The 57,671-nt window shown below is 38.7% G+C and carries 54 protein-coding genes (1 of these 54 only partly in view); 20 read left to right on the top strand and 34 right to left on the bottom strand.

Translation table 11 applies throughout. From position 1 onward, the window contains the following. Positions 1–288 precede the first annotated feature (288 nt). The 7 genes from AS4_RS03850 to acnD form a co-directional block, all read right to left on the bottom strand. Positions 289–756: a hypothetical protein gene (locus AS4_RS03850; protein ID WP_096733248.1), complete on the bottom strand. Its 468-nt coding sequence runs from the start codon at positions 754–756 to the stop codon at positions 289–291. A gap of 249 nt (positions 757–1,005) precedes the next feature. Next, the gene (locus AS4_RS03845; protein ID WP_096733246.1) at positions 1,006–1,455 is read right to left on the bottom strand and encodes a hypothetical protein; all 450 of its coding nucleotides are present in this window, start codon (positions 1,453–1,455) and stop codon (positions 1,006–1,008) included. A 381-nt stretch (positions 1,456–1,836) separates the two neighbouring features. After that, entirely contained in the window at positions 1,837–2,040 is a 204-nt protein-coding gene (locus AS4_RS03840; protein WP_096733244.1) for a hypothetical protein, read from the bottom strand. 292 nt (positions 2,041–2,332) lie between these two features. Then, on the bottom strand, positions 2,333–2,908 hold the full coding sequence (locus AS4_RS03835; RefSeq protein ID WP_096733242.1) for a DUF4126 domain-containing protein: 576 nt from the start codon (positions 2,906–2,908) through the stop codon (positions 2,333–2,335). A gap of 126 nt (positions 2,909–3,034) precedes the next feature. Then, the gene (locus AS4_RS03830; RefSeq protein ID WP_004722968.1) at positions 3,035–3,169 is read right to left on the bottom strand and encodes a zinc ribbon-containing protein; all 135 of its coding nucleotides are present in this window, start codon (positions 3,167–3,169) and stop codon (positions 3,035–3,037) included. Positions 3,170–3,342: 173 nt separating this feature from the next. Next, positions 3,343–3,495 (bottom strand): hypothetical protein, encoded by a 153-nt coding sequence (locus tag AS4_RS21705; RefSeq protein ID WP_167468928.1) that lies wholly within the window; start codon positions 3,493–3,495, stop codon positions 3,343–3,345. Positions 3,496–3,647: 152 nt separating this feature from the next. Next, positions 3,648–6,254, bottom strand: a complete 2,607-nt coding sequence (gene acnD / locus AS4_RS03825; RefSeq protein WP_096733240.1) for a Fe/S-dependent 2-methylisocitrate dehydratase AcnD — start codon at positions 6,252–6,254, stop codon at positions 3,648–3,650. Between the two features lie 238 nt (positions 6,255–6,492). Here acnD and ygfZ point away from each other — a divergent pair, with 238 nt between their 5' ends. Further along, positions 6,493–7,215: a CAF17-like 4Fe-4S cluster assembly/insertion protein YgfZ gene (gene ygfZ, locus AS4_RS03820; RefSeq protein WP_096733238.1), complete on the top strand. Its 723-nt coding sequence runs from the start codon at positions 6,493–6,495 to the stop codon at positions 7,213–7,215. Positions 7,216–7,465: 250 nt separating this feature from the next. On the opposite strand, the gene AS4_RS03815 is transcribed toward ygfZ, so the two are convergent. Next, entirely contained in the window at positions 7,466–8,650 is a 1,185-nt protein-coding gene (locus AS4_RS03815; RefSeq protein WP_004819183.1) for a PQQ-dependent sugar dehydrogenase, read from the bottom strand. Positions 8,651–9,282: 632 nt separating this feature from the next. Next, complete coding sequence (locus tag AS4_RS03810; RefSeq protein WP_004722984.1) at positions 9,283–9,528, bottom strand: hypothetical protein; 246 nt, start codon at positions 9,526–9,528, stop codon at positions 9,283–9,285. Positions 9,529–9,703: 175 nt separating this feature from the next. On the opposite strand from AS4_RS03810, the gene AS4_RS03805 reads away from it, so the two are divergent. The 5 genes from AS4_RS03805 (at position 9,704) to AS4_RS03785 (ending at position 13,972) form a co-directional block, all read left to right on the top strand. Beyond that, the gene (locus AS4_RS03805; protein WP_096733236.1) at positions 9,704–9,961 is read left to right on the top strand and encodes a hypothetical protein; all 258 of its coding nucleotides are present in this window, start codon (positions 9,704–9,706) and stop codon (positions 9,959–9,961) included. After that, positions 9,958–10,278 carry a low molecular weight protein tyrosine phosphatase family protein gene (locus AS4_RS03800; RefSeq protein WP_004819178.1) on the top strand — a complete coding sequence of 107 codons (321 nt, stop codon included), beginning with the start codon at positions 9,958–9,960 and terminating at the stop codon, positions 10,276–10,278. The genes AS4_RS03805 and AS4_RS03800 overlap by 4 nt, the downstream gene beginning before the upstream one ends. Before the next feature lie 110 nt (positions 10,279–10,388). Beyond that, complete coding sequence (locus tag AS4_RS03795) at positions 10,389–12,128, top strand: DKNYY domain-containing protein (protein ID WP_096733234.1); 1,740 nt, start codon at positions 10,389–10,391, stop codon at positions 12,126–12,128. A 102-nt stretch (positions 12,129–12,230) separates the two neighbouring features. After that, positions 12,231–12,938, top strand: a complete 708-nt coding sequence (locus tag AS4_RS03790) for a DsbC family protein (protein ID WP_096733232.1) — start codon at positions 12,231–12,233, stop codon at positions 12,936–12,938. Between the two features lie 221 nt (positions 12,939–13,159). Continuing rightward, entirely contained in the window at positions 13,160–13,972 is an 813-nt protein-coding gene (locus AS4_RS03785) for a tetratricopeptide repeat protein (protein WP_096733230.1), read from the top strand. Positions 13,973–14,010: 38 nt separating this feature from the next. Here AS4_RS03785 and AS4_RS03780 read toward each other — a convergent pair whose 3' ends face one another. The 4 genes from AS4_RS03780 to AS4_RS03765 all read right to left on the bottom strand — a co-directional run bounded on the left by AS4_RS03780 (position 14,011) and on the right by AS4_RS03765 (position 19,649). Further along, positions 14,011–14,934 (bottom strand): AEC family transporter, encoded by a 924-nt coding sequence (locus AS4_RS03780; protein ID WP_096733228.1) that lies wholly within the window; start codon positions 14,932–14,934, stop codon positions 14,011–14,013. Positions 14,935–15,044: 110 nt separating this feature from the next. Then, positions 15,045–16,172: an NADH:flavin oxidoreductase/NADH oxidase gene (locus AS4_RS03775; RefSeq protein ID WP_096733226.1), complete on the bottom strand. Its 1,128-nt coding sequence runs from the start codon at positions 16,170–16,172 to the stop codon at positions 15,045–15,047. A gap of 19 nt (positions 16,173–16,191) precedes the next feature. Next, on the bottom strand, positions 16,192–18,330 hold the full coding sequence (locus AS4_RS03770; RefSeq protein ID WP_096733224.1) for a TonB-dependent receptor: 2,139 nt from the start codon (positions 18,328–18,330) through the stop codon (positions 16,192–16,194). Between the two features lie 20 nt (positions 18,331–18,350). Then, a complete protein-coding gene (locus AS4_RS03765; RefSeq protein ID WP_096733222.1) occupies positions 18,351–19,649 on the bottom strand; it encodes a carbohydrate porin in 1,299 nt (432 codons plus the stop codon). A 389-nt stretch (positions 19,650–20,038) separates the two neighbouring features. Between AS4_RS03765 and mutM the strand changes: the two genes are divergently transcribed. Beyond that, positions 20,039–20,890 (top strand): bifunctional DNA-formamidopyrimidine glycosylase/DNA-(apurinic or apyrimidinic site) lyase, encoded by an 852-nt coding sequence (mutM, locus tag AS4_RS03760; RefSeq protein ID WP_004722995.1) that lies wholly within the window; start codon positions 20,039–20,041, stop codon positions 20,888–20,890. Next, positions 20,887–21,171, top strand: coding sequence for a peptidylprolyl isomerase (locus AS4_RS03755; protein ID WP_004819160.1), 285 nt, complete (start codon positions 20,887–20,889; stop codon positions 21,169–21,171). Before mutM ends, AS4_RS03755 begins: the two co-directional genes overlap by 4 nt. Before the next feature lie 256 nt (positions 21,172–21,427). Here the strand turns inward: AS4_RS03755 and AS4_RS03750 are convergent, their stop codons facing one another. From AS4_RS03750 to typA, 3 genes are all read right to left on the bottom strand, one after another. Then, positions 21,428–22,066 (bottom strand): hypothetical protein, encoded by a 639-nt coding sequence (locus AS4_RS03750; RefSeq protein WP_096733220.1) that lies wholly within the window; start codon positions 22,064–22,066, stop codon positions 21,428–21,430. Between the two features lie 140 nt (positions 22,067–22,206). After that, positions 22,207–22,638, bottom strand: coding sequence for a large conductance mechanosensitive channel protein MscL (gene mscL / locus AS4_RS03745; RefSeq protein ID WP_056514824.1), 432 nt, complete (start codon positions 22,636–22,638; stop codon positions 22,207–22,209). A 192-nt stretch (positions 22,639–22,830) separates the two neighbouring features. Beyond that, positions 22,831–24,666, bottom strand: coding sequence for a translational GTPase TypA (gene typA / locus AS4_RS03740; protein WP_004723004.1), 1,836 nt, complete (start codon positions 24,664–24,666; stop codon positions 22,831–22,833). Between the two features lie 174 nt (positions 24,667–24,840). Here typA and AS4_RS03735 point away from each other — a divergent pair, with 174 nt between their 5' ends. From AS4_RS03735 to AS4_RS03720, 4 genes are all read left to right on the top strand, one after another. Continuing rightward, positions 24,841–26,214 (top strand): uracil-xanthine permease family protein, encoded by a 1,374-nt coding sequence (locus AS4_RS03735; RefSeq protein WP_004819155.1) that lies wholly within the window; start codon positions 24,841–24,843, stop codon positions 26,212–26,214. Positions 26,215–26,283: 69 nt separating this feature from the next. After that, on the top strand, positions 26,284–27,315 hold the full coding sequence (locus AS4_RS03730; protein WP_096733218.1) for a class I SAM-dependent methyltransferase: 1,032 nt from the start codon (positions 26,284–26,286) through the stop codon (positions 27,313–27,315). Between the two features lie 2 nt (positions 27,316–27,317). After that, positions 27,318–28,781: an amino acid permease gene (locus AS4_RS03725; protein ID WP_004723010.1), complete on the top strand. Its 1,464-nt coding sequence runs from the start codon at positions 27,318–27,320 to the stop codon at positions 28,779–28,781. Positions 28,782–29,176: 395 nt separating this feature from the next. Further along, the gene (locus tag AS4_RS03720) at positions 29,177–30,382 is read left to right on the top strand and encodes an RtcB family protein (RefSeq protein WP_096733216.1); all 1,206 of its coding nucleotides are present in this window, start codon (positions 29,177–29,179) and stop codon (positions 30,380–30,382) included. A gap of 75 nt (positions 30,383–30,457) precedes the next feature. On the opposite strand, the gene AS4_RS03715 is transcribed toward AS4_RS03720, so the two are convergent. The 3 genes from AS4_RS03715 to omp38 form a co-directional block, all read right to left on the bottom strand. Continuing rightward, positions 30,458–30,988 carry a cysteine peptidase family C39 domain-containing protein gene (locus AS4_RS03715; protein WP_096733214.1) on the bottom strand — a complete coding sequence of 177 codons (531 nt, stop codon included), beginning with the start codon at positions 30,986–30,988 and terminating at the stop codon, positions 30,458–30,460. A gap of 75 nt (positions 30,989–31,063) precedes the next feature. Beyond that, entirely contained in the window at positions 31,064–31,519 is a 456-nt protein-coding gene (locus tag AS4_RS03710) for an OmpA family protein (RefSeq protein WP_096733212.1), read from the bottom strand. Between the two features lie 117 nt (positions 31,520–31,636). Further along, positions 31,637–32,668: an outer membrane protein Omp38 gene (gene omp38 / locus AS4_RS03705; protein WP_034609990.1), complete on the bottom strand. Its 1,032-nt coding sequence runs from the start codon at positions 32,666–32,668 to the stop codon at positions 31,637–31,639. Positions 32,669–33,152: 484 nt separating this feature from the next. On the opposite strand from omp38, the gene AS4_RS03700 reads away from it, so the two are divergent. Further along, positions 33,153–33,575 carry a GspH/FimT family protein gene (locus AS4_RS03700; protein WP_227548121.1) on the top strand — a complete coding sequence of 141 codons (423 nt, stop codon included), beginning with the start codon at positions 33,153–33,155 and terminating at the stop codon, positions 33,573–33,575. A 117-nt stretch (positions 33,576–33,692) separates the two neighbouring features. Further along, positions 33,693–34,868 carry a thiolase family protein gene (locus AS4_RS03695; protein WP_096733208.1) on the top strand — a complete coding sequence of 392 codons (1,176 nt, stop codon included), beginning with the start codon at positions 33,693–33,695 and terminating at the stop codon, positions 34,866–34,868. Positions 34,869–34,968: 100 nt separating this feature from the next. On the opposite strand, the gene AS4_RS03690 is transcribed toward AS4_RS03695, so the two are convergent. Next, positions 34,969–37,686, bottom strand: a complete 2,718-nt coding sequence (locus AS4_RS03690; RefSeq protein ID WP_096733206.1) for a DUF2339 domain-containing protein — start codon at positions 37,684–37,686, stop codon at positions 34,969–34,971. Between the two features lie 162 nt (positions 37,687–37,848). Here AS4_RS03690 and polA point away from each other — a divergent pair, with 162 nt between their 5' ends. Next, positions 37,849–40,611, top strand: a complete 2,763-nt coding sequence (polA, locus tag AS4_RS03685) for a DNA polymerase I (protein WP_096733204.1) — start codon at positions 37,849–37,851, stop codon at positions 40,609–40,611. A gap of 138 nt (positions 40,612–40,749) precedes the next feature. Here polA and AS4_RS03680 read toward each other — a convergent pair whose 3' ends face one another. The 5 genes from AS4_RS03680 to ppx form a co-directional block, all read right to left on the bottom strand. Then, a complete protein-coding gene (locus AS4_RS03680; protein WP_004723028.1) occupies positions 40,750–41,319 on the bottom strand; it encodes a YggT family protein in 570 nt (189 codons plus the stop codon). Positions 41,320–41,345: 26 nt separating this feature from the next. Then, positions 41,346–42,176 (bottom strand): pyrroline-5-carboxylate reductase, encoded by an 831-nt coding sequence (proC, locus tag AS4_RS03675; protein WP_096733202.1) that lies wholly within the window; start codon positions 42,174–42,176, stop codon positions 41,346–41,348. Positions 42,177–42,191: 15 nt separating this feature from the next. Continuing rightward, entirely contained in the window at positions 42,192–43,553 is a 1,362-nt protein-coding gene (gene tilS, locus AS4_RS03670) for a tRNA lysidine(34) synthetase TilS (protein WP_096733200.1), read from the bottom strand. Beyond that, positions 43,490–44,314: an acetyl-CoA carboxylase carboxyltransferase subunit alpha gene (locus AS4_RS03665; protein ID WP_004819131.1), complete on the bottom strand. Its 825-nt coding sequence runs from the start codon at positions 44,312–44,314 to the stop codon at positions 43,490–43,492. The genes tilS and AS4_RS03665 overlap by 64 nt, the downstream gene beginning before the upstream one ends. 102 nt (positions 44,315–44,416) lie before the next feature. After that, complete coding sequence (ppx, locus tag AS4_RS03660; protein ID WP_096733198.1) at positions 44,417–45,937, bottom strand: exopolyphosphatase; 1,521 nt, start codon at positions 45,935–45,937, stop codon at positions 44,417–44,419. 292 nt (positions 45,938–46,229) lie between these two features. Here ppx and trxA point away from each other — a divergent pair, with 292 nt between their 5' ends. The 3 genes from trxA (at position 46,230) to AS4_RS03645 (ending at position 48,810) form a co-directional block, all read left to right on the top strand. Then, positions 46,230–46,556, top strand: coding sequence for a thioredoxin (trxA, locus tag AS4_RS03655; RefSeq protein WP_004723035.1), 327 nt, complete (start codon positions 46,230–46,232; stop codon positions 46,554–46,556). Positions 46,557–46,900: 344 nt separating this feature from the next. Beyond that, positions 46,901–48,169, top strand: a complete 1,269-nt coding sequence (gene rho, locus AS4_RS03650) for a transcription termination factor Rho (RefSeq protein WP_004723038.1) — start codon at positions 46,901–46,903, stop codon at positions 48,167–48,169. 380 nt (positions 48,170–48,549) lie between these two features. Continuing rightward, complete coding sequence (locus AS4_RS03645; protein ID WP_034609976.1) at positions 48,550–48,810, top strand: hypothetical protein; 261 nt, start codon at positions 48,550–48,552, stop codon at positions 48,808–48,810. Positions 48,811–49,366: 556 nt separating this feature from the next. On the opposite strand, the gene AS4_RS03640 is transcribed toward AS4_RS03645, so the two are convergent. The 3 genes from AS4_RS03640 to pheS all read right to left on the bottom strand — a co-directional run bounded on the left by AS4_RS03640 (position 49,367) and on the right by pheS (position 53,152). Next, positions 49,367–49,663, bottom strand: a complete 297-nt coding sequence (locus AS4_RS03640; protein ID WP_004723042.1) for an integration host factor subunit alpha — start codon at positions 49,661–49,663, stop codon at positions 49,367–49,369. Beyond that, complete coding sequence (gene pheT / locus AS4_RS03635; protein ID WP_096733196.1) at positions 49,660–52,041, bottom strand: phenylalanine--tRNA ligase subunit beta; 2,382 nt, start codon at positions 52,039–52,041, stop codon at positions 49,660–49,662. The genes AS4_RS03640 and pheT overlap by 4 nt, the downstream gene beginning before the upstream one ends. Positions 52,042–52,171: 130 nt before the next feature. Next, positions 52,172–53,152, bottom strand: a complete 981-nt coding sequence (pheS, locus tag AS4_RS03630) for a phenylalanine--tRNA ligase subunit alpha (RefSeq protein WP_004723046.1) — start codon at positions 53,150–53,152, stop codon at positions 52,172–52,174. A gap of 217 nt (positions 53,153–53,369) precedes the next feature. Here pheS and AS4_RS03625 point away from each other — a divergent pair, with 217 nt between their 5' ends. Next, positions 53,370–54,398: a hypothetical protein gene (locus AS4_RS03625; protein ID WP_096733194.1), complete on the top strand. Its 1,029-nt coding sequence runs from the start codon at positions 53,370–53,372 to the stop codon at positions 54,396–54,398. 45 nt (positions 54,399–54,443) lie between these two features. Here AS4_RS03625 and AS4_RS03620 read toward each other — a convergent pair whose 3' ends face one another. The 6 genes from AS4_RS03620 to rpmI form a co-directional block, all read right to left on the bottom strand. After that, a complete protein-coding gene (locus AS4_RS03620) occupies positions 54,444–54,992 on the bottom strand; it encodes an NADAR family protein (RefSeq protein WP_096733192.1) in 549 nt (182 codons plus the stop codon). A 162-nt stretch (positions 54,993–55,154) separates the two neighbouring features. After that, positions 55,155–55,685 carry a P-loop NTPase family protein gene (locus AS4_RS03615; RefSeq protein ID WP_096733190.1) on the bottom strand — a complete coding sequence of 177 codons (531 nt, stop codon included), beginning with the start codon at positions 55,683–55,685 and terminating at the stop codon, positions 55,155–55,157. Between the two features lie 97 nt (positions 55,686–55,782). After that, entirely contained in the window at positions 55,783–55,980 is a 198-nt protein-coding gene (locus tag AS4_RS03610; RefSeq protein ID WP_004723056.1) for a hypothetical protein, read from the bottom strand. A 135-nt stretch (positions 55,981–56,115) separates the two neighbouring features. Further along, positions 56,116–56,493: a hypothetical protein gene (locus AS4_RS03605; RefSeq protein WP_096733188.1), complete on the bottom strand. Its 378-nt coding sequence runs from the start codon at positions 56,491–56,493 to the stop codon at positions 56,116–56,118. Between the two features lie 225 nt (positions 56,494–56,718). After that, entirely contained in the window at positions 56,719–57,078 is a 360-nt protein-coding gene (gene rplT, locus AS4_RS03600) for a 50S ribosomal protein L20 (RefSeq protein WP_004723060.1), read from the bottom strand. 11 nt (positions 57,079–57,089) lie between these two features. Continuing rightward, positions 57,090–57,284: a 50S ribosomal protein L35 gene (rpmI, locus tag AS4_RS03595; protein WP_002054552.1), complete on the bottom strand. Its 195-nt coding sequence runs from the start codon at positions 57,282–57,284 to the stop codon at positions 57,090–57,092. A 225-nt stretch (positions 57,285–57,509) separates the two neighbouring features. Here rpmI and AS4_RS03590 point away from each other — a divergent pair, with 225 nt between their 5' ends. Next, a protein-coding gene (locus AS4_RS03590) for an MFS transporter (RefSeq protein ID WP_096733186.1) crosses the window boundary here: on the top strand, positions 57,510–57,671 show its start. The gene runs 1,089 nt beyond the window's last position; 162 of the gene's 1,251 nt are visible here — the first part of the coding sequence; it begins with the start codon at positions 57,510–57,512; its stop codon lies off the right edge, out of view.

The raw sequence follows: 57,671 nt of genomic DNA, 5'->3' as shown, positions 1-57,671 counted from the left end.
TACTACACTCACGTTGTACGTAACTGGTAGCAATCTACTCTTTTCGATCCCTTACATCCTTGAGATAAATATTAACGAAATCGGCTCGGGATTATTTTCCTAAGATAGATTAATTTTTTTGTTTTTTAGGAAAATTTTCCTTGGAAAGTCACTTAATAAAGAAAATTTTCCAAGAAAGTATATTTAATGATTTTTTATTGCATAAATTCTAAAAAAAATGCAAATTTAATTTATAAATTTGCATTTTAGTCACTCTATTTCAATTGGCACACGCTTCAATCTGCTGAGTTAAGATACATCTTTTAGTGAAGTGGCTTTACTATCACGCAAAATATCTTCCAAACCTTTGCTATCCTGATTTAAAAATGCGGTTAAACTTGCTTTTACCTGTTCAAGGGTACTGTGTTTGATTGCAAATACTTCTTTATTTTTCCGCGTCATCAAGCCAAATAATTCACGTTGTGGGAAAATCAATTTGATATTGCTTTCGATCTTAAATTCAAAATCTTCACTTTTCGCATAAGCATTTAATGTAATTTTTAAAAATGCTTCTGACGCTGGGTTCAACACTGTAAAAATAGTATTTCGACCATCCAGTTGTAATTGTAAAACACGTTGACGGCGCCAACTGATACTTTCAAATTTAGCCAATATCTCAGCAATGTCTAAATCGCTCTCGTGCTCCATCTCACGCTCATTGGTGTGATTAGGATACTGAATTTGAATTTCAAACTTGTTCATTATTTTATAACGCATACCCTTAAAATCTATTTGTAGTTTAACAATACTCTTTAAAATTAATAGCGATTTAAACTAAATATTTATAAATTAATCATTGATTTTAAAGTATAAATTGTACAATCGCTCACTATATTTAACTTTTATATGCACTAGGTATATTTTATCTATTGGTCAAATAATCAAGCGCGCTTATTGCTTTTTTTACAGATCAATAAGGAAGCTCAAGCTTCCTTATTTTATATAGAAGATGTCAATCTCTAGTCGTTATGCCAAACGATGCTCTTGTAGCATTTTTTTATGCATTAATTGTCGATATTGTTCTGTCATCTCGTCGATTTGACCGTTTAGAAATAAGTTTAGCTGTTCTGAAACTTGTGATTGGTTTAAGTTTTTATACACCACATCATATTTCTTTTTACGTGTTAAAAGCCCAAGAAACTCTTTACTTTCAACAATCAGTTGGATATTGCTGTCGATCTGAAAAACAGGATCTGCTTTACTCGAGTGTGTATTTAACTGGATATGTAAATAAAGTTCTGTCTCAGTGTCTTGTACAGCAAAGGAGATATCAGAATTTTCAACTTGTCCCTGTGTCAGGAATAAACGACGCCAATTAATTGCATAAAATTTTGCACGAATTTGCTCAATGTCCTCTGCCTCAAATGACACGATATCTTGTGCAGGCAAATTGATCTCAACCTCGAACTTTCTCATTGTTCTCACCTATCCATGTGATGTTTATATTATGAGCTATTAATACCACTTATATCATTGTTTTAAAACAATTACTTATGTTAAATCATTAAAATTTATTACTTTTTATCAAACACACATCACAAAAATCAGATTATTTATTGATGAAGTTTTTATTAATTTTTCTATTTTTATATCAACCAGTAAAAAGTATCAGCATAACTGCCAAATTATTTTAAAAGATAAGTCAGCGTAAGACCTCAATATGACTTAAATTAATTGATGTCTAAATAGACATCAATTAAATAGATATACGTTCTAGCCTTTTTAATATTATGCTGTTCCACCGCATAAAGATGGAACAGCAGGTAACATTGGTAAATGTTAAAGGCTATGAGCTTGTTAACAACAGCCAACACATCCCTTGATTTTTTCACGAGGCCAATTCATCTTTGCTCGTTTAATTGCCAACTCACTTGTCGCAAAAAAGCCCAGTAGATTTTGATTTTCCGCCTTAGGTAAATGCTCACAAGCTTTGCTTGCATTGTGTACCTCATATACACCATTGGCTTGCGCATTTATATTGATAATGAACTTGTCCATCATAAAAGTTTCCCCCAATACTCTTAAAAAGACCTTGAGATTAAATCCATAAAGATGGTGCTTTCATTAATCCCATAATAAAAGTATGCCTTTGTAGTGAAAAAATCAATCTCTCTTTTATTGATTTATTGTTGGGGGAAATTTGTCTTTGTATTCGATTTAGAGTGAATCAACTTTCTATGTCAAAAAACAGAAAACACTTAATCCAATTTAATGACTCAACTCAATTGAATTGAGTCATTATCCTCTTTGAATCTTGATAAACAGTTGATTCACAAATGCTAAAACACACTAACTACAATGGATGAACAATGCTTTCTTGTTTTTTCTTTCTTAACCAGCGAACAGCTAGCACCATCAAAATAATACCAACAATCACCACCAATACAGGAACGATAAGTGATAATACCGATACCACGATTGCCCCAATCCATTCACCTGTAGACACCAAAGGATTGGCTATTCCACCTGTCGTTGCAGTAGATACACCACGAACCGCAACCGTGCCCATTTGTACAGCTGTTGCTGTACCACCACCAACGATAATCGCAGCCGCCCAGCTTGCAAACTGTGACATTTCACCTGTACTGACCGCCATGGTGGTCAATGTTCCAGCCACCATCGCTGCTGGCGTGGCAATAGTATCTAAAGCATTGTCGACCCAAGGAATATAGTACGCGCCAATTTCACAAATAGTCGCGACAGCTAAACCAATACATACCGATGGTATCGCTAACCACTCAAAACCTTTCATTGGCTCAAACCAGCCCATCAGTGATGCAACACTCATCACCAATAACGGTACAAATACTCGAAAACCGCAAGCGGCACTTAAACCAATGCCAATACATAGACTCAGGATTGTTTCCATAATGATTTATCTGCCTTTTTCTCGTTATCTTTTGAACTATTCTTAAATTAACAAAAAGCCCTATCACTGGATAGGGCTTTTGCTTAAAACAGGGAGTATCTGTTTTATCTGTGCGGCTTAGCAATCTTATTTTTTAAATTGATTGCCAAGGCATTTGGTACACTGGGGTAAACGATCTGTACCAATTTCTAAGTAAGTGCGATGTCCGCATTGGACACAAAAATAGAAGCCTGTTCCGGGTTTTTCGCCAGCAGTAACCATTTTTGTTCTCCATAGGTTTTAGAAATGGTGAATAAAGTATAGCCATATTTTGATGTATGTCTACTGTCTATTTCTAAAAATGATGGTGTCATTTTTGCAAGAAATGATTTCAAGAGAGAAATTAATAGGTTTTTTTGAGAGCTACTGCTTAATCATTAAATAGCGCAAACCATTTAAAGCTCTTCTCTTTCTTGAGGTGGCTCATCTGTTCTTTCTTCCTCATAAAAATCATCAGGCATCTGTGACAATACATTTAAAAGGCGTTCAGCTGTGATTGGTTCATCAGAATTTACAGTATCACTTTGAGTTTTTCGTAATAAAGACATTTTATTCCCCAAATAAAAACCCCACTTAACAGTAGGGTCTTTTTACAACACTATCAATTACTTTTAATCCTTAATTAATCTTCTTTTTAAAAGAGAAGAACTCCCTCCTTTTTCAAAGGAGGGTTGGGGAGGATTTAAAGAGTAGAACTCAATCAAGCCACTTGCCCTTCCAAGAAATCCTGTGCAAAGCGTTGTAATACCCCACCCGCTTCATACACATGCACTTCTTCTTCAGTATCCAAACGACAAGTTACAGGAACTTCAATCACTTCACTCTTACCATCAACCGTAGCACGCTCAATCACCAAAGTTAAGTCTGTACGTGGTGCAATATTACCAATCACGCTATACAACTCAGTACCATCAAGCTTTAAGGTTTTACGGTCAGTGCCCGCTTTAAACTCAAGTGGTAACACGCCCATACCAACAAGGTTAGTACGGTGGATACGTTCAAAGCCCTCGGCCACAATCGCTTCAACCCCAGCAAGACGAACACCTTTCGCAGCCCAGTCACGACTAGAGCCTTGACCATAATCCTTACCAGCAATGATAATCAGTGGTTGCTTACGATTCATATAAATCTCAATCGCTTCCCACATACGCATCACTTCGCCTTCTGGTTCAACACGCGCTTTAGAACCTTGCTTGATGGTACCGTCTGAACGAACCACCATTTCATTAAACAGTTTTGGGTTGGCAAAAGTTGCACGTTGCGCGGTCAAATGGTCACCACGATGCGTTGCATACGAGTTAAAGTCTTCTTCAGGTACGCCCATTTTATGCAGATATTCGCCTGCTGCCGAATCCATCATAATTGCATTCGATGGTGACAAATGATCCGTTGTAATGTTGTCAGGTAAAATCGCAAGTGGACGCATATTTGACAATGTACGTGGTGCAGCCAAAGCCCCTTCCCAATACGGTGGACGGCGAATATAAGTACTTTGCGGACGCCAATCGTATAATGGACTTTCTGATTTTTCCGTCACACCCAAATCAAACATCGGGATATACACTTTACGGAATTGTTCAGGTTTAACAGATTCTTTAACCAGCGCATCAATTTCAGCATCCGATGGCCAAACATCTTTTAGGTAAACTGGATTACCGTCTTTGTCATTGCCCAATGAATCCGTTTCAATATCAAAACGAATTGTGCCTGCAATTGCATAAGCCACCACCAAAGGCGGTGAAGCCAAGAATGCTTGTTTTGCATAAGGATGGATACGACCATCAAAGTTACGGTTACCTGAAAGTACCGCAGTGGCATATAAATCACGGTCAATAATTTCTTGCTGAATCTTTGGATCTAAAGCACCAGACATACCGTTACACGTCGTACATGCATAAGCCACGATACCAAAACCAAGCTTTTCTAAATCTTCGAGTACGCCAGCTTCTTCAAGGTAAAGTGCAGCAGCTTTAGAACCTGGTGCAAATGATGATTTCACCCAAGGTTTACGCACCAAGCCCAATTCATTTGCTTTACGTGCCAACAAACCCGCAGCAACTGTATTACGAGGGTTTGAGGTATTGGTACAAGAGGTAATCGCGGCAATAATGATTGCACCATCAGGCATTAAACCATCAGTACGGTTTTCAACTACGCCTGCAATGCCTTTCTCTTTTAAATCTGCTGTTGATACACGTGCATGTGGGTTTGATGGACCTGCAATATTACGTGTTACCGTTGAAAGATCGAAACGAAGTACACGAGGATATTCTGCTTGTCGCATATCCGATGCCCAAAGACCAATTTCTTTGGCATAACTTTCCACCAATTTGATTTGGTCTGATTCACGACCAGTCAAGGTTAAATAATCAATGGTGTTCTGGTCGATATAGAACATTGCCGCAGTTGCGCCATATTCTGGAGTCATATTGGAAATCGTTGCACGATCTCCTACAGACATACTGTCCGCACCTTCACCAAAAAATTCTAAATATGCACCCACTACACGTTCTTTACGCAAGAATTCTGTAAGTGCTAAAACGATATCTGTTGCCGTGATACCAGCTTTACGCTGTCCCACCAATTCCACACCGATTATGTCTGGAAGACGCATCCAAGATGCACGACCCAGCATGACATTTTCAGCTTCCAAACCACCAACACCGATAGAAATTACACCCAATGCATCTGTATGTGGCGTATGTGAATCGGTACCGACACAAGTATCTGGAAATGCGACACCTTCACGGTTTTGAATCACTGGAGACATTTTCTCCAAGTTGATTTGGTGCATGATGCCGTTACCAGCTGGGATAACATCAACATTTTCAAATGCTGTTTTGGTCCATTCAATAAAGTGAAACCGGTCTTCATTACGACGGTCTTCTACAGCACGGTTTTTTTCAAATGCATCAGGGTCAAAGCCACCGTATTCCACCGCCAAAGAGTGGTCAACGATCAACTGAGTTGGTACAACAGGGTTAACTTTAGCAGGGTCACCGCCTTGATCTGCAATCGCATCACGTAAACCTGCAAGGTCGACTAATGCCGTCTGTCCAAGGATGTCGTGACATACCACACGTGCTGGATACCAAGGGAAATCATGGTCTTGTTTACGATTAATCAGTTCTTTTAAAGACTGTTCGAGAATGGCTGGATCACAACGGCGTACCAGCTGTTCAGCCAATACTTTTGAAGTGTATGGAAGTTTTGCATATGCGCCTTGCTGGATATCTTCTACGGCTTGACGCACATCGAAGTATTCGAGCTGGGTACCTTGCAGTGGTTTACGATAGTTGTTATTCATTAGTTTTGTGCCTCTTGCATCATTTTGTACTGCGTGTCTAATGATTGGCATAGTACACTGTCGAAAACCCATTTCCCAAATCGTTTATATTTCATAAGCTTAGATATAAAAACAGGGGTTTTGGAAATATTTAGTAACATCTTCATTAAAATATTTGCACTAAAACTGCTTTTTTTTGAAAAATAGCGGAAAATAAGATTAATTCTTTAGTATTAGATTTAAGATAAGCGAGCAATTCATGAGCGATCTAGCTTTCTCCTCATTTACCTTGATTGGTGTTGATGCAATCAAATTTCTACAAGGTCAAGTGACTGTAAACGTTGAAGCTTTGGCTGAAAATATCACCCAATACACTGCGATTTGTGATCTTAAAGGTCGTATCCATTTTGGCTTATGGCTTAAAAAAATTAATCCTGAACATTTAGAGATTGTTACGACTCAAGATCAAGCCGAAGAATTTGCCAAACATATTAAAAAATACGGCGCTTTTTCTAAAATGAAGCTTGAAGAAACTGGTCGAGTTTTTCCAACATTGAATGGCTCAACGACTGATTTTTCTGCTACAGAAACCGATATTTCAGTATGGGAAATTGCTGCAATTCAAACTGGTCAGGCTTATATAAATCAAGCAATTGAACATGTATTTCAACCACAAGAATTACGCTTACACCAACGTGAAGGAATCAATTATGACAAAGGCTGTTACCTTGGTCAGGAAGTGATTGCACGCCTCTGGTTTAAGGCAAAACCAAAAGCATGGTTACATGTCATTCAAGGTACAGGTCCTGCCCCTGCTCAAGCTGAACAATTGAATAAAGGTGTTCAAGTGGTAAACAGTGCAGCCTTTGAAAATGGTTATATTGCGCTTGTGGTTGCCCGCCCTGACGCTTTAGAAGAGTTAGACGTGACTGTTTTAGCATTACCTGAAAGCTTAAGTGGTGATGTGGCGAGACCGCAGTAATCTCTCAAAGTTGATTACAATAATAAACCTACAACCTTGTAGGTTTATTTAGAGAATTAAATGATTAAGTCAATTACAACAACTTTAACAATAGTAATAGGTTAGCTTTATTTTCATAGATGAATACTTTGCTAATCTAGTACGGCTTCCAAAGATTTATCGACAATTTATATTTTTACTTTCACCTGAATTTTGTATTCTTAGCCACGCTTTTTTTACTAACTCCTAAATTTTTAGAAAAGTTGAAAATTTAGGAAGATGCTTTTTGCCGAACATAATAAATCACACCGCTCTTATCATCAGAAAAGTAAAATGAATTTTCATCTACTCGATAAATATCACAAGGCCGACCATAGACATTTTTGCCCACTAAAAAACCATCCATAAACGTCTGTAGTTTTTGCCCTTTACGCATAATCACAATTTTATAGCCATGACCAATTGTGGCATCGGTAGAACCATGTAAAGCAACTAAAAAAGAATTTTTGATGGTGTCATCTGTATTGGGATGATCAAAATAATCAAAACCAAGTGCAGATGAATGCGCAGGGAAATAGGCATAAGGAGGCAATACATTTTTGCAACCTGACGGACGTTTAAATTTTGGATCTGCCAAAATTTTTCCATTCGACGAATAACATGAAGCCCAGCCATAATCTGCATCACGTTTGAGTGCATAAAAAGTTTCATCAGGCTTATTTTTACCCAAATGATCCACACCTTGATTGGTGGCAAATAAAAAATTACCAACCCATTTCAAACCGACTGCATTGCGTAAACCTGTAGCGAAAATCTTTTGTTGCGAACCATCGGGATTCATTTCTAATACTGTTGCCCGAACTTTTTCTTTCTCGGTACAAGCATTGCAGCTTGAGCCGACTGAAACGTAAATTTTCCCATTCCCACCCACCGCAATTGTTCGTGTTAGATGCCAACCACCATATTTATAACTTAAACCGTAGTCAGGAAAAGTCACTAAAACTTCGGCTTTATCCGTTGGTTTAATTTCACCTTTGGTAAATTTTCGACGGGTCAGTTGATTGGTTTCCGCTAAATACAACCAATCTTGTCCTGAAGAATCTGTATAAAATTGAACTGAGTTTGGGTTCTTCAACCCCGTCATATAAGGAATAATTTTGCCGAATTTCCCCGTTTCAGGGTTCCATTCATCCAAAATATAAACGATGCCTTTTTTATTATCAGTCAAATCGTGCATATCTGTTACAAACATTCTGCCATCGGGAGCTTTGCTAAAAAAACGAACTCGTTTTAAACCCTCAGCCGCAGGAATAATTTCATAATTTGCTGGAAGATTTAAAGAAAAGCGCTTCCCATTTTTTAAGTTTACCTGATGAGGCACAAGATTTGGCTGTTGAGCTAAAATCCCCATTGAACAAACTAAACTTATGAATAAGATTGACAGTACTTTCATCATAGATACGTCTCGATTAATCTTAGGAAAAACAGCCTTCTTTTTTATATTATATAACTTCAAGCACGAGTATATAGTCAAATAATTTTGCTAGAAAAATACAAAGACCATCCAGATACAAGCCATTATCTTATATTGTTTTTAGCCAAACGCCGAAAGTATTGTTGTAGTGGATTAATGCATTCACTCTCGTTTTATGGCACACAGTGCATTAAAAAACAGAACTAAGAAAATAAACAATGACAACATCAAAAATTATTACTTTAGAAAGCCCTAACCACCATCAATACATCGGTAGAGGGCTCATCCAAATGCTTAAAGTATTTTTATAGCCCAATTGAACAGTTCACTAATTTTCAAGGAGTATTAGGGTCTGTTGACAATTCGTCTATGTTTGCGACTACGTGTGTTTTTTAGGCGATACTAGGCACGAAATACAAAATTTAGTCATTCTAAATGAGTAGTTCGTAACGACGTAGCGGCAAAAAACACGCTAGTCCCGAAGGGTTGTGGCTAAAATTATCTCAGCCTTCGTTATGAAACTCGAAAATAGTCTCGCTATTCTCTTCGTTTCATGCCTTGCCTGCTCAATTTTAACCTACAACGCAAGCCATTTATGAAATATCAACAGCCCCCTAAAACCCATGAAATAATTTATTCATGTCTTTACACAAATAATCTTTAAAGTGAAATGCCCGTGCATGTTTTGCATCAAACTTGGCCGTTTGACCATCTTTTTCAAAAATATAAACACGGTCATCCTTACTGACAAGAAACTCACCACCCAGTTTGATCAACAAGGCATCTATCTTATCTTCATCGGCAATACTGTCATCTTGGCTGACTTTGTCATAATTACGTCTAATGCCTTTAATAAACATCGTCTACTCACACGTTCTATTTAGCCAGAATTATACTCTTTTCATTGCCTTTAAAATGGCCCTAAATAAACATTATCAAAATCATTCGGCTTGTTTACCCAGATAAATACTTATAAAATAGCCCAATCATGTGTTATCGCGGCTGCTGAACCCGATCAACTCATGAGTTTTATCTATGGACATTACACAACAATATTTTGAAAATGAAATAAACCGCAATCGCGCTTGGAGACGTAAGGTAAATTATTTACACCGTGGTCGAGATTGCAGACATACCTCAACCCTTTGGAAACCAGAAAAAGACTGGAAATTACTTTGGAACAGATCGTTAAAAAGATCTCGCTCGAAACAATTAAGAATTGAATATCCACGTATTTCTTCTGCCAAAAGACGAAAACAAGCACAATATGATTTTTGGAAAACTGCTGATTGAACAGCCTTTTTATTTGTAGTCGTAACCAATGGCGTAGTCCCACTGCCGAGCGTGTCTTTGCAGTGGGCTATGGCATTTCCACACGTTCCGCTGGAACAAGTAAACACGCCAAACATCGTATATCTGCCAAAGATATTGCGTGGGCAGATATGATTTTTGTTATGGAGCAAAAACATAAACAGAATATCAAAGAAAAATTTCCCAACCAGTTACAACATAAAAAAGTCATGGTATTGGATATCCCAGACGATTATCACTATATGGATGAAGAATTAATTGAAATTTTAACAGAGGCCATGCAACCCTATTTGCCTTAAATGATAAAGACCTTGTCATCAATCAACACGACCAATTCATCCCTAAAGTGATGACAAAACAACCTTAAATTGCCATAACTCAACCCGATCAATATTTAACAATAAAATAAATGATGCAGAATCCACTAAAAGTATTTTCTTTCCTTAAAACCTTCACGCTTATCTTGGTGATATGTGCGTTTCTATTCAGCTTTAGTTTTATATTTAGATTTTCTGACTCAAATTCAGATGAGATTCCTTTTACTGCGACTACAGAAAAACTTGGGATATTTCAAAAATATAACAACCAAATCTATGCCGCTGTACCCAGCAATGGTGATTATTTGATCCCAGAAGCAGATGTTCAAAGTTTTTATTTACCCAATGATGATTACCAATACCGACAACTAGGTGCAGATAAACTGCATGTCTATTGTGGCAATATCCTCCTAAAAGGTGTGCAACCTCAACAGGTGAAGACTATTGGCGATGGTTATTTTACTGCTGGAAAAGACACTTGGTATTGCTCCCCCTCCACCGAACGAAATAAGGATTTAGGTGCGCTTCGAGAAGTTTGGCAAATCATGCAACAAAATTTTGCCCTAGGCTCAAAACCACAAAGCTATCTTTACCCCTATTTTAAACTTGAACCAGGCAACCGGCCTTATCGTGTTAATTCCGAAAATGATACGGCAAGTAATGGGACATTCACCTATTTTCAAGGGAAATTACTTTCTGGAGCCAATCCAGACCAACTCAAACTTGTCTTAGGTGAAGGTAACTATGCCTATCGAGCGGATGGAAAAAACGTCTATTACAACAACACCCTGCTCGATTTAAAAGACAATGGAAAGCTTTATAGTATTGAAATAGACGGTTTAAATAACCAATATTATTTGCTCAATCCTGTCGATGGTATGGTCTATGTCAACGAATTTGCCTTTGATCCCCAATACGCGCCTTATCATCTCTTAAGCGAACATGGCGATCATATTAACCATGCTTTATTTTATAACGACACGGGTATTTATTATTTTGATCTGAATAAGAAAAAAATGCGTCGCGCAGGTGATAGTCCATTTTTAGGAAAAACGTTTAAAGAAATTGCACCGCTGATTTTTTCTGATGGCACACAGCTACTCTATCTACAAGCCAGTGAATATCGCAGCCATAAAGGATCGGCCTCTTCCAAATCCACCCATATTCTAAAATTAGCTGAACCACTGCATTCCACATGGCAAAAACTTGGGGATGTAAATTACAACTATGGCAGTGTATGGAAAAATGGCAATGCATTTTACTATTTTGATCAGTTAGGAAATAGCCAACTGGTTAAGGCCACGATTTATCATATCCGTGACCCACAAACGATTCAAAATTTACTGAGGACTCAACCACGTACTGACGATATTCGACAGTGGATTGATGAGCAAAAGATGGTTGAAGCCAAACACACAGAATTGCTCGAAGTAGAGACGACTAACCGCTCAGACAAATATTGGGGCTTGTTTGTTCCGATCATTTTCGTAGCAATTTTTAGTATGCTGATGTGGATCTTTAAACGGTTTAATTTAAATTTTGCCCCATTTTATATACGCAATCATAAACTGATCGTCAGTAATTTGATGATGACCTCTTACCCTTTAGATCAGGTCACATGCGTTGAATTTAGTACCCATAGGACAACAGCAAATGGAGCTTATATTGGGCACTTTCAAATTTTACAGCGCAATGGAAAACGCAGTAGAATCTTTAATTTTAGTACGCAATTACGTTTACGGAGTGACTCACAAGTAGAATTAAATCAATATATCCAACAACTCAGAAATGAGTTAACACGCCATGGCATCCAGAATACAATACGAAGTTAAGCGTGATACCAACTGAATATCGCGATGGCAATTACATGATCTCAATATATTTTTAATCATTATTGAGTGCACAATATCCACATTATTATTTTGAGCTTTAACATGAAAATCTGGTTATCTCTTCTGACTTTGGGTCTTTTTACCTTTTCTTCTGCACATGCAGATATTCAAACTTTGCAGCAAAACTTAAAAACTAAATATCCTGAGATTCAGGTGAAATCGGTACAAAATTCACCAATTAAAGATGTTTATGAAGTCTATATGGGTGGACGCATTGTTTATACCAATGAAGAAGCAAAATATTTCTTTGTCGGTAATTTAATCGATCTTAAAGAACAAAAAAATCTGACTGAAGAACGCATGCAAACCCTAAAAAGTATTGACGTAAAATCATTACCTTTGAAACAAGCCATTAAGCATGTCAAAGGTAAAGGTGAACGTGTTATTTATGTGTTCAGTGATCCTGACTGTCCATATTGCCAAAATCTTGAAAAAGAATTAAAAAATATCGACAACCTAACCGTTTACTTATTTTTATATCCAATCACCCGTTTACATCCAAATGCTGAAAGTATTTCACAGCAAATATGGTGCTCTAAAAACCAGTACCAAGCGTGGGAAGACTACTTAATTGATAAGAAACAACCAAGTGCAAACAAGTCATGTACGACTCCGATTGAGAAAAATATTGCTTTAGCAAAATCACTTGAAGTCGATGGTACACCGACATTCTTCTTACAAGATGGCACCCGTATTTCAGGCGCACGTGAAGCAGGCGAAATTGAATTACTCCTAAAAGCAGTAAAATAACAGCCCAAAGCCTAGAGAATAAAAAATTTCTCTAGGCTTTAACGTTGTTAAAATATCCTTAATTCTTTCTTATTTATAAATAAATTAAAATTTAAATACACTAACTTATACAATAGGCATGTTTACATTTATAATTTTCAAATTATGATAAAAACGTCCTCAACAATGTTTCACACCATAAATGGAATTATGTTGAAATTAAAACAAGGTATATCGTCAAAATGAAAAAAATTCTATTCGCTACACTACTCAGCTTTTCATGTATTTCTGCATTTGCAGCAGATACAGCTAAAGGCAACGTTGACCCTGCATTTGTCAAAGCACAAGAGCTGATTCAAGCAAAAAATTATCCTGCGGCGTATCAAGAACTTGAACGTCTTGCAAAAGCTGGTAATGCTCAAGCCTTATATAACTTAGGCTATTTAACCCAAACGGGACAAGGCACAACCAAAGACGATAAGAAAGCTTTGAAATATTATCAAGATGCTTCAGCAAAAGGCTATCCTGTTGCAAGTTACGTCTTGGCGCAAAGCTATGCGGTAGGTCAATTGGGCTTAGCGAAAGATGAAAAGAAAGTTCGTGAATACTTAGAGAAGTCCTCTACTCAAGGATTTGATGATGCTACAGTGGAACTTGCGGTTTTATTATTTGCTGAAGGCAAACCCGCATCTGACAAGCTTGGCTTACAAAAACTTGACCCTTTAGTGAAAAAGGATTTTGCACCTGCGATTCATGCGAAAGCGCTGTATGACATCACCGATGGTTTAAAGAAGAAGAATGCAGCAGCAGTCAATCAAGGTTTAAAATCAATCCAAGATTTAGCTAAAAAAGGATATATCCCAGCATTAATGGCTGTCGGAAATATGCTGACCAATGGCAACATCATTGATCAAAATCTGCCAGAAGCACAAAAGATTTTCTCAGAACTGGCTAAAAATAATGTGCCTAAGGCAAAAGAGTCTTTGGATGTTGTAAACAAACTGATTGCTGAAAAAGGCAAAACACCTGCTCCAGCAGCACCAGCAAAAAAATAAGCAGCTCTAAAAAAATACTCTCGCAAGAGAGTATTTTTTTACCACCAAACACCAATCAAAATACTCACCACAATAAAACTCAATAAAGTACTAATCATCAGTGGTGTCAGTGCTTTTTCATTTAAACCATAGACTTGCCCAAAAATTCCAAATATAGAGGGCATAGGCAAAGCCGCAATCAAGGTACCTGCATAAATCATCTTTTGATCCAAATCTGTTAAATGAGTCAAACCTAAATAGACCAATATCGGCATACAGATATTTTTAGAAACCACCAAATAAATGGTTTGCAGATTAAGTGATTGAATCGTAATTCCAACCATCCCACCACCAATAATAAATAACGCTAAAGGTGAAGCAGTCTGACCTAACAAGGCAAATACTTGGTCTAATACACGTGGAATTTGAATTTCGAAGATCGCACAGCTCATGCCAATCACCACTGACAAGAACAATGGATTTTTTAATAAAGTCTGAAATGTTGTTTTTAAAATAGCGGCTAAATTGGCTTGTCTTTGTCGCCCTATTTCTGCCAAAGTTAACATCAGCGGTACAAGAAATACGCTTTCAATGATCACAATCAGTGAAATATAAATCATGGCTTCACTACCCATCAGCAAAGTCAAAATTGCTGCGCCCAGTAACCCGGTATTGGACATTGATGCGCCAAGTGAAAACACAGAAGCATGGGTAAAATGATTGTTAAAAAACTTTTGCCCTAAAATAAAGGCCAAAATAAATAGACTAAAAGTGACGCCTGCATAAACAAAGAAATAAGCAGGATACCAAATCTCATGTAAATCTTTTGCAGCCAGTGCATGAAGTAATAAAGCAGGTAATGCAATTTTGATTACAAAAGCACCAATTGCAGTAATTTGCTCTTTAGAGATCAATTGGATTTTGACAGATATAAAACCCAAAAATAACAGGAAAAATACTGGAAAAATTACCGAAAAAATCATTCAAGCCGTTCCTTTTCCAGATCATACAAATAAAGATATATCCTAGAATATATCTTTATTCAGTTTAAATACGTTTAAAGAATAATGAGTGAATCAAAACTGTTATGCCATCAATATGCTGAGAACAAATCTTTGATTCCGTGCGGCTGACAACGTAAATATTGTGGTGCAATCGAGATTTTTGCACCCAATTTTGCGGCAGCATGCCAAGGCCAGCGTGGGTCATATAAAATCGCTCTTGCCAATGCAATTGCATCTGCTTCGCCTTGTTGAAGGATCTGTTCAGCTTGTTCAGCTTCGGTAATTAAGCCCACCGCAATGACAGGAATATTCACCTGTTTTTTAATCGCATTTGCAAAAGGCACTTGGTAATTTGCACCCACTTTAATATCTTGTTGAATATGTAATCCCGCAGAGGATACATGGATATAAGCAGCACCAAGTTGCGCTAAAGCTTTTGATAAGCCAATGCTTGATTCAACATTCCAACTATTTTCTGCATCCATCCAGTCAGTTGCAGAAATACGTACACCTACAGGATAGTCAGTTGGCACAACTGCTCGAATGGCTTGAAAAACTTCTAATGTAAAACGAATACGATTTTCAAAACTTCCACCATATTCATCAGTTCGGTGATTAGACAATGGCGACATAAATTGATGCAGTAAATACCCATGCGCTGCATGAATTTCAATCAGTGAAAAACCAGCATCTACTGCACGAATCGCTGCTTGCGCAAAGTCTTGAATAATTGTTTTAATTTCATCAATGGTTAATTCATGCGGAGCAATATCATTCGGACTAAAAGCAATATCACTGGCTGATACAGTTTGCCATCCATGTTCATGATCGGGCGCAATCTGACCTTTCCCCTGCTTCACCAACCAAGGCTTTTCAGTCGAAGCTTTACGACCTGCATGCGCAAGCTGAATAGCAAAAGGTGTTGGAGCAATGCTTTTTACCTTATTGAGTAAAGCTTTGATTTGATCCCGTTGCGTATCATTCCAAAGTCCCACATCGGCATAACTGATCCGCCCTTCGGCTTGAACCGCTGTTGCTTCAATAATACATAAGCTCGCACCTGACAAAGCGTAACTTGCCCATTGCTGTTCATGCCAATAGGTCACTTCACCCTGATCTGTTGCCGAGTATTGACACATTGGTGCAATAATAATTTTATTGCTGAGGGAGAGTGAACCAAATTGAATAGATTCAAATAACTTTGGTTGAGCAGACATAAATTATTTTCCCAATGAATTAGAACTGTTTGGTGACACTGAGTCCTGCACTCCAGTTAATACCATCAGCAGGTTCAAAGAATCGACTATTACCATCATTTACAATGACTGAACCGACATAACTTTTATCGAATAAATTATCAACTCGAGCAAAACTACGCACTTTCCAATCATTGTTTTTCCAGATATAACCGACATTCATACTGGTTACTGTATAACTTGGTGCAGTATCTGTATTGAGATCGTCTACATAGATTTTATCCATATATCGAACATCGACACCTGCATTAAAGCCCTGCTCAGGCAACCAGCCGAAAGATACAAAGGCTTGGTTTTTTGCAATTCCGGGAATGTAATTGCCACTTTGGATAACTTTTTTAGGATCTGTGTTGGGAATGTCTGCATCAAATGTTGCATCAAGGAAACTATAACTGGCTTGAGCCGTTAAATTTTTCCACAACTTTTTATTCCAAGACAGCTCTACCCCTTGGCGTAGTGTTTTATCTGCATTTTGATAGGTTGCACGTCCATTGAGTGTTCCCGCAGAAACGATATCATCTTGAGTATTACTTTGGAAAACTGCGGCGGTAAAATTACCTAGACGATTTTGTGCTTTTAAACCAAGCTCATAGTTATCACTGGTTGATGGTTTAAGCGCAAAGTTAATCCCTGCCGTTCCTTCTGTTGGATAGGCCATTTCGGTAAAGGTTGGTGTTTCAAAGCCTTTGGCATAACTGATATAAGTACTGAGATCTGGAGTAACTTCCCAAGTAACGGCAGCCGATGGGAGCAGTTTTTGATAATCGGTTTGACCACTGTCATCGCCATTCAAACCAATGATGTAGTGATCTTTCGACTCATAATGAACATTGCTATAGCGTAACCCTGTATCTAGACGTACAGTCGGCAAAAATTGCCAAGCTGCCTGTAAATATGGATCTAAATTCCATAAAGTATTTCGTTCATCACGGCGTAAGTTGCCTTTTACCCCATATTCGCCCTTGGCATTAAAATTCTCATACCCTTGACGATCTTCATTCATCGCATCATAAGCCAAGCCTGCACTGATCCGTGTATTCGGTAATAAGTCTTTGCCAGTCCAACGTAAATCAGCACCATAAAAATCTCGTTCGAAATCAATCACCCCACCTGCATGGCGTGGATTCTTTTGAGCAGAACTTGGAATAGACTGGTATTGAGTCACTTCACGATGGCCAATATAAGCCATACTATAAAGCTCTTGTTGATCATTCAGGGGCTTAGTCCAATTGATACCTGTCTGTGTTTGGTTAATATCTTTACGAACATCATAGATATTTTTACTGTCATTGACCTGTTTAGGATTTTGCTTCCATTGCTCACGAGTCAAACCTTGTGGATCATCAGCGGAAATATCTACATGATTGATCAGCCAATTGATCTTAGAACCATCATCTAAGTCCCACGTGAGTTTGGCATTGCTCAACACTTTTCTTGCCGCACTATGGTCCCGATAACCATCAGTATCAAAATAAGAAGAACTGATCACGTAGCTCGGTTCATTGGCTTTATCTGCACCACCTTGTAAGGTAATGTCAGCGCGGCCTTTATTATTACTGCCACCTGAATATCCTAACTCGACCGAATCACGCCCTGTTCCTTCTTTGGTCGTGGTTAGAATAGTCCCCCCAGAGGAGTTTCCATACAGTGATGAAAAGGGCCCACCAAGCACTTCAATATGATCCAAGCTCGTTAAATCAATATTTGAAGTTTGGCCTTGTCCGTCTGGCATCGTCGCAGGAATCCCATCGACATAAAGACGAATCCCACGCACCCCAAAAGTTGAACGTGCGCCAAATCCGCGCATAGACAGTTGTAAGTCTTGGGCATAATTTTCACGATTATTGAGCTGTAAACCTGGAATTCCTTTGAGTGTTTCAGTGAGGTTTACCCCAATATTATTTTGATTCTGTTGCTGATCGATTCTATATACCGATGCTGGGGTGTTTAATATGCTGGTATCAGAACGTGTTGCTTCAATTTTAATGGTTGGAAGTTGCTGGGTAGAATTTTGCTGAATGGAATCTTGAGATTCCACTTCAGCATATAAGCTCTGTGTGATACATACCGTTAAGCAAAGTAGTGTTGTATTAATTTTTAGATGTTTCACTCTTTGCATAAAGGTGTCCTCGGGTTGTATTAAAAAATAATTTTAGACCCCAAGCCAACGACAAACGCATTGTCCACCTGATTGGTTGCACCAGGATGTACCACATACTGCACTAAAGGACGAAGCATGAACCATTTGGCAGGGTAATATGAGTAATTCAACTCAACATTATACTCTGCATCTTCATTCAACTGTCTTAAATTTGTTCCTAAACGAGCATCATTCACATAATTAGTATACCGATCGTTCAAATGTACCCGATTTACTGCCAAACCAAGAATATCGTTTGGCTGACCATCAAACAGACCATAGTATTTTAGACCAAGTTGCTGTGAATCATTTACGGCTGTCGTCGTACGATCATGAATGGTGAAGTTACCAAAACTGTGTAAACCACGTTTCCCCTCTCCAGTTGAAGTCAATTGCTGTTCAAACGCAATCCAACCGCCATATGTGCGATCTTCAGCCTTAGTTCCTGCTTTATAGGCAACATCATACTGATTTTTAGCCTCATCAGCAGTATTGTAAAGCGTACCAATACGATAACTGCCTGGTAAATCATTCACACCCTGCTTAGGTGACCACACCACTTCAGAAAGAATATTGACACCATCGGCATGCTTTGTATCCAAATTCCAGCCTTGTCGCTCTAAAGCATTATCAGGGTTGTATTCAAACACCCCCACTTGTGCAAATAGTTCAGGATTGATGTGATATTTTAAGCGTGCGCCCCATTGTGAGACTGGTGTGTTATACCAAAGCTTGCCTTGCCATTTCCCCATCTGTGCTGCACAAAATGCATTGCCTTGGAAATCACAAGCCATGGTATTGAATTCAGTACCTAAACCCATACGACCTAAACGCAAGCTTAGTCCTTGATCCTTAAAATTCTTTTCTATATATAATTCGCTGAGACGGCTCCCCGAATTACCACGTCCCCAATTGGCTTGCGAGTTTGCCCATTGTGGTGCATCTGGTGCTTGAATACCTCTGAGTGAAGTACTTTCACCTTGACGTGCTGTAACTAAAGCACGAATAGTCACATCATTCCAACCCGCCAGTTTCCCCATATCTAAGGTTGTACCCAGTCCGAATTGTGTCGCAAATGTTGGCGCTTGGTGCGCATCATAACCACCATCAGCGAGATATGAACTGTCCATGGCAATGGTGCCATCAAATTTGATTCCCTTTTCTGCAAGTTCAGTCCGACTCCCATTCCAATCACCCGTCATGGTTGAGCCGTGTAAATTAAACGCATCTTCAGCTGATGCAAAAGACATCATGCTACATGCAGAGATTGCCAATAAAGGATAAGCAATTTTTTTCATGGGAAAGCCTAATCAGGAACAAAACGAATAAAGATAAACCAGTCAACTCTCAATCACTTTAACCGTCTAAATTTAATAGAAAGTTCCAGCTTTAAAATGACTATTTTTCCTGAAATATCGAGATAAAAAGAATTATTTCAGTAAACAATTCACTAGAAATTTACACATTTTTTTACATATAACTATCAGATATTTTTTATCAATTGGAAAACTTTATTTTATCAATAAACTTTATTTTAAATAACAACAACTTAACAACAATAATTCTATCTTATTCAACGATCATATCCATAATTTTAACCTAAAGTCGTAGGCTCAACACAACCGCCCTTTAACGCAATGCAATTCTTGCATACAATATTCAGTCCTCACACCAATGTGACAAGTGCATGCCTGAATTACCTGAAGTTGAAACAACAAAAACCAGTTTACTCCCTCTGATCGACCAGAAAGTTCTTCATGTTCAAGTGCGTGAGTCACGGTTACGCTGGCCTATTCCCGAAGATATTCAACAACTTCAAGGTCAAAAACTCGTTCGCTTAACGCGTCGTTCAAAATACATTTTGGCAGAGTTTGAAACCCATAGCATGTTATGGCATTTGGGTATGTCAGGTAGTTTTAGAATCTGTGATGAACATGAAGCACTTAGAAAGCATGACCATCTGATCATTCAGTTTGAAGACACACAGCTGCGCTATCATGATCCTCGACGTTTTGGTTGTATCATTTGGCTGAATGAGGAAAGCCAAACAAAATTGATTGATACTTTAGGGCCTGAACCATTGAGTGATGAATTTCATGCCGAATATTTAGCAGAAAAGTTTAAAAATAAAAATGTCGGCACAAAAGTTGCAATCATGGATAATCATATTGTTGTGGGTGTAGGCAATATTTATGCAACCGAAAGCTTATTTAATTTAGGGATTCATCCGGCACAGCCTGCTTCGAGTTTGACGAAAGCACAAATTCAAAAATTGGTCATCGAAATTAAACGAATTTTAAAGCAAGCGATTGATTTGGGTGGTTCAACCTTAAGAGACTATAGCAACGCCATGGGTGAGAACGGCTACTTTCAGCAGACCTTATTGGCTTATGGTCGTGCGGGTGAGATGTGTATTAACTGTGAAACCACTTTAGAAAATTTAAAGTTAGGACAAAGAGCCAGTGTGTTTTGCCCACAATGCCAGCCATTAAAGATCGCGAAGAGCATCCCGCAAAAACCACGAGGAAAAAGTAAATGAAAACTGCAATCGTTCGACATATTCTCGTCAAAGATAAGGACTTGGCTGAACAACTTAAGAAGAAGATTCATGATGGTGCTGATTTTGCCAAAGTGGCCAAACAGCATTCCACATGTAATTCAGCAAAACGTGGTGGTGAACTGGGTGAAGTAAAGAAAGGACAACTTGTTCCTGTGATTGATAAACTGGTATTTACCGCAGCTGAACGTGTACTTCATGGTCCGGTAAAAAGCCAATTCGGCTTTCACTTGGTTGAGATTAAATTTCGCATGGATTTTTAGTTTAAAGATTTACATTCTTTTGGAGACATTGAGAGAATGTTCTACTATTTATCAGCAATGTTCAAATTAGAGTCACAACAACCACCATCACTGAAGCTAAATTAAAATACTTTTGCTTTTAGATCATTCAGGCATACAAGGTGTATCTATCACGTAGCACAATGACAAGGATGTTAATGTTTGCTTTAAAACTTATTGCTTATTAAAGACAACAAAACAATAAAAATCTGAGCTGTTCTCTTTAATTCAAACCCTTCTATATTTTTGAATCAATTTGCTCAGGTTTAAATTCATGGATAAACTTCGCATAATCATCAATATATGATCTAAATGCTTCTTCCCGAGTGGTAAAGTAAAATATTTCATTACCATTTCTAACGATGGTTTCAGGAGATTTACCATTACAGTAACCCCCAGCTGAATAGACAGCAGACTTAAGCATTTGAAAACTTTGCTCAGCAAGCTGTTCATCCTTAAAAGCAAAAACCAGCAAAACAAAATCTGGGCGATATTGTTTTTCATCACCTAATTTAACTTTACTAATTGCCTTATAAGAACGAATGCCCTCACCTTTTACTTGAATCACTTTATTCAGAGAACAATCATTTTCAGACCAAGAGCTACCACTGTCTTTTTCTATAAACTCAAAATTGGCTTTTAGTAAACGTGTTTGTAGTGCCAACAGTAAGGTTTCATTTTCATCTACCGAGTCAGTTTCTATAGTGACGTAGCGGGTATCTTCATTTGGCATTTCATTAAAAGTTAAACCACTAGCAGGTCGGCTTTGGTCCGCTTGCGTAGATGTTGGAGTATCAGCGGATTGCTGCTCTTTCGGATGCTCTGAACATGCATACAAACTGATAAGTATTGCCATAATCCCTATGTTTTTTTTCATCAGCCTATCCCTATTTTCTTGCTTGCATAAAAAACGGTACTTGATCGTACCGTTTCATTCAACTCTTTTACAATGATTTAATAGTTTTATCAGGCTTTAGACATATTAAAATACTGTAATTTGAATCAATTTGATGAAGATTAAGCTTCAGGGCGTTTCTTTAATTCATCACGAATTTCACGCAGTAATGCAATATCTTCTGGTGTAGCAGCTGGAGCTTCTTCAGCAGGTTTACGGATTTTATTGAGGAATTTAACCAACAAGAAAACCACCCACATTAAGATCAGGAAGTTCAATACAATTGTGATGAAATTACCATAGGTTAGTACGTTAATCCCAGCTTTGGTCAATTCATCCAATGATGAAAGGTTATTTGGGTTATCGCCAAGTACGACAAATTTTTGGGTAAAATCAACACCACCACCCGTAATCACTGTGATTAAAGGCATAATCACATCTTTCACTAATGAGTCGATAATTTTATTGAAAGCACCACCAATGATGACACCAATTGCCAAATCCATCATATTGCCTTTAACAGCAAATTCTCTGAATTCTGAAAGAATACTCATATTTTAACTCCACGCCGATTTTGCGTATTTTTTATGTGACGAAGTATACATTATGTTTCAACATATATTTCCGCCTAATTTACTCGCTTTTTATTAAAAACCAATATTCTTTTACATTTATATAAAAAAACCGCAATTTATTAAAAAATTGCGGTTTTTTTCTAGAAATTAAATTATTTCCAGTTTGAACGCTTAGCCACGTGAAGCACGTTTACGTTCATTTTCAGTTAAGAATTTTTTACGAATACGAACTGATTTAGGTGTTACTTCAACTAATTCGTCATCTTCAATAAATTCTAATGCTTGTTCAAGCGTGAATTTGATTGCAGGTGTTAACGTTAACGCTTCATCTGTACCAGATGCACGCATGTTAGTTAACTGTTTCGCTTTGGTTGGGTTCACAGTCATGTCGTCTGAACGAGAGTTCATACCCACGATCATACCTTCATAAACTTCTAACTGTGGTTCAGCAAATAGACGACCACGGTCTTGTAAAGTGAACAATGCAAACGCTAAGCAAGTACCGTTAACCATAGAGATCAACACGCCGTTTTGACGTTTCGCAACTGCACCTTGTTTAGCTGTACCGTAATGCGAGAAGCTTGAAGTCATGATACCAGTACCAGAGGTAATGGTTAAGAATTCAGAACGGAAACCAATCAAACCACGTGATGGAACAGTTGCTTCAATACGGATACGGCCTTTACCGTCAACTTCCATATTGGTCAACTCACCTTTACGGTTACCCATTTGTTCCATAACAGAACCCTGATGTTGTTCTTCAACATCAAAAGTAACGTTTTCGTATGGTTCTTGAGTTTCGCCATCAACTTCTTTCATGATCACTTGCGGACGAGAAACACCCATCTCGAAGCCTTCACGACGCATTGTTTCAATCAATACTGAAAGGTGAAGTTCACCACGACCAGAAACTTTGAAACGGTCTGGACTGTCAGTATCTTCAACACGTAAAGCAACGTTATGGATCAATTCACGATCTAAACGCTCACGGATATTACGTGAAGTTACAAATTTACCTTCTTTACCAGCAAACGGTGAGTTATTTACTTGGAAAGTCATCGAAACTGTAGGTTCATCTACAGACAATGCAGGTAATGCTTCAACATTTTTAGGATCACAGATTGTGTCAGAAATGTTCAATGCATCTAAACCAGTGATACATACGATATCACCCGCTTGAGCAGAATCTACATCTACACGCTCTAAACCATGGTAACCCATAATTTTTAAGATACGACCGTTACGTGTCTTGCCATCTTTATCGATCACAGTCACTGGTGTATTGGTTTTTACTGAACCACGTTGAATACGGCCAACACCAATTACACCCACGAAACTATTATAGTCAAGTGATGAAATTTGCATTTGGAATGGACCATCAATATCAACTGCTGGTGGTTCAACGATATCTACGATTGTTTCGAACAACGGTGTCATGTCTTCCGCTAATTCTTCAGGAGAAGGACCAGCAACACCACGTAAGCCAGAAGCATATACGATTGGGAAGTCTAACTGTTCATCACTACCGCCTAAGTTATCGAACAAATCAAATACTTGATCGATTACCCAGTCTGGACGAGCACTTGGCTTATCTACTTTGTTGATGATAACAATTGGCTTCAAACCACGAGCAAACGCTTTTTGTGTTACAAAGCGAGTTTGTGGCATTGGGCCTTCTTGTGAATCGACAAGAAGAAGTACGCAGTCAACCATAGACATTACACGTTCAACTTCACCACCAAAGTCAGCATGTCCTGGGGTGTCGACGATGTTGATGCGGTATTCAGTATTTGTACGCTTGTCTAACCATTTGATTGCAGTATTTTTTGCAAGAATGGTAATACCGCGTTCAGACTCAAGCGCATTCGAATCCATAACACGCTCAATCTCACCCGCGCGGTCACCGAGTGCACCTGATTGTTGTAAAAGTTTGTCGACAAGAGTCGTTTTACCATGGTCGACGTGCGCGATGATGGCAATATTACGGAGAGTTTTAATATCAGACATGTAAATTCGATACGCTTTAAATTTGAGGGCAAATTATACAGAAAAATCTTAACTTTTAGTAGTGACAGTTTATTGACAGTTACAAGTTTTTTTCACAACAGCAGGCTTTTTATTTTGTAATAGTGTGTAAAGCGATTAGAATAGCGCCATCTTGCCACTTCCAATTGCTGTGCCATGTCCAATTCTAACCCCTCTCCCAATCAGAAACAGGCTCAAATTGATCTTGTTTATGGTCTAGATGATCGCCCAAAACCACTCATCGCTTTTTTTGCGGCTTTGCAACATTTACTTGCGATTATTGTTCCAATTGTAACACCCGGTTTACTGATTTGTTTAGCTTTAGGTGTTTCCCCTCAAGATACCAATATGATTCTTTCCATGTCATTGGTAATTTCTGGGGTGGCAACATTCTTACAATGTAAAAAAATTGGACCATTTGGTGCAGGCCTACTGATTGTCCAAGGCACAAGCTTTAATTTTATAGGTCCAATGATTGGGATTGGTTCTGCCATGGTTGCTGCGGGCACACCGGTAGAAGCGGTTATGGCATCTATTTTTGGTGTGGTCATTGCTGGCTCATTTATTGAAATGGGTGTTTCACGTATTTTACCTTGGGTAAAAAAACTGATCACGCCATTGGTTACAGGGATTGTGGTGCTGTTGATTGGTTTAACCTTAATTAAAGAAGGTTTAATCAGCATGGGTGGTGGCTACCAAGCCATGGAAAGTCATACGTTTGCCAGTGCCGACAATCTGATCATGTCATGTACAGTGTTGGCAATTATCGTCCTTCTCAATCGCTTCAAAGTGGTTTGGGTGAAAAGTTCTGCAATTCTGATTGCTTTAGTCATTGGCTATATTCTTGCAGGCTTTATGGGCTATTTGGATTTTTCTGGTTTAAAAGATGCTCCATTGATTCAAATTCCGACACCAATGCATTTTGGAATTAGCTTCTCATGGAGCTTATTTATTCCTATGGCGTTTATTTATCTTGTCACGTCTTTAGAAGCAATTGGCGATGTCACCGCAACCTCTAAAATTTCAAATCAGCCTGTAGATGGCCCAGTATGGATGGAACGAATTAAAGGAGGCGTATTGGTCAATGGTGCCAACTCTTTCCTTGCAGGGATCTTTAATACATTCCCAAGTTCTGTCTTTGCACAAAATAACGGTGTAATTCAGTTGACGGGTGTTGCAAGTCGTTTTGTTGGGATTTGGATTGCAATCCTGCTCATCATTCTGGGGTTATTCCCTGCTGTTGCTGGTATCATTCAGGCGGTACCACAAGCGGTACTGGGTGGTGCGGTTATGGTAATGTTTGGTGCAGTTGCTGCTTCAGGCATTAACATTTTATCGGGAATTCAACTAGACCGTCGTGCACTCTTGATTATTGCTATCTCTTTGGGTCTCGGCCTAGGGGTTGCACAAGTTCCTCAAATTTTGGAACATTTGCCAGAATTACCGCGTAATATTTTTAGTTCTGGTGTTGCAACTGGCGGGCTAGCTGCATTAATTTTGAATTTAGTTTTACCCGAAACTAAAAAATAATAAATCTATTCTTTATAATGCCCAGCTTAGACTGGGCATTGCGCTAATTTTTATTGATGGATGGTGAATATGGAGCCAAAAAGCGAAGTTGTCATTCGACAGCATGACTACCTTTCTGGACGCGTGCTATTTGTAAATGCAGCAACGGATGATCTACTTTCAAATTTAGCTCATAACATCGAAGCAAGCATTTGGACTTGGAATTACAATGAGTTTCAATATTTTCAGAATCAGCAGGCAAAGGTACATTTTGGTACTGACCTGCCAGAAGCTGAATTTGATCAAGCTGTTGTTTTTGTTCCAAAATCAAAAGAGCTACTCAATTATATCTTGCACAATTTAGTCAGTCGTTTAGCCGTTGGCGCTTCGATTTTCTTGGTTGGAGAGAAAAAAGGTGGGGTAGAACGTGCTGCAAAACAACTCCAGCCTTATGGTCAAGCCATCAAGCTTGATAGCGCACGTCATTGTCAAATGTGGCAACTCACCACAGATAAAACCGTGACAGCAAAGCCATTAGCAGAATGGGCGCAAGTCTATAATGTTCCAACACCTGCCGGAGAACTTAGCATTTGTGCACTCCCTGGTGTGTTTAGCCAAAATCGTCTAGATATTGGAACTGCAGTGCTTTTACCTTATCTCAAACAAGTGACGTCTGGAAAGATTGCGGACTTTGGTTGTGGTGCAGGTGTCATCAGTGCTTATCTGAGTAAACTTAATCCGAAAAATCGTATTTTTGCTTTAGATGTCGATGCTTTTGCTTTAGCATCAACGCAAATGACGTTTGAAAAAAATAATTTACCTTTAGAACAACTTGAAATAAAAGCAGTCACAGGGATTGAAGATGCGCCATTGTTCTTACACGCCATTGTGAGTAACCCTCCATTTCACCAAGGTATTCAAACAGATTACAATGCCAGTGAAACGTTATGTAAAACTGCGAGACGACATTTAAAATCAGGTGGTGAATTATGGATTGTGGCAAACCGCTTCCTAAATTACCCATTACTCATTGAGCAGAGTTTTAGTCAATGTACGACTAAAGCAGATCAACAAGGCTTTAAAGTGCTGTTCGCCAACACTCAAAAAAGTAGTAAGGAATAACGATGAGCGAAACAGATCATCCTCAACTCCAGCGTAAGCTTGGAGCACGACATTTAAACATGATCGCCATTGGCGGTTCTATTGGTACAGGGTTATTCCTTGCTTCGGGTCAAACGATTGCCACCGCTGGACCTGGTGGTGCATTACTTGCTTATGTTCTGATTGGTATCATGATTTATTTCTTGATGACCAGTTTAGGTGAACTTGCAACCCACAATCCAACATCAGGCGCATTCTTTACCTATGGTAATAAGTATGTAGAAGAAGGTTTTGGTTTCGCACTCGGTTGGAACTACTGGTATAACTGGGCCATTACCGTTGCATTTGAATTGGTTGCTGTTCAATTCATCATGAAGTTTTGGTTTCCAGACATCCCCGGCTTTTGGTGGAGTGCGCTATTCCTTGCGATTATCTTTTGTATCAATGCCTTAACTGTAAAAGGCTTTGGTGAAAGTGAATTTTTATTTTCACTGGTTAAAGTGATTGCCATCATCTTCTTTATTGTCATTGGCTTATTCATGATTGGTAAAATCATGTTAGATCCAACAGATTCAATTACCAAGAATTGGACCGTTGGTGAAGCGCCATTTGTAGGTGGCTTTCAAGCCTTAGTCGGTGTGGCCATGATCGCTGGATTCTCGTTCCAAGGGACGGAGATGGTCGGTGTTGCTGCAGGTGAATCTAAAGATCCGAAAAAAACCATTCCAATCGCCATTAAACAAATCTTTTGGCGTATTCTTTTATTTTATATCTTGTGTATCTTTATCATTGGTACATTGGTTGCGTATACAGATCCAAACCTTGCACTTGCTGCGGAAGGTGATGGAAACATTACCCTGTCACCATTTACCCTGTTATATGAAAAAGCAGGTTTAGCATTTGCAGCAGGCTTAATGAATGCGGTGATTTTGACTGCAATTATGTCTGCAGGTAACTCAGGTATGTATTCATCAACACGTATGTTGTTTGATATGGCACGTGAAGGTAAAGCGCCACGAGTTTTCTCTAAACTCGATCTTCGCGGTGTACCTATGAATGCACTGTATGCAACAACGGCAATTGCGGCACTGTGTTTCTTAACCACCTTTATTGGTGAAAGTGTCGTGTTTACGTGGCTGTTAAACATGTCAGGTATGTGCGGTTTTATTGTCTGGTTAGGTATCGCAATCTCACATTATCGCTTCCGTAAAGGTTATTTGGCTCAAGGCTATAAACTTGAAGATCTCGCTTATCGTGCAAAATTCTTCCCTTTTGGTCCATGGTTTGCCTTTATTCTTTGTGCCATCATTATACTTGGCCAAAATGCAGAAGCTGTGCTTGATGGAAAATGGATGAGTGTGTTGTCTACCTATATCAGCATTCCACTGTTCCTTGTTATCTGGCTTGGCTATAAGTGGAAACACAAATCTAAATTGATCGCTTATGATCAGATGGATGTACAACCCATTCAAGTCGAAAAAGAGTAACTCATTTGATGTAAATAAAGCAGCTTTTTAGCTGCTTTATTGTTTTTTTATAACAGCAATTCAACGTGAATTAAAAATTAATTTGCTATGTTTCATTGACAAAGTTTTTTTTCTTTATAGAATAACGCCCATTGGATCATTTCCAACCAGAATTTTCACCTTTGATTTTAAATCAAAAAGTAGAGGAGTACGACGTGCATCAACTTGAGAAAACTTTAAATTAAGATTAAGCAGTCGTCTACTCACGGGCACTGAATTAATCAAAGTGTCCGAATGTCAGTCAAACCTAGCATTCGCTAGGTTTTTTATTGTCTTTAAATTTGAATCGATCATTGCTTTGACAATAGTGTTTTAACCGCCTTCGGACAATAAAAAAATTTGCTTCGAGAAAAAAAATGAGCATACAAATGATTTTAAACGCCAAAGCAGAATATGGCGTTCCTGTAAAAATTTATACCAAAGATGTGGATGAAGAAAGTCTAACGCAACTGCGGAAAATGGCACAATTGCAATTTATTCATTCGCATATCGCGGTCATGCCAGATGTACATTTGGGTAAAGGCGCAACTGTGGGAAGTGTTATTCCCACCAAGAATGCCATCATTCCTGCTGCGGTTGGCGTGGATATTGGTTGTGGTATGAATGCATTAAGACTTAGTCTAAAAGCATCTCAGCTACCCGATAATTTAAGCACTTTACGCAATGCCATTGAAAGAAAAGTGCCCGTCGGCTTTGAAATGCACAAACAAATCAAAGCAAAGGCTTCAACCCTTTCATCCTTAGATAAAAAGCTCCAGCAAATTACAGACAAACACCCTGCTTTAAAACGCATGTTACGCAGCTTTGATGTCACATGGCAAAAACAACTCGGTACTTTAGGTGGTGGTAATCACTTTATTGAACTGTGTATTGATGAAAATGATGATATCTGGGTCATGCTACATTCAGGTAGTCGTGGTTTAGGTAATGTGATTGGCACTTACTTTATTGAACGTGCCAAGAAAGAAGCGCAACATCGTTTTGGTCATGTGCCTGATAAAGACTTGAGCTACTTTGCAGAAGGTTCGACGAATTTCGATGATTATGTAGAAGCTGTAGAATGGGCACAAGATTATGCTTTTGAAAACCGACGTGAAATGATGCGTTTAATTTTAGAAGCGATTCGCCCTTTATTACCAAGTTTTCAAATGACCAAAGAAGCGATTAACTGTCATCATAATTATGTACAGAAAGAACTTCACTTTGGTGAAGACGTCTTTGTTACACGTAAAGGTGCAATTCGTGCAGGACTCGATGAATATGGGATTATCCCCGGTTCAATGGGCGCGCAATCTTTTATTGTTAAAGGCAAAGGTAATCCAGATTCGTTTTGTTCATGCTCACATGGCGCAGGACGTAAAATGAGTCGCTCTAAAGCCAAACACTTGTTTAATCAGCAAGATTTGATTGCACAAACAGTAGGCGTTGAGTGCCGTAAAGATAAAGGTGTGGTTGATGAGATTCCAAGTGCCTACAAGGATATTCATCAAGTTATGGCCAATCAAAATGATTTGATTGATGTGGTCCACACACTGAAACAAGTATTGTGTATTAAAGGCTAAAGCTGAAATAGCCCTCAATTTTTATCATGAATCTCAGTAAATTTCGATTTACTGAGATTCACATTTTTAATTAAATTAACAATAACGTACAGATTGAATATAAGGATCAATCACAATTGCTTGCTGACAAATTCCTTCAGCTAACCGCTGTTGTTCAAAGACAGCTTTCGGCATGGCATCAAAATTATCATAGAAACAAATTTCCTGATCATTTATCGAATAAACCAACGAATGATTTCCAACGCCTTCTAAAGTGTCATAAAAAACAATGATATTGCACCCTTGTTCAATATAGGCTTGAATTTCTTGATAGCTTAGCGCTGGACTAATCTGCAACCCTAACTTCTTCGCGTCTTGATAACGGACGATTTCTTTTTCATGAATATTCGAGTCTTCATCTGTATAAAAAGACAGATCAAAACCTAATTTTTTTAACCCAACAGCTAAGCCAATCGTAAAAGTACCATCCTCTGCATCGTGATGACAAAGTTTAACCAGCTGTTGAATATCTAACTGAATTGAGTAATTTTGCAATAACATCCAAACAGCAAAAATTCCGCAATTTGATTCGAGGTCTAATAAGGCTTTAGGCAGTTGCACACTCATTCAATTTTCAAACTTGTAGAAATCACAATCAACAATTATAACGCTGTAAGATCAAATTGAGAGGCTTTATCAAAATTACTTAATTTTTAAAGTCACTGTTACTCGTCTATTTTTCACTCTACCCTCAGCTGTTTTATTATCAGCAATTGGCTTGGTTGGTCCTAAACCGAGCGTAATCAATTGCTCTGGATTGACCTGATATTCGTTTAAGAGAAAATCTTTGACAATATTCGCGCGTGTTAAAGAAACTTTATTATTTGCAGCCAAAGAACCAGTACTGTCTGTATGACCTTCAATGTAAAGAACAAAATTTTTATTGTCTTTCAATAATTGTGAGGCAACAGATAAAGTAGGTTTATACTCAGCTTCAATGTCTGTCGATTTCGGTTGAAAATATATGGACAGCCCATTTTTCAATGACTTCACTTCGTTTGGATACTGTTTTTGGATTGAAACACGATTTGAATTTATTGGTGTCGACGTACAGGCATTTAATGCCATGAGTACCAGTCCTAAAATGATATATTTCATCGTTAACCTGTAATTATTAAATTCTGATTCAATTTTATTAAGATATTCTAGAATTATAAGGACTTTAAATAAAAAAGCGACTCAATTGAGTCGCTTTTTTATTCACTAAATAAAGGATTATTTAGTTACAGTACGGCTACCAGTGATTGTCGCGAATACACGACGGTTCATAGCACGACCTTCTTTAGTTTTGTTGTCAGCAATCGGTTGATCCCAAGCGAAACCTTGAGTAGACAAACGAGATGCATCGATGTTGTACTCGCTTACAAGCGCTGATTTAACAGAGTTAGCACGAGCTAAAGATAAACGTTCGTTTAACTTACGTGGACCAGTGTTATCTGTATGACCTTCAATACGAGCAGTCGCATTCGGGAATGTAGTTAACGCATCAGCAACTTTAGCAACTTCTGGCTTGTATTGATCTTTGATGTTTGATTTGTTTGTATCAAAGAACACACGAAGTTCCATGTTCAAATCTTCAGTAAGAACTTGTGGAGCTGGTTCAACTGGAGTTGGAGCAACTGGAACCACTGGAGCAACTTCTACTACAGGAGCAGCAGGCTTCAAGTGACCACCAAGAACTACGTTAAGACCTGCAAGAGCAGTATAGTTCCAGAATTTTTCGTCAAAGTTATAAGTACCACGAGCTTCAGTACGAAGAGATAAAGCATCGTTTAAGCGCCAGAAAGCACCAACACCAGCATTACCTAAAGTACCTTCTTCGTTGTTATGGTAAGACATGTCATCAAGTTTATACTTGTAATGACCAGCACCTAACAATACATACGGTTTGATTTTGCTGTCATAGTTTTTAGTGATCAAATCAGAAGTAGCATAAAAGTTACCGTTGATTTGAGTTTGCTTGTATTCAGAACCAGCTACGCCAGTACCGTCAAGATCACCTTTAACTTGGTTATATTCAGCTTCAAAACCTAACCATGGAGTAAGTTCTACACCAAGTGCAGCACCAACGAATAAATCGTCTTGTAATTCAGGGCCGTTAGTTAACTCGCCTTTATTACCACCATTGTTGTGTTGAGTGTCTTGGAAAGTGTAACCAAGTAGTAAAGGTGTAACAGTTACACCAGCATTAGCAGCAGCGAATGGAGCGGCAACAAGCATAGCAAGTGCGATACGACTCAATTTCATGGATATCCTCCAGAGATAACAATTGTTGTTCAAGCTTAGCCTAAAATTTATTGGCTATCCTGAGATAAATTTTAATACCCCAGTATTATTTTTAAGCTACTCACGTTGAATCATACAAACACTTGAGGCTTTTTCCAAGTGCTTGATAACTTTAATCAAGTAAATTATTGACAAAATTACTTACAATTTCCGTTGTAATTCGGTAACTTTTTACTCAATTTTTTTGCGTGGATCGCTTATCTTTTTGCTACGTGCATTTTAGCAGTAAAAGAAACTGATAGTAATAAATATTTTACTACGTTAACATTTCAATTAAATTTAATAGAAAAATCATTATTTTTCAAATAAAAAACAAGACTTAACAGAAGACCCAAAGATGTATTTTTATTGTAAAGCGCGAGGTCTTACCTTGTTCGAGCTGATCACCACTATTTGTATCCTTACAATTATCTGCTTAATCTGTTTGCCCCATTATCATAATTGGATGCAAAAACAAGAGATTAGAATCATTTCCACACATATTCAACAGCATGTTTCTTATGCAAGAAGTCAAGCTTTAGTTCGACATACCACTGTAGTGATTTGCTCATCTGAAGATTTAATTCGATGTGAAAAAGATAAATGGAACAAAGGATTACTTATTTTTACAGACAAAAATAAAAACAAGCAGATTGATGAGGATGACCACATACTCCTCAAAACTGAAAATAAAATTAAATATGGCAAGCTGACTTGGGTGGGAGGTGCCAGCAGTAGAGATGTATTGACTTTACAAGGTGATACAGGCTTACCCAGAGGTTCACCTGGAAGTTTCTATTATTGTAGCCAATATGATGCAGAAAATAATAAGCGCTACAAAATCGGACGAATGGGCGCGATAAATTTAGGACCACCACCTGAATGTTAAAAACTGTTCTCTACGGTCAGCATATATTCAATCGCTAGACTTTATTCTTATACTATTTTTTATATACTGCTTAGGTTTTGGATATATTCACAGAATAATCATTTGGAGATTAAAACAATGACTGACATCGTAATTGTGAATGGTGCACGTACAGCTATGGGTGGTTTTCAAGGAAGCCTGACCAGTTTGACTGCGCCAGAACTAGGTGCTGCGACGATTAAAGAAGCCATTGCCCGTGCGGGCTTACAACCAAATGATGTACAAGAAGTCATTATGGGATGTGTTTTACCTGCGGGTTTAAAACAAGGCCCGGCCCGCCAAGCAATGCGCAAAGCTGGCTTACCTGATTCAACCGGTGCTGTAACCATTAACAAATTGTGTGGTTCAGGCATGAAAGCAGTTATGCAGGCTGCGGATGCAATCAAAGCAGGTTCAGCAGATGTGATTGTTGCTGGCGGTATGGAATCAATGACCAACGCACCTTATCTTTTGCCAAAAGCACGTAGCGGATATCGCATGGGCCATGGCGAAGTAAAAGACCATATGTTCTTTGATGGGCTAGAAGATGCTGAAACAGGTCGTTTAATGGGTTCTTTTGCCCAAGATATGGCAAATAGTAAAGGCTATACCCGTCAACAGATGGATGATTTTGCGATTCGTTCTTTACAACGCGCACAAAAAGCCATTACTGAAGGTTGGTTTAAAGACGAAATCGTTTCTGTCACAGTTTCAAGCCGTAAAGGCGATGTTGTTATCGATCAAGATGAACAACCATTTAATGCCAATATCGACAAAATTCCTAGCTTACGCCCTGCTTTTGCCAAAGATGGAACGATCACGGCAGCCAATGCCAGTTCAATTTCAGATGGTGCATCTGCGCTGGTTTTAACCTCTGCGGATCATGCTAATGCAAAAGGTCTTCAACCTTTAGCAAAAATTGTTGCCTATGCTTCAAACTCACAACATCCCTCTGAATTTACCATCGCCCCAGTAGGTGCAATCCAAAAGGTACTGAATAAAACCGGTTGGGATGTTCAAGATGTTGACTTATGGGAAATCAATGAAGCATTTGCTATGGTTACCATGTGCCCTATCGATGAATTTAAATTGGACGCTGAAAAAGTCAATATTCATGGTGGTGCATGTGCCCTCGGACATCCTGTTGGTTCTACAGGCTCACGCATCATCCTGACCTTGATTCATGCTTTAAAACGTACGGGTGGGAAAAAAGGTATTGCTGCCCTTTGTATTGGTGGTGGTGAGGCAACTGCTGTAGCGATTGAAATTCTTTAAGCACCTCAATCATTGAATTAAAAAGAGGCGTCTACGACATGGTAGGCCCCTCTTTTATTTTGTATTCACCTGAATAACTTAAATATCGCTCAATTCATAATTAAGGATTTAAATTTTTCTGCTCTGGGATCGGGGCAATATAGGCAATAATCAGCATCACAAAACCCGCGCCCAAGAAAGAAATCACGCGTGTTAACGTTCCAATATGAGATAAATCAAACAGTACCAATTTTAAGGTGACAATTACCAAAATGCTTCCCCCTAAAATCCATAAAGGACGTAATAACTTACGGCTAGCAAAGCTCATCGCAATAAAGGCTAAGCTCACCCAAAGTAAGGTTAGGCTCAGTTGCGCAGTGGCATCTTGCCAAAGACTCAGTTGGTTATAAGGTGTAGCAAAATACACATGTAAGGCTCTTAGAATGATATAGCTACTCAGCCATAACAAACTTAAAACACACAGCACAGCAAGTATCCCATGGTCAATACCCTGCTTTAAACCGTGGTTAAATTGAAGATTTAGCATCCAGAAAAAACCAATTAACATGGCGATACTGACCAAATCAAATGGGTTTAAGACTGGCAATAAATATCCTTGAAATGCTTGTTGTGAAAATAGCTGAGAACAAATCATCCAAATCAACATCAGTAACAAACTGCTTCGCGTTTGCCAAAACATCGTCCATTCTGAGTTCTTCTGAAAAAAGCACCATCCACAAAACACTAAAGGTAAAATGACCACGCTGATATAAGGCATCGTTGCAATTAAACTAAGACTGCTTAGACTTAAACTGATTAAAACACCTAAACTGAGCCATTCACTTTCAAACTGTAGCCATTTTGAAGGTCTTAACCAGACTGCCGCTAGCACTAAACCTGAAACTGCGATACCCCATCGTTCAATATCACTGGTCCATAGCAACATGCCATTTTTACTGATATCCAATAATAAAATGAGTGTAAATACATAGACGGGAATTACCCCAATCCATTTTGGAATCAACCATGTTGATCTGGCCTTTAGCCATAACATCAATTCATTCATCAACAGATAAGCAATAACCACAATCAATACACTATATATATATCGATTTTCTCCCTCTAAGTGATCAAGCAATAATGCAAGAATCATCGTGGTTGCAGAAATCATCAGCAGGCTTAAAAACAAGGTCGTTACTGAACTGATCTGTTTGCGAAAATCATCACGGCTATTTGCCAATAACACCACGGCGATATAGCTTAAACTTAAGCACCAATACATCGTGGTTGGAAAATCAGGCAATTCAAACAAGTAATAAAGGCTTGAACAACCTGCAACAATCAACAAGGCAATCGCCATATAACGACTTATCACCGATTGTCGATATAAAGCAAAGCCAAAAATACAGAGGCCTTCAACAGCCCAACCCACCACACTCCACTGACCATGCAGAAGAATCGGTGGAATTAAAGCAATAAAAATCAATGCCAAACTAAAATAACTTTGAGAAATCAGTTGAATAGACTGGTTACGTTTTGAAAGTTGGTAAATTCCTGCAAACACCACAGCAAAACCCAAGCTAAAACCAGCAAGGATCAGTTCTTGATGAAAATACATTAAATATAAGAATAAATAGCCAATAATCGGTGCACCAAAAATCAACGCAACATCTAAACTGGGTTTCAGTTTAAATTGCTCAAGATCCTGTTTGGCGATCAATTGACTGAATCGAAAACCAAGCCAAATGAATACTGTGAGATGTGCAAGAATAAGTATCGTGAGTGACTGTTTTTCTTGACTATAGCCATGATAGAACGCATAACCACCACCAATGATTACAGTCACTAAAAAACCGATCTGATTTAAATATTTCCAAGGTCTTAAGGTACTGAGTATAGCAATCGCAATGTTAATCACTAAATAATAAGCCATCAGTTCTGCTACCGTTGCATTTCGCACAGGCAACGTAAATGGCGCAATATAAGCAATAAGCACTGCCATCAATGCCAATTCCACGCTTTGCTGCTTTAAACTTAAACTCAGTGTCAGTGCCATAATTACAGCAAAACACAAACTTGCCAGATAAAGACTCGGAATCACCTGATTGTAATAGGCAAAGAATAAAGTTAAAAATAATCCCGCCAGCCCCAAACCCTCTATTGCCAAGGCAAAACTGCGATTTTTATTTTGTAGCAACACACCCAACGCGGTGATTGCACCACTGGACAAGGCAACGATTGAAAGTTTGACGGCTAAACTTAATTGCCAATGCTCTGTCGCAAAACGTAGCAGTAACACAATACCAATCACCAAAACCAAGATTGCAACTTTCAAAACAGGATTGCCTTGAAAAATCCATTGGCGAATTTGCCCCATTAAGTTCAGCGACGAATCTTGTGGCGTGCCGATGTTGTGTTGTATAGATGATGGATGCTTTAAATCTGGAGATTGTTGTTCTGACAAATTCAAGTGTTGAATTTGCAATTGAACTTGGCTCAAATAGCGCTCTAAACGGCGTAACCAGCGTAAGAAAAAGAAAATCCAAGCAGTTAGACCTAAACCCACCATCCAGCTCAAATGCAGTGTTAAACCTACAACAGCAATAATCGAAGAGACATATAATGGCACTTTCGAGGTGCTTTGCAGTGGAACCCGTGTCTGTTGCGCGATCTGTTGCAATGGATCTTGAATCGCATCCACATACTGCATCACACTCATGATAAATGCCAAACCACAGATGTAGGTCAATATCCGTACATCCAAAAACCATGCACTGACTGCGATAATGATCAGCATCATTAACCAAATGATGCGAATTTCACTCTGCCCTTTGAGCATATTTCATCTTTCTCGATCCTGAGTAACTCGATGATACAACAGCCTTGCCTGATGATTATGTGAATTCATCAGATATTCAGTAACACAAGGATGACTGTTGCATCTTCGCAAGCGCAAAAAATCACGTACAATAAAGCGGTTATTTGAATTAGGAAAATATCAATGCCACCATTTGTATTGGTCGATGGGTCATACTTTTTATTTCGTGCTTTTCATGCACTCCCACCTTTAACCACATCAACTGGATTACAGACCAATGCGATTCGCGGGGCAATTTCTGCAATTCAAAAACTGATGCGTCGTGTGCAACCAACACATATGGCGGTTATTTTTGACACACCTGAACCCACTTTCCGCCATGTACTGTCACCGATATATAAAGGTGACCGCCCAAGCATGCCAGAAGAATTATCTCAACAAATCCCTTATTTGCATGCCTTGATTCGTGCTTTAGGTATTCCATTACATACGCTTCCGGGTGCTGAAGCGGATGACATCATTGGAACCTTGGCAAAACGTGCTGAAAAAGCCGGTCATCAAGTTTTGATTTCTACGGGTGATAAAGACATGGCGCAGTTGGTCACGGATAAAGTGACCCTCGAAGACAGTTTTAAAGACAAACCGATGGATGTCGATGGTGTAATCGAAAAATTTGGCGTCCGTCCAGATCAAATTATTGATTATTTAACCTTGATGGGTGATGCCTCTGATGGTATTCGTGGTGTACCTGGTGTTGGTGCAAAAACGGCCGCTAAGCTGTTAAATGAATATGGTACGATTGCTGGCATTTTAGAAAATGTTGACAATATCAAAGGTAAAGTTGGACAAAGTTTAAAAGACAACGTTGAAGGGATTGCACTTGATCATCAATTGGCAAGTATAGTTATCGATCTCGATTTAAGCTTGAGCTATGATGATTTAAAGCTGTGTGAACCTGATGTTGAAGCATTACGCAACTTGTATACTGAACTTGAATTCCGTAATCAATTACAATCGCTAGATCATCCAAACAATCCAAATAGCCCCGCCTATAAACAAACAACACAAAGTATTAGCAAAACTGAGCAGCCTGTTGAAAATGAAATTACAGATCAAGCAACAAGTTCGAGTGTTGATGACCGCCTTGGTGAAGCCACTTATCATACTGTTTTAAGTCAAGAAGCATGGGATAAGCTCTTCCAGCGCTTAAGCACAGAAAAACGTTTTGCAATTGACACTGAAACCACAAGTTTAGATTACCGTATCGCTGAAATGGTCGGTTTTTCAGTGGCTTTTGATGCCAATGATGCTTATTACATCCCTTTGGCACATGATTATGAAGGTGCACCTGAGCAACTCAATCGCGATGCGATTATTCAGCAAATCAAACCGATTCTTGAAGATCCAAGTGTTGAAAAAATTGGACATCATTTAAAATATGATGCACATATTTTTGAAAATCACGGTATCCATTTACAAGGCTGGTACTTTGACACCATGCTGGCCTCTTATGTCTTGAATGCAGTAACAACACGCCATGGTATGGATGATGTTGCGCGCGTTTATCTGAGCCATTTGACCACGACTTTTGAACAAGTTGCTGGTAAAGGTGCAAAACAAAAGACCTTTAATCAAATCGAGATTGAAACCGCTGGACATTATGCCGCAGAAGATGCGCATGTCACCTACCGTCTTTATGAAGTTTTAGAACGTAAGCTGAAAGAAATCCCTGAACTGATCAATATCTTACATCACATTGAAATGCCAGTAGCCAGTGTTTTGGCGACCATGGAAGAAAATGGGATTGAACTTGATCTAAGCTTCTTGGATCAGCTCAGTGTGGACTTTGCCAATACCATTCAAAATCTTGAAAATCAAATTATCGAAATCGCTGGCGAATCTTTTAATGTCGGTTCACCCAAACAAGTCGGTGAAGTTTTATTTGAAAAATTAGGTTTAAAAGGTGGCAAAAAAACTGCAACGGGACAATACAGTACCTCTGAAGCGGTTTTAGAAAAAATCGATCATCCAATTACTGAACTGATCATTGAGTATCGTGGTTTAACCAAGCTTAGAAGTACCTATACTGAAGCCTTAGTCAAACAAGCCAATCCCGATACCCATCGCGTACATACCAGTTACCATCAAGCCTTAACAGCAACGGGACGCTTGTCTTCAACCGATCCAAATCTACAGAACATTCCGATACGTGAAGAAATTGGTCGTCAGATTCGTAAAGCCTTTATTGCACCTCAAGGGCGTGTACTTTTGGCAGCCGATTATTCACAAATTGAATTACGTTTAATGGCGCATTTCTCACAAGATGATGCGTTGGTTGATGCCTTTCAAAATGGGCAAGATGTACACCGTCGTACTGCATCTGAGGTCTTGGGTGTCGCACTGGAAAATGTGACCTCCGATCAACGCCGCCAAGCCAAAGCCGTTAACTTTGGTTTATTGTACGGTATGTCTGAGTTTGGTTTGATTCGTCAACTGGGCTTTACTCGTGAAGAATCGCAAAACTATATTAAGCAATACTTCCACCGTTATCCGGGTATTTATGAGTATATGCAACGTACCCGCCAAGTGGCATTGGAACAAGGTTTTGTAGAAACCATTACAGGTCGTCGTTTATATACACCAGATATTGACGCTCGAAATATGATGGTGCGTAAAGGTGCGGAACGTGCTGCGATTAATGCCCCACTCCAAGGCTCTGCGGCTGAAATCATTAAAATGGCGATGATTGAAGTCAATAAAATCTTACCCCAAGATCAGGCCAAACTTTTACTTCAAGTACACGATGAATTGGTGTTTGAAGTTGATGAAGCTATTGCAGATCAATTGGCTGCACAGATTAAAGATGTAATGCAAAAAGTCGTCACCTTATCAGTACCTTTAGTTGTTGAAGTCGGTCAAGGTAAGAATTGGGGTGAAGCACATTAAGCCTTTGAAACATTCCCTAACTTTCTAGAACAGGGTTAGGGAGCGATCATCTTTTGTTGAAAACATACTCAATGTTATATTTTTAACATGCACAAAAAAAGGACTCTATTGAGTCCTTTTGCTATTTAAACCGGTGAATTAAAGACCTGTTAGCAATGCAATCGCAGCATAATCCATAACTTTTTCAGCAATGATCAATGCCAAAATCGCTAAAATTGGAGAAAGATCAATCATTCCCATATTTGGCATGATACGGCGGAACGGTGCCAATAACGGTTCAGCAAGCTCTTGAATGACTTCAATATAAGGTGATCTTGACTGAGTAAACATCACCACCCAACTGAGAATAATAGTCGCAAAAATTAAATAGCGACAAAAACGAATCAGGTCTTGGATCATGGTCACAAAAGTTAAAATGATCAAATGTACAGGACTATTGGGTATTGCACCTTGCAAGTACATCATTCCAAAAATTTTAAGCAGATATAACACCACCAGCAAAACCAATGCAGCTGTATTTACTCGCCCTTTGGCCAAAGGCGGAAAAATTCGCCCAAACATATCCACAATTTTTGTCGCTTTAACTGTCGACATCACCACTGGATTGTATGGACTCACCATGGCCAATTGCATTAAAAAACGAAAGAATACGAGCAAAATCGCTACGTTAATAATAATGCCAAAAATTTGCGCAGAATTTGCACCCATACTGGAACGTTCCTAAAAATCAATAATTATTTAATGCTGTCACTTAATTCTTGAGCCAGTTCCTGACTACGCTTCTGCGCAGCAGCTAAAGCTGTCTGAATATTTTGAGAAATTTGAGCACGATCAAATACTTCTAAAGCAGCTTGTGTAGTGCCGTTTGGAGAAGTCACATTTTTACGCAATTCTGATGGCGCATTTGAGCTGGTAATTGCCATTTGTGCTGCACCAAGTGCTGTCTGTAAAGTTAAAGCCGTAGCAACCTTCTCATCTAAACCCATATTTTTTCCAGCACGAATCATGCTTTCCATCATATAGAAGAAATATGCAGGACCAGAACCAGAAACAGCGGTCACAGCATCAATCTGTGCTTCAGAACTCACCCAAAGCGTTAAACCTGTCGCAGCAAGTACTTGTGTTGCCAATTCGCGGTCTTTAGCACTGACCTCTGGTTTCGCAAACATACCATGTGCACCAGTTTGAACCAAAGCAGGGGTATTCGGCATAACACGAACAACGCGCTCACTGCTGGTTAAGTCTGAAATCGTTTTAATTTCAGCGCCAGCAACGATCGAGATCAATAATTTATCTTCGAGTAAACCTTTTAAAGGTTTTAGTACCCCACCCAAAACTTGAGGTTTTACAGCAAAAACAACAATATCAGCATTTTTAATTGCCGCGATATTATCATCAGTCACATGAACATCTTTTTCTTGTAGCAATTGTCGAATGTTTTCAAAGGGGTCAGAAACTGTAATACGTGTTGCAGGTAATCCACGACTCAACAAGCCACCGATTAGGGCTTGTGCCATATTCCCACCACCAATGAAAGTAATATTACAATTTAACGCTGCACTCATGAATCACGCTCGACCTTAGTTTTTTAACTCAGAGATTAAATTTGGTTGCCATCCACCCACTTCACAATATTCAGATTGCGCCAACCAAAAACCATTTGGTGTAAACACCCCAAGCATAACATTATCTACACTTAATATTTGAATTGTATGACGCATCCACGGAAAAATATGTGCTTCTTGAATGGCTTTTTTCAAAGGCCAAGCACCGACTCTGCCATAAAGATGAATTTTTTCACCACCCAAACGCGGCTTTAATGTTAGCTTATGATTGAATAATGCAAAAGCCAGACCCATTTTAGAGCTTTCGATCTGAAACACACCAGATATGAATTGTAGCTGTTGATGAAGCTGGAATTGAACTTCCTGTTCTTGAGGTAATTGTTTAGATTTTGATGCTAAATATTGCTTTTGTTCAATTCGATACAACTGATTTTGATAACGTAAATAATAAAAATGATTCCAATGTAAAGCAGCTTGCGCATCTGTTTTAGACTCAATTACTTCATCTTGTAGCCTTTGCACCATGTCCAAGGCTGGGCGATATGTCCCCTCACCTTTCATCCATACCGATAGAAGTTGCCGCTGCCTAGCAGGGGAAAGAGAGGCCAACTTGGCTAAATCCAATTGTGCAGGATGACCACAAAAGCTTAAATCCTGCTGTACCACCTCATTGAGAATTTCATCAGCATCTTGCATTAAATAGCTGGTACGTGCCAATGCTTGCTGCATTTTAGGATAACGACTTTGCAAAATATGCCAAAGTTCATGTCTACACCATGCACGGTCATAATGTGTATCTAAATTGGAAGGATCGTCCACATAATCGATTTGCAGTTGCTCAACCCATTGGCAAATCTGCTCACGGGAAGTATCGAGTAAAGGTCGCCAAATCAGCAATTGATCGCGCTGATCGATGGATTGCATCGCAGATAGACCTGTAACCCCAGCACCTGACAACAAACGCAACATTAACGTTTCAGCCTGATCTTGCTGATGATGTGCAAGAACCAATACCTCATTTTCATCGATATGCTGTAAATAGGCTTGATAACGCGCTTGACGTGCTTGATTCTCAAGATTGCCTTGAGTGACTTGAACCGACTGAAGAATATAAGGAATATTCAGCGCTGTGCATTGTTGAGCCACAAAATCAGCCCACACATCACTGACTTTTTGCAGGTGATGATTAACATAAATTGCACGAATTTGTTTGGGGAAAAGTTGTGCCATCAGATGTAGCAACAGCATGGAATCCATACCACCACTACATCCGATTAAGAAACGGGTATTTTCAGGAAATTGAGAATACTGTTTTAAGAAGCCAGACCTAAATTGTCGCTGCCAAACTTCATTAAACGTTGATAACGTGCTTCGCATCGTTCTTCCGCAGTCATTGGCTGTAATTCATCAAGCGCTTGTTTTAACACATCCTTGAGTTTTTCCATAACCTCAAAAGGATGTAAATGAGCACCCTCACCTTCATCAACCACATATTCAACAATACCAATTTCTTTGAGCTTGTCAGCAGTTAATGCAAGTGCTTCACTGGCTTGTTCTGCTTTATCTGCAGTTTTCCAGAGAATAGAAGCACAACCTTCAGGTGAAATCACAGAGTAAATACTGTGTGACAACATAATAACGCGATCTGCAACACCGATGCCCAAAGCACCACCAGAACCACCTTCACCTAAAACTGTTGCAATGACTGGCACTTTAAGGCTTGAAAGTTGCGCCAAGCTGGTTGCAATTGCTTCTGCTTGTCCACGCTCTTCAGCACCAATACCCGGGTATGCTCCCATGGTGTCAACAAAGGTAAACACAGGAAGATTAAAGCGTTCCGCCATATCGAGTAAGCGTTGCGACTTTCTGTATCCTTCAGGATTACACATCCCAAAGTTATGCTGTAATTTTTCACGCGTACTACGACCACGGTGTTGGCCCACAACCATTACGGGTTGACCGTTAAAACGGGCCAATCCACCCACCATCGCACCATCATCACCGTATAGACGATCACCATGCAAGGTATCAAATTCAGTAAAGATTTCGCCTACGTAATCCAAAAATTGCGGACGCTCAGGGTGACGTGCAATTTGAACCGTTTTCCAAGCTTGAGATTGAGCAGCTTTATTTTTCATAAGTCGAGTATTATCCCTAATTCACCGATGGATTACGCATCGGAAGTTTAGGTTTAAGTGATATAAAATGATTGATCACTCTATCATCACCAAACCTTTAAGTTAATCGATAAACTGTTCCGACTGAATATTCAATTCAATGTCCCAATGCTTAAATTGCACTTGCTCATCATGCAAATCTGCAACCAGCAATGGCCATTGTTTGGCATCACCAGAAACGCTGAGTTGCCATTGTTGCTCATTCTCTACCGTCAATTCAATGGCAGGAAGCATCTCATCGCTACGACTATGATTTAGTAAAACTGCAAGACGAAGTAACAAACACAAGTACACAAGCTTGTTGCCACCCACTTTTAACACGTCTAATTTGGCATCTACGCGTAATTTACGACGGTGATGAGCGACCAAATGTGACAAATGGTTTTGATCAATTTGTGAAAAACCAGGGATGTCTGAATGTTGTAATAAGTAAGCACTGTGCTTTTGATAACCACTATGACTAATGGCTAAACCGATCTCATGCAAATAAGCAGCTCGACGCAACAGATCACTATCATCACTGTTTAAGTTAAGTGTGCTGGCCACAGCATTAAACAAATGTTGTGCTGTTTCAACCACACGCTCAGCTTGTTTTGCATCTGCACCATAGCGTCCCATCATCGCCTGTACACTACGATCGCGAATATCTTCATGTTGGAAACGGCCGAGCAAGTCATACATTACACCTTCACGTAATGCCCCATCCGAATACACCAATTTATCAATATTCAAGACTTCAAACACAGCATAAAGGATCGCTAAACCCGCAGGTAATACTGCTCGGCGATCTTCTTTTAAACCATCAAATTCCATATCTGAAATATTTTTAAATTTCAGCAATTTATCTTTTAATTTTTCTAAACCTTCACGAGTCAAATTCTCTTGCTCATCACTCCAGCCCATATTGACTGCAATTTGACGGCACGCTTTGATGGTTCCACTAGAACCCACCACAGTATCCCAGCCCGCAGCTTTATAGGTATTTGCAATCGAAGATAATTCTTTTCGTGCCGCAACCACAGCTTTATCAAAAGCTTTGTTGTTAATATCACCATCGGCAAAGTAGGCTTTAGTAAAAGCCACACAGCCCATCTGTAAAGATTCAGTATGAATCGGCTCAAACTCTTCACCAATAATCAGTTCAGTAGATCCACCACCAATATCGATCACCAAACGTCGACCACTATTGGCCATGGTATGTGAAACACCCAAGTAAATGAGTCGGGCTTCTTCTCGTCCCGCAATAATTTCAATGGGTTTTGGCAAGATCTCCGCTGCTTTTTGAATAAATTCATGCCCATTTTTCGCTTGACGCAGCGCATTTGTCGCGACAATTCTGAGTCGAGTCGGCTGTACTGAACTTAAACGCCCAACAAAACGCGCTAAGCAAGCCAAGCCCCGTTGCTGTGCAGCTTCAGTTAAGTTTTTATTTTCATCTAATCCAGCCGCAAGCTGAACCTTTTCTGACATAGAAGCAACTTTCTTAACTTCACCATGATCCACACGAGCAATTGCCAAATGGAAACTATTTGACCCCATATCAATCGCAGCAAGTAATTCTTCATCAATCAAAAAATCAGACATTATTTATACAAACTCATACTGAATTGCTGCTTAGATTAATTCACATACACGCTTTTTAAAAGCCATTTATTTAGACAATTTGATGAGTCATTATTTTTTCAGCATATATGACAATTATGTGACAGTTTCACTGGTTTTTCTAAAGATCCGATTGTAAATATCGTGAGCATCAATTGGACAAACTCACAAATTAGAATGAAAATTTAAGTATCCCCCTACATTGTTAAAGATGACTATGTAATACTTATATCCATAGATAGATTCATCTTTAAAATATTTTGGAGCAAAATCCATGTCTGGCAATATCGTAAATACCACTGATGACAACTTTGATGCAGATGTACTTCAATCTGATATCCCTGTAATCGTAGATTTCTGGGCAGGCTGGTGTGCACCGTGTAAAGCGATTGCACCAGTCCTTGAAGTACTTTCAACTGAATTTGAAGGTAAAGTTAAAATCGTTAAAGTGGATGTAACTGCATGTGAAGCAACTGCGGTCAACTACAACATTCGTAACATTCCAGCATTATTGATGTTTAAAAATGGTGAAGTTGTTGCTCAACAAATTGGTGCAGTGCCAAAATCTAAATTAACTGCATTCATTGAAGAAAATATTTAATTTGCTGAATTTATACATTATTTGTATAAATCTAGGAAAATGAGAAATACGCTTGATTTTCTAGCGTATTTTTTTTCGACTATAATTTGACAAACTTGTTGATCTAACTTATATTCCATGCTCAAGGAACATTAGGATTCTCTTCCTGTTTCTTAAAGGACAACACATAAGATCGCCGTTCGGCAACAGAAATTGTTTTACATATTTCTCCTCGAAAGAACTACATAGATTCTGAGTTTGTTTTTGTGTCTATACAATTTCAACTCACCTATTACACTGCTGGCGACTTTTGCTTCTTTTCTCTTTATCTGTGTTCCACACATCCTTATTCAATCTGACCATTTATGAATTTAACTGAACTCAAGAAAAAACCGATCGGCGAACTCATTAAAATTGCTGAGTTTATGGGCCTTGAAGGAATGGCTCGTAACCGTAAGCAAGACATCATTTTTGCCATCCTCAAACGCCATGCAATGAATGGCGAAGAAATTTTTGGTGATGGTGTTCTTGAAATTTTGTCTGATGGTTTCGGCTTTTTACGCTCCGCTGCAGGTTCTTATCTTGCAGGTCCGGATGATATCTATGTTAGTCCTTCACAAATTCGTCGTTTTAATCTACGAACTGGTGATACGATTACAGGTACGATTCGCCCACCTAAAGAAGGTGAACGTTACTTTGCATTATTAAAAGTTAATCAAATTAACTATGACACCCCTGAAAACTCACGCAATAAAATTTTATTTGAAAACCTCACACCACTTTTCCCAACTGAGCAATTGGTTATGGAACTGGGTAATGGTTCTTCTGAAGATTTGACAGCGCGTGTCGTGGACTTGGTTGCACCCATCGGTAAAGGTCAACGTTCAATTATCGTAGCACCGCCAAAAGCGGGTAAAACGATGTTATTACAGAACATTGCTCAATCTATTGTGCGTAACAATCCTGAATGTTTCTTGATTGTTCTTCTGATCGACGAACGTCCTGAAGAAGTGACAGAAATGGAACGTACTGTGCGTGGTGAAGTTGTTGCATCAACCTTTGATGAATCTCCAGCTCGCCATGTCCAAGTTGCTGAAATGGTGATTGAAAAAGCCAAACGTCTGGTAGAGCACAAAAAAGATGTTGTGATCTTACTTGACTCAATCACGCGTTTAGCCCGTGCTTATAACACTGTTGTTCCTTCATCTGGCAAAGTACTTACCGGTGGTGTTGATGCACATGCCTTAGAACGCCCTAAACGTTTCTTTGGTGCTGCACGTAATATCGAAGAAGGCGGTTCTCTCACCATTATTTCGACTGCATTGATTGAAACAGGCAGTAAAATGGATGAAGTGATCTACGAAGAATTCAAAGGTACAGGTAACCAAGAAATCATCCTTGATCGCCGTATTGCTGAAAAACGCGTCTTCCCAGCAATGAATATCAAAAAGTCAGGTACGCGTCGTGAAGAGCGTCTTATGAGCGAAGAAAACCTACGTAAAGTATGGATTCTTCGTAAACTTCTTCATCCTATGGATGAATTAGTGGCGATGGAATTCTTGTTAGATCGCATGAAAGAAACCAAAACCAATGATGATTTCTTTGATCAAATGAAGCGCAAAGCTGCCAACTAATTCCATAAATACTTAAAAAGGCTACTCTAAGAGTAGCCTTTTTATTTGGTTGACATTATTTACATAAATATACAATCATCGAGTTTCAACGTTACACGATATTGCAAATATTTGAATATAAAAATTATTCATCAAGATTTTTTATATTTATTAATAACTTATTTATCAATAAACCAATCTAAAAACGCAACTTGATTGTAAAATACTGTTAAAAAAACATCATTTTTTCATCAATTTGGTCAGTTTTTTTAAGATAAACAGTAGCAATTCAAAATGCGCAGTGATAGCATATTCGCATACCAGTTAGACTGCTCATGCAAAAAGCAAAAAACAGGCTAACTTGGGTTTTTTGTCTCTATTAAATTTATGAGAGTGATGCCATGTTATTCAAAAAAATCGCTATTGCTGCTGCAGTTGCTACTACTTTAGCTTTCGTTGGTTGTGCTAAAAAAACTGAAGAAGCTGCTGCTGATGCAAACGCTGCTGCTTCTCAAGCTGTAGAAGCTGCTTCTGAAGCTACTGCTGCTGTTGACGCTGCTGCTGCATCTGCTACTGATGCTGCTGCTGACGCTACTGCTGCTGCATCTGATGCTACTGCTGCTGCTGCAGACGCTTCTGCTGCTGCTTCAGCTGCTCAATAATAATCGCTTAGATTATTATCAAGAAAAGAGAACCTTTTAGGTTCTCTTTTTTTGCTTTGTTTTTTACTTTAAAGTTTAAATCATCATAAACAAGCTGTATCACCCTTCGCTACTGAACCCGTAAATCCAACAAGTACAAAACCACACCACTCTATTTTACTTTGCTTATCAACCGTTAAAATTGCAAGCGTATTGGATCATCTTAACCAATACTAGAATAGCTTTACTTATTTGCATTTTTATAAAGATACTAAGAATTTTCTTAAAATAAATTTATCCCGCATAAGGGTCTCACTTTTACCCAACAATTACACTATCTCTCACTACTCTGTTTTTTAACCAAACCTCACGCACATAAACCCATTTGATCTTTGGGTATTGGGATAAAAAAGCGATATTCCAGTCTTATCACTGTGATTACAGCAAAAATTAGTTAATCGAATCCAAATGATGTTTATTTCTGGCAATAAAAAACCCCAAGCAGATTACTCAGGGTTTTTATCTTACAAAACTTTTAGATTACAGAGCTTTCATCTTACGACACACAAATTGCCGATTAATCTTCTTGTTCTGTACCCACACGTTGTCTAAATTTTTGACCTGCACGGAATGTTACAACTCGACGTGCTGAGATTGGAATCTCTTCTCCAGTTTTAGGATTTCGACCTGGACGTTGACGTTTGTCACGTAGTTCAAAATTTCCGAAACCTGAAAGTTTGACTTGTTCGCCTGCAATTAATGCTTGGCTAATCTCGTCAAAGAACAACTCGACCATTTGTTTTGCTTCACGACGGTTTAAACTCGTAAGCTCACTTAAATGATCAGCCATTTCTGCTTTTGTTAATGCTGTCATGAGGCCCTCAATGTCGCTTGATAAGTGTCTTCTAACACTTGAATAATATGATCCATACCGGATTTAATCTCAGCATCTTCGAGTGTACGTGATGGATGTTGCCATAACAATGCAAATGCTAAAGAGCGCTTACCTTGTTCAACACCTTGCCCTGTATACACATCAAATAACCAAGTAGAGTCTAAAAGCTCTCCACCCGTTTTTTCGATAAGTTGCTGAATTTCACTAACATTAATCTTATCACTAATTACAAGCGCAATATCACGTCTAACCGATGGAAATCGTGATAATTCTGTAAAATTAGATACATAAGTTTGCAAAACAGCCGATTGGTCGAGCTCTGCGATCCAAGTTGTGCTCAAATCCAGTGCATTTTCCAAAGATGGATGTAGACGACCTAAATAACCTACTGATTTCCCATCCACGAGAATTTCCGCAGATTGACCTGGATGTAACCATTCACGATCAGAACGAACATATTCAACTTGAACACGTCCAGCTGCTAAAATTTCTTCGACCTCGCCTTTGAGATCAAAGAAATCCATAACTTGAGCTTTTCCATGCCAAGATTCAATTTGTTTTGATCCTACAGCAATCATAGCCAAAGTTGGAATCTGTTTCAAATCTTCTATACTTTTCGCGTTTTGATAATCAAAACGTAGCCCTAGCTCAAAGAAACGCACACGACTTTGTTGACGATTGATATTGTACTGAACACACGGAATTAAGCTTGAAAGTAAAGTTGAGCGCATGACCGCCAAATCACTTGAAATCGGATTTGCAAGCGCCAATGGATTTACTTGTGAATTCAATTGTTTTTCAAGTTTTAAATCTGCAAAACTAAAACTAATCGCCTCTTGATAACCCAGTGTTACTAAAGTTTGACGTAACTGAGTCAGTTCAAATTGATCCTGATGCTTAGCAAGTTTTACATCAATCACTGGCAGACTAATTTGAATATTGTCATAACCATGTATACGCGCAACTTCTTCAATTAAATCTTGATAAATTGCCATATCGTAACGATGTGATGGTGGTACAACAGTCCATTCACCTTCAGCTGTTACAGTCACATCACAACCTAAACGTTGCAGCGCATCTGTAATAAATGCAGTAGGAACTTGATAACCTAGCAATTGATCCACTTGCGCTTGATTCAACTCAATTGCTTCGCGTTTAGGCAACAATTCAGTTTTTTCAGATACGGTAATTGGACCGAAATCACCACCTGCAAGAGTTTGAATCAATTGTGAAGCGCGTTGCATTGCGATCATAGGCAATTCAAAGTCCACACCACGTTCATAACGTTGTGACGCATCTGTATGCAAACCATAACGACGTGCGCGCCCTGCGATATGTAATGGTGCAAAGAATGCAGATTCAAGGAAAATCTCAGTGGTTTCATCTGTTACAGATGAGGACAAACCACCCATGATGCCTGCGATCGCCAATGCTTTTACATCATCTGCAATCACCATAACATCTTCGGTCAATTCAATTTCTTGTTCATTTAACAAAACAAGCTTTTCATTTGCACTTGCCTGACGCACATGCACTGAACCTTGAACCTGACCACCATCAAACGCATGTAACGGTTGACCAAGTTCCATAAGCACATAGTTGGTAATATCAACAAGAATACTGTGTTGACGAATACCTGAACGTGCTAGAGCTTGCTCCATCCATGCAGGTGTAGCTGCTTTGGTATTTACATTTTTAATTACACGACCTAAGTAACGAGGGCAACCATCCGTTGTCACAACAACTTGCTTCTGATCAGCAATCGTAGTCAAAACCTCTTGAATTTCAGGTGCGGTTACAGGCAATTGGTTAATTACCCCAATTTCACGTGCCACCCCACGAATACTAAAACAGTCACCACGGTTTGGCGTGATGCTGATATCAATCACATGATCATCAAGATTTAAATATTCTCGAATATTTGTGCCTACAGGCGCATCAGCAGGAAGTTCTAACAGACCGTCAATTTTATCTTCAAGGTCAATTTCTGAAGCGCCGCAGAGCATCCCTTGTGATTCAACACCACGAAGTTTGCCTTTTTTAATTTTAAAATCGCCCGGAAGCACTGCACCAATGGTTGCAACTGGCACTTTCATTCCAGCACGTACATTTGGTGCACCACATACGATTTGCAAAGGTTCACCCGAACCAATATTCACTGTGGTGACACGTAAACGATCTGCATCAGGATGCTGTACAACAGTTAAAACTTCACCAATCACCACACCTGTAAATGGTTTAGCTGCGGGAACCAGTTCATCAACCTCAAGTCCCAACATGGTCAGTTGATCAGACAAAGTATCGCTATCAATTGCAGGGTTGACCCATGTGCGAAGCCAATTTTCGCTAATTTTCATTTCTAAAACCTATATTCAATATCTATGAATTCCTCTCTGACTCCCCTTTAAAAGGAGGCAGAACCCTTCGTCTCATTATCTTGGACATCCCCTCTCCTTTTAGGAGAGGTCAGGGAGAGGTATAAATTTGTTAAGCAAATTGGCGTAAAAAACGCACATCGTTTTGGTAGAACATACGCAAATCATTGATGCCATAACGCAACATTGCGAAACGCTCTACACCGAGACCAAATGCAAAGCCTTTATATTTTTCAGGATCAATACCCGCAGCTTGTAGAACATTTGGATGCACCATACCGCAACCCAAAACCTCTAACCAACGACCACGCTCATCCATAATATCCACCTCAGCACTTGGCTCAGTGAATGGGAAATAAGATGGACGGAAGCGTACTTTTAAATCTTTCTCAAAAAATTCATTTAGCAGATTAATCAACAAACCTTTTAATTCTGCGAAGCTGGTATTTTCAGCAACGTATAAACCTTCGATTTGATGGAACATTGGAGAATGGGTTTGATCTGAGTCACAACGATAAACACGCCCTGGACAAACGATACGAATCGGTGGTTGCGAGTTTTCCATTGTGCGTACTTGTACACCTGAGGTATGGGTGCGTAGCAAATGGTTTGCATCAAAGTAAAAAGTATCATGCATCGCACGTGCAGGATGATGTCCTGGAATATTCAATGCTTCAAAGTTGTGATAATCATCTTCAACTTCTGGCCCTGTCGCAACAGTAAAACCCGCTTTGGTAAAGAATTGACAAATACGTTCTTGAACCTGAGTAACGGGATGAATACTTCCTACAGCTTGCCCACGTCCAGGCAAAGTAATATCGATTGTTTCACTTGCTAGCTTTAATTCTAATTCAGCTTTCTGTAATTCAGTTTGGCGTTCAGTCAACGCTGCACTGATCGCTTCACGTACTGCATGAATTGCAGCACCCTGAACTTTACGCTCTTCAGGGTCCATTTTGCCAAGTGCCTTAGATTGTTCCGCAAGCTGGCTTTTTTTCCCTGTAAATTGCACTCGTACTTGGTCGAGTGTAGTCAGGTCTTGAGCTGCTGCAATCGCAGCGAGCGCTTCAGTGGTCAGGGCTTCCAGTGACATAGTAACTCTCAAAGCAATATTTTAGAAAAATAATATAACTCTATATTCTAACAGTTTTTATGCAGTTGAATGAAGTTTCCGCTTTACAAAAAATACGATTAGTCACAACTTATTCTAAATAATTTGTATATTTCCCTGTTTGATTCCTGTTGAAATGCTAGAACTTTGATTTATAAAAAGTATAAAATGGATTTAATGTCGCTGAGATCTATAAAAAATGGCACTCGATCAAATCTGGAAACGTCAACTTACACTCGTCACTTATGGCAATGAGTATCTCACTCAAGGGATCAGTTTTTCTCGTTGGGTCAATCATGCCATTTTTAATCAGCATGCTTTTGGCTTCCGTGATTTAACCAACCAGCACCTATTGGCACAGCATTTTCAGATTTGGCTTGAAGGGCTAAAAAAACAAGGGGTGTATCGACTCAGCTTACATAGCGCGAGCATTTTAAATGATGAACAAAATCCAAATGCCAATGTTGAACTGTTAGCCATCCCACACTTTATTGTTAGCCATGATCAACAAAAGAAAGCTGCATGGATTTTTGGTAAAGAATTGGCAGAATGGTATAGCGCAGACAATGATTATGAAGCGCCTGAACAACAACGCCCCAATTTACGTACCGAGATTTTTTGGCGCTATGATCTCAATGCAAAATTGATTAAACGGATTGAACAAGATTTAGTCCAACCGAATTGGGATGATATTCAAGTTTATACAGACAATGAATTGTTCGATACTCAATATGCCAAAGGTTTTCCAGAACCTGTAAATAAAGATTTACCTTATTACGGATTAGATGAAACGCTATACACGACCGAGGATTCAAGCCTTAAACTTGCGCTGTTACCCACTGACTATCAAGCTGATTACGCACATGAAACCTTCTGTCGTATCGATGCATTAGAAAGCTTTATTTCTACAAAATTAAAGCATCCCTATGATGAAAATGAGCAAATCATGAGCCCTGAAGAGCAAATGAATTTGCGCCATTTCCTCCAAAAAGTTGAAGATTTAAAATCAAAATTTATTGTTAAAGTTGCAAATCATTATAAATCTGCACGCTTAACGCCAAAACAAATTGCTTCACCCTTTGACGCGCATGACAATATCAAAACCGAGCAGCGTCAAGCATTTAACGGCAAGACAAATCCTGAGCATAAACCTGGTAAAACAGGTGTTTTTGCATTAATTATTGTGACCATTTTAATCTGCCTTGCGGCTTATTATTTTGGTTTATAGGCTCTAAATTTTTTTTATTCAATGAATCTTCAAAAGAAAGCAACTTTAAAGTTGCTTTCTCACTTCCATTAAGGCAAAACCCAAAAGATTTAAACCTTGCCATGCGTTTGGATTTGTCGCATTAACATGATCTGCTGCAAGTCCAATCCCCCAAATTTGATCTACAGGCGAGGCTTCAACGATGATCTGATCTGAGGTACTCAGTAGAAACGCTTTAAGATCATTGTCTTGAGAAAACTTAGCCAAATTACCTTGAACCACAATTTCATAACGATGAGCAATCCAAATCTCATCTTGATAATTTTTGACCAAACGACCTAATGCTTTTATTTTCTTAGGATCGTCTGTTTGTAAAATTTTTTGAAAAATAGCCTCATCATTAAATAGTTTGGCTTTCTGTGCCATCATATACTGTTCTGTACTTTGATAATTGACACCATCAATTTCAAATTTTGCAGGAAACCATTGACTTAAACAACTCTTGTCTATTTTTCCACAAGTCTTTTGACTATGCCCCCAAAAACACAAATAACTATACTTTTGCCCGTTCTTTACTTGCTCTTGTAAAGTTGTTAAAAATTGAGAATCACTCATTTTATTGTCCTATGATTAATATCCCACTGATACGATACTTCTGTTATGCCATCACCATCATTCGCATGAACCTCTTATTCAATCACAGTTCCACTTAATTTTTCATAAAATATTCGACACGTATTATTATATTTTCAAAATTTATCCTAACTTATAAAGGACTTAACTTAAACTAAAAAATTGATCAATATCTTTTCGCGATTTTAAATGGATAAATCGAATATGTGAATATTGAGGATCATTCATCATTGTTATATATTGCTGTCGATTTTTTTGATGCGTTTTAATCATCCACCAAATAATCGAGTCACGACTAAACATTTTACTAAAACTTTCACGATTATTTGAACTCTCCCAAAGTCTGTGTCTAAAAATAGCACGACGAACAGCTCTCTGTATGGATTGGTAAAGATTGATATAAAAAGGAATATCCAACCAAATTACAGTATCGATATCTCGCCATTTGATCTGCGTGGTTCGCGTATAATTACCATCTATGACGAAACCAGATTTAGCTTGATCTAATTTGGCCTGAATTTTCTGAAAAAATGCAGTATCGGTAGACTCTTGCCAATCATCCAGCCAAAATAAATCATCCAATTCAATGTATGTGAGTTTTAATTTTTGAGCCAATCTTATTGAAAATGTTGTTTTTCCTGACGCAGAAGTCCCCACGACATTGATGCGGTTCATAAATCTAAGAACTCTCTAAAAATAAAAAGTAGCTAAATAAGCTACTTTAGATCACGTAACAACCCAATCATGATTCAATCATTTTAGCTGATCTATATCAAAATACGGGTCGTATGCTGAGTATTACTTTATGTTCATTTGCATGCTGATTAATATAGTGCTCAACTGCTGTTACTTCACCTTTAACTTCCGCATCTGCACCATACATCACTTTTAAAACTTCCCCAACTCTGGGTAGTAGTTGCAACTCAACTTCAATTGCACCTTGTTGTAAACCTTCAATCTCAACACGCATACCCACTCCATCATTTTCTATTATTCGTTGTTCTACTCTATGCGAGCTATTTCTAAAACAATAATGTTTTCACGTTGATATTGTGTAATGTGTATGCAAAGTTATTTGAATGTTTAAATCATTCGGATGGCCTGCTCAATCAGCATAATCCAAATCATCCTCATCAACATTGATAAAATTTGCTGGTGGTGTAATTTCAAACCTGACGGCTTTAATTGTAAGATGTTCAAGTAGTTTTGCTTTTGCCACACGATGCATACCATCCATCACTCTGCCATCAGCAGATAGAATAATTGGATAACTTAGATCTGCCTGTTGTATCAGTTGAAAATGTTCAATCATTTGCTGTGTTGTTGGATGTGTATCTGGAAACCAATACGCTTCATTGAGTTCTTGTATATCGGATAATAGAACCTCATCGATTGGAAAATCTCGGCTTAGTTCAACCAGATGATGCACATCCCAAATATAAGTGTCTTCACCAACTTGGCGAAAGTGATATTGTTTACGCATAAGACTAGATTCTATAGTTTGGTCAATTCAATGCCATAACAAAATCGTTAGAGCATCCATAATGACAGATTTTACATCAACACAAATTTTACTGATTAGTACTGTATTCGAACAATCAAACTCAAAGGGAACTCATCTCGAAAAGTTCCCGCAATAGTTTGAAAATAAATTTTTAGGCATAAAAAAGACCGCTATAAAGCGGTCTTTTTTAATCATCGAAGATGATTAAGCAGCTAATGCGCCTTTAGCTTTTTCAGCTAAAGCAGCAAATGCAACTGAGTCATGCATAGCGATGTCAGCAAGTACGCGACGGTCGATGATCACTTGAGCTTTTTTCAAGCCATCGATCATACGGCTGTACGACAAACCATTTTGACGAGCACCAGCATTGATACGCGCAATCCATAAAGCACGGAATTGACGTTTCTTTTGACGACGGTCACGGTAAGCGTATTGACCTGCTTTAATTACTGCTTGGAACGCTACACGATAAACACGTGAACGCGCGCCATAGTAACCTTTAGCACGAGCAAGAATTTTTTTATGACGGCGATGAGCCTGTACACCACGTTTTACACGAGCCATTTATAATCTCCTTAGATGTATGGGCACATACGACGAACTGAATTCATGTCACTTACGTGAACCATGACACAACCGCGCAATTGACGAATACGTTTAGCAGATTTTTTGGTCAAAATGTGGCGTTTGAACGCTTGTTTACGCTTGAAACCGTTAGCAGTCGCTTTGAAACGCTTAGCTGCACCACGGCGAGTTTTTAACTTAGCCATAACAACCTCTTTAAACACCTGTTCGGTACGTTCGCACCATTGCGACAACGACCTGCAGGTAAGGGAGGCAGTATTCTAAATCATCTCTGTACAAAACAAAAGCAAAACATCCAACAATTTCACAATTCCCCCAATGTAATTTTCGATGTAAATTTCACCTAGTTTTATAAGAAAAATCAGGATGAAATCTTTATAATCATCACATCATGATAAAACTGGACAGTTATGACCCCTGCACAGGATGCTTTTGCTGCGCTTCGCTATCGAGATTTCTCAATTGTTACCATCAATCAATTTTGTTTAACGCTCGCAATTTTAATTCAAGAAATTATTGTTGCCTATTCACTCTATCAAATTACCAAAGACCCGCTCACCTTGGGTCTGATT

Source organism: Acinetobacter guillouiae (assembly GCF_002370525.2).
GTDB classification, from domain to species: domain Bacteria; phylum Pseudomonadota; class Gammaproteobacteria; order Pseudomonadales; family Moraxellaceae; genus Acinetobacter; species Acinetobacter guillouiae.
This window is presented reverse-complemented; position numbering and strand designations above follow the sequence as displayed.

Excerpts from the sequence above, each read along its gene's own strand:
- AS4_RS03815 (WP_004819183.1), bottom strand. The coding sequence starts at position 8,650 with ATGATGAAAGTACTGTCAATCTTATTCATAAGTTTAGTTTGTTCAATG.
- AS4_RS03785 (WP_096733230.1), top strand. The coding sequence starts at position 13,160 with ATGAAAAAAATTCTATTCGCTACACTACTCAGCTTTTCATGTATTTCT.
- AS4_RS03715 (WP_096733214.1), bottom strand. The coding sequence starts at position 30,988 with ATGAGTGTGCAACTGCCTAAAGCCTTATTAGACCTCGAATCAAATTGC.
- ygfZ (WP_096733238.1), top strand. The coding sequence starts at position 6,493 with ATGAGCGATCTAGCTTTCTCCTCATTTACCTTGATTGGTGTTGATGCA.
- AS4_RS03795 (WP_096733234.1), top strand. The coding sequence starts at position 10,389 with ATGATGCAGAATCCACTAAAAGTATTTTCTTTCCTTAAAACCTTCACG.
- AS4_RS03615 (WP_096733190.1), bottom strand. The coding sequence starts at position 55,685 with ATGAACCGCATCAATGTCGTGGGGACTTCTGCGTCAGGAAAAACAACA.
- AS4_RS03645 (WP_034609976.1), top strand. The coding sequence starts at position 48,550 with ATGTTATTCAAAAAAATCGCTATTGCTGCTGCAGTTGCTACTACTTTA.
- AS4_RS03790 (WP_096733232.1), top strand. The coding sequence starts at position 12,231 with ATGAAAATCTGGTTATCTCTTCTGACTTTGGGTCTTTTTACCTTTTCT.
- rpmI (WP_002054552.1), bottom strand. The coding sequence starts at position 57,284 with ATGGCTAAGTTAAAAACTCGCCGTGGTGCAGCTAAGCGTTTCAAAGCG.
- AS4_RS03805 (WP_096733236.1), top strand. The coding sequence starts at position 9,704 with ATGGACATTACACAACAATATTTTGAAAATGAAATAAACCGCAATCGC.
- AS4_RS03840 (WP_096733244.1), bottom strand. The coding sequence starts at position 2,040 with ATGATGGACAAGTTCATTATCAATATAAATGCGCAAGCCAATGGTGTA.
- AS4_RS03810 (WP_004722984.1), bottom strand. The coding sequence starts at position 9,528 with ATGTTTATTAAAGGCATTAGACGTAATTATGACAAAGTCAGCCAAGAT.
- AS4_RS03835 (WP_096733242.1), bottom strand. The coding sequence starts at position 2,908 with ATGGAAACAATCCTGAGTCTATGTATTGGCATTGGTTTAAGTGCCGCT.
- AS4_RS03690 (WP_096733206.1), bottom strand. The coding sequence starts at position 37,686 with ATGCTCAAAGGGCAGAGTGAAATTCGCATCATTTGGTTAATGATGCTG.
- AS4_RS03770 (WP_096733224.1), bottom strand. The coding sequence starts at position 18,330 with ATGCAAAGAGTGAAACATCTAAAAATTAATACAACACTACTTTGCTTA.
- trxA (WP_004723035.1), top strand. The coding sequence starts at position 46,230 with ATGTCTGGCAATATCGTAAATACCACTGATGACAACTTTGATGCAGAT.
- tilS (WP_096733200.1), bottom strand. The coding sequence starts at position 43,553 with ATGCGAAGCACGTTATCAACGTTTAATGAAGTTTGGCAGCGACAATTT.
- AS4_RS03830 (WP_004722968.1), bottom strand. The coding sequence starts at position 3,169 with ATGGTTACTGCTGGCGAAAAACCCGGAACAGGCTTCTATTTTTGTGTC.
- AS4_RS03720 (WP_096733216.1), top strand. The coding sequence starts at position 29,177 with ATGAGCATACAAATGATTTTAAACGCCAAAGCAGAATATGGCGTTCCT.
- AS4_RS03750 (WP_096733220.1), bottom strand. The coding sequence starts at position 22,066 with ATGAAAAAAAACATAGGGATTATGGCAATACTTATCAGTTTGTATGCA.
- AS4_RS03620 (WP_096733192.1), bottom strand. The coding sequence starts at position 54,992 with ATGAGTGATTCTCAATTTTTAACAACTTTACAAGAGCAAGTAAAGAAC.
- AS4_RS03775 (WP_096733226.1), bottom strand. The coding sequence starts at position 16,172 with ATGTCTGCTCAACCAAAGTTATTTGAATCTATTCAATTTGGTTCACTC.
- pheS (WP_004723046.1), bottom strand. The coding sequence starts at position 53,152 with ATGTCACTGGAAGCCCTGACCACTGAAGCGCTCGCTGCGATTGCAGCA.
- AS4_RS03625 (WP_096733194.1), top strand. The coding sequence starts at position 53,370 with ATGGCACTCGATCAAATCTGGAAACGTCAACTTACACTCGTCACTTAT.
- AS4_RS03605 (WP_096733188.1), bottom strand. The coding sequence starts at position 56,493 with ATGCGTAAACAATATCACTTTCGCCAAGTTGGTGAAGACACTTATATT.
- AS4_RS03850 (WP_096733248.1), bottom strand. The coding sequence starts at position 756 with ATGCGTTATAAAATAATGAACAAGTTTGAAATTCAAATTCAGTATCCT.
- omp38 (WP_034609990.1), bottom strand. The coding sequence starts at position 32,668 with ATGAAATTGAGTCGTATCGCACTTGCTATGCTTGTTGCCGCTCCATTC.
- AS4_RS03845 (WP_096733246.1), bottom strand. The coding sequence starts at position 1,455 with ATGAGAAAGTTCGAGGTTGAGATCAATTTGCCTGCACAAGATATCGTG.
- AS4_RS03700 (WP_227548121.1), top strand. The coding sequence starts at position 33,153 with ATGCAAAAACAAGAGATTAGAATCATTTCCACACATATTCAACAGCAT.
- AS4_RS03640 (WP_004723042.1), bottom strand. The coding sequence starts at position 49,663 with ATGACAGCATTAACAAAAGCAGAAATGGCTGATCATTTAAGTGAGCTT.
- rho (WP_004723038.1), top strand. The coding sequence starts at position 46,901 with ATGAATTTAACTGAACTCAAGAAAAAACCGATCGGCGAACTCATTAAA.
- proC (WP_096733202.1), bottom strand. The coding sequence starts at position 42,176 with ATGAGTGCAGCGTTAAATTGTAATATTACTTTCATTGGTGGTGGGAAT.
- AS4_RS21705 (WP_167468928.1), bottom strand. The coding sequence starts at position 3,495 with ATGTCTTTATTACGAAAAACTCAAAGTGATACTGTAAATTCTGATGAA.
- polA (WP_096733204.1), top strand. The coding sequence starts at position 37,849 with ATGCCACCATTTGTATTGGTCGATGGGTCATACTTTTTATTTCGTGCT.
- rplT (WP_004723060.1), bottom strand. The coding sequence starts at position 57,078 with ATGGCTCGTGTAAAACGTGGTGTACAGGCTCATCGCCGTCATAAAAAA.
- AS4_RS03755 (WP_004819160.1), top strand. The coding sequence starts at position 20,887 with ATGAAAACTGCAATCGTTCGACATATTCTCGTCAAAGATAAGGACTTG.
- AS4_RS03725 (WP_004723010.1), top strand. The coding sequence starts at position 27,318 with ATGAGCGAAACAGATCATCCTCAACTCCAGCGTAAGCTTGGAGCACGA.
- AS4_RS03780 (WP_096733228.1), bottom strand. The coding sequence starts at position 14,934 with ATGATTTTTTCGGTAATTTTTCCAGTATTTTTCCTGTTATTTTTGGGT.
- AS4_RS03710 (WP_096733212.1), bottom strand. The coding sequence starts at position 31,519 with ATGAAATATATCATTTTAGGACTGGTACTCATGGCATTAAATGCCTGT.
- typA (WP_004723004.1), bottom strand. The coding sequence starts at position 24,666 with ATGTCTGATATTAAAACTCTCCGTAATATTGCCATCATCGCGCACGTC.
- AS4_RS03730 (WP_096733218.1), top strand. The coding sequence starts at position 26,284 with ATGGAGCCAAAAAGCGAAGTTGTCATTCGACAGCATGACTACCTTTCT.
- AS4_RS03695 (WP_096733208.1), top strand. The coding sequence starts at position 33,693 with ATGACTGACATCGTAATTGTGAATGGTGCACGTACAGCTATGGGTGGT.
- AS4_RS03765 (WP_096733222.1), bottom strand. The coding sequence starts at position 19,649 with ATGAAAAAAATTGCTTATCCTTTATTGGCAATCTCTGCATGTAGCATG.
- mscL (WP_056514824.1), bottom strand. The coding sequence starts at position 22,638 with ATGAGTATTCTTTCAGAATTCAGAGAATTTGCTGTTAAAGGCAATATG.
- acnD (WP_096733240.1), bottom strand. The coding sequence starts at position 6,254 with ATGAATAACAACTATCGTAAACCACTGCAAGGTACCCAGCTCGAATAC.
- AS4_RS03735 (WP_004819155.1), top strand. The coding sequence starts at position 24,841 with ATGTCCAATTCTAACCCCTCTCCCAATCAGAAACAGGCTCAAATTGAT.
- AS4_RS03610 (WP_004723056.1), bottom strand. The coding sequence starts at position 55,980 with ATGCGTGTTGAGATTGAAGGTTTACAACAAGGTGCAATTGAAGTTGAG.
- mutM (WP_004722995.1), top strand. The coding sequence starts at position 20,039 with ATGCCTGAATTACCTGAAGTTGAAACAACAAAAACCAGTTTACTCCCT.
- pheT (WP_096733196.1), bottom strand. The coding sequence starts at position 52,041 with ATGAAAATTAGCGAAAATTGGCTTCGCACATGGGTCAACCCTGCAATT.
- AS4_RS03680 (WP_004723028.1), bottom strand. The coding sequence starts at position 41,319 with ATGGGTGCAAATTCTGCGCAAATTTTTGGCATTATTATTAACGTAGCG.
- AS4_RS03665 (WP_004819131.1), bottom strand. The coding sequence starts at position 44,314 with ATGAAAAATAAAGCTGCTCAATCTCAAGCTTGGAAAACGGTTCAAATT.
- ppx (WP_096733198.1), bottom strand. The coding sequence starts at position 45,937 with ATGTCTGATTTTTTGATTGATGAAGAATTACTTGCTGCGATTGATATG.